The organism is Pseudomonas sp. fls2-241-TYG-175, assembly GCF_030209155.1.
Classification (GTDB): domain Bacteria; phylum Pseudomonadota; class Gammaproteobacteria; order Pseudomonadales; family Pseudomonadaceae; genus Aquipseudomonas; species Aquipseudomonas viridiflava.
The window spans coordinates 1-56962 of sequence record NZ_JARVSO010000027.1 but is presented as its reverse complement, the minus strand read 5'-3'; the positions used below and the strand labels follow the sequence as shown (position 1 = coordinate 56962).

Genomic DNA, 56962 nt, shown 5'->3' with positions numbered 1-56962 from the left:
GCCGGGGCCGTTGAACGTCAGGTTCGAACTGATCAAGGACTGAACGCAAAAAGCCCTGCTTCTCGGCAGGGCTTTTTCTGTGCATCGAGCCTGTTACTTCAGATTCTTCTTGAAAAACTCGGTCAGCTTGTCGAACGGGATCAGCTTGACCCGATCGTACAGATCCACGTGACCGGCACCCGGCACAATCACCAGTTGCTTGGGTTCACCGGCCAGCTTGTACGCCTCTTCGCTGAACTCGAGCGAGTGCGCCTCTGAGCCTGCGATGAACAGCATCGGACGCGGCGAGATCGAGGCAATGTCATTGAACGGGTAGAAGTTCATGAACTTGACGTTGCTGGTCAGCGTCGGGTGTGTGGTCAGCTTGGGCGACTGGCCTTCAGGCGTGAACTCGCCACGCGGCGTGCGGTAGAAGTCGTAGAACTCACGCTCGATCGGGTGCGATTTTTCAGTGATCTCGTGCACCGTACCGCTTGTGTACCTGGTCTCGCCGCCTGCAAATTCCACGTCGCGCTGAGCCGCCGCTTCGGCAATGATTTTCTTTCTCTGCTCCAGCGTCTGCGAGTGCTTGAGCCCGTTACGGTTGGCAGCGCCCATGTCATACATGCTGACAGTGGCAATGGCTTTCATGCGCGGGTCGATCTTCGCCGCGCTGATCACAAAACTGCCGCTGCCACAGATGCCCAGGACGCCGATACGGTTCTTGTCGACGAAGGTCTGGGTGCCGAGGAAATCCACTGCCGCGCTGAAGTCTTCGGCGTAGATGTCCGGTGATACGGCATTGCGTGGCCGGCCTTCACTTTCGCCCCAGAAGGACAAGTCCAGAGACAGCGTCACAAAACCCTGTTCGGCCAGCTTCTGTGCATACAGATTGGAACTCTGCTCTTTCACCGCGCCCATCGGATGACCGACGATAATCGCCGGGGCCTTGTTGTCGGGGTCCCAGCCTTTGGGAATGAACAGATTTCCGGCCACTCTCATTTTGTACTGGTTGTTGAACGTGACCCTCTGCTGAATGAGCTTATCGCTCTTGTAGAAGTTGTCTGCACCGTTGGACATGTCTGCTCCCACTGCCGAATATGAGCCCACTAAAAGCCCAAGCATTAATAGAAATCTCTTCATCGCGGTCTTCCTGAATCGAGTGATCAACAAAAGTTTTTTATTGCTTCATTCACTGAATCGAGCGTGGCGCATCGCGGCATGGGCAAAGACTGCCGAACCGAGCAACACCACGGCGCCAAACACAAAGGGGCTCCACCAACCCAGGTGGTCGAACAACTCACCGCCCAAGCCGGCACCCACGGTGATCGCCATCTGAATGGTCGCGACCATCAGCCCGCCACCGGCTTCAGCGTCGTCGGGCAGCGTGCGGCTGAGCCACAGGCCCCAGGCCACCGGCGCAGGCGTGGCCACCAGCCCCCATACACCGAGCACGACGGCAACGGCCACAGGCGAATGCCCCAGCGCAATCAACACAGCAGCCAGCACGGCCATCGCCAGCGGGATTGCGATCAGGTAGGCATAGATGCGTTTTTGCAGCAGTCCTCCGATCATCCAGGTCCCTGCCAGACCGCAGAGGCCCAGCAGCAGCAACATCAGCGACAACGTGGTCACACTCACGCCGGTGATGCTTTCGAGAAACGGCCGCAAGTAGGTGAAGACCGCGAACTGGCCCATGAACAGCAACATGATCGCGAGCATGCCGATGGCCACCTGCGAATTGCGCAGCAACTTGAAAGGATTGGTCGCCCGGGTGTTCTGCGGGCTGCTCATCGCCGGGAGGCTCAACCATTGCCAGGCGAAGGCCAGCACTGCGAGCGGGATCACCAGGAAGAACGCGCCACGCCAACCGATGTACTGACCCAGAAAACTGCCCAGCGGCGCGGCGACGGTTGCGGCCAACGCATTACCGCCATTGATCAGCGCCAGCCCCTTGGCGACCGAATCCTTCGGCACCAGACGCATGACTGTGGCCGTCGACATCGACCAGAAGCCACCGATGGAGACACCCAGCAAGGCACGACCGGTCATGAACACCACACCGTTGGGCGCGAACGTCACCGTCATGCCCGATAACAGCAGCAGGAAACTGAAACTCAGCAACACCTTTTTGCGATCAAAGCGCCCGGTCAGCGGCGTATTGAGCAAACTGGTGAGTACCGCGAAGAAACCGGAAATGGAAATCGCCTGGCCCGCCTGCCCCTGGCTGATGCCAAGGTCCCGCGCGATGGGTGTCAGCAGGCTGACCGGCATGAACTCCGAGGCAATCAGCACGACCACGCACAGCGCCATCGAAAAGACCGCGCCCCACGCGGGCGGATGGGCCGCAGCCGCGTTGTGCTCTATGGTTGATTCAAATGTTTTCATGTACCCCTGACCTGCTTGAACGATGCCGTCACGACGCTGAGCCTGACGACTGTAAAAATGTGAAGCACAGGTTAGGGCAAAGGTATTAGGATGATTAGGCGCCGCAATTTCCATGCGATTGTGAGAGAAACTCAGCAATGAGCACACCCAGACTGAATGACCTGCAAGCCTTCCTCGCCGTCGCGCGGGATCAGAGTTTTACCAAGGCCGCCGTAAAGCTTGGTGTCACGGCGTCAGCCTTGAGCCATACCATTCGTGGGCTTGAAGAAAAAATGGGCGTGCGCCTGCTGGCTCGCACCACGCGTAACGTGGCGCCGACCGAAGCGGGCGAAAAACTGATGAACACCATCGGGCCGCTGCTGGATCAGATCGCAACGGAAGTGGCAGTACTGGGCGAGATGCGCGACAAACCGGCCGGCACGATCCGCGTGACCTGCTCCGATGACGCCGCCGAAAACATCATCCGCCCGATGCTGGCGGGTTTTCTGGCGCAATACCCCGACATTCAGGTCGAGGTCTGCATCGATTACGGCTTCACCAACATCGTCAGCGAGCGTTTCGATGCGGGAATACGTCTGGGCGAATCGATCAGCAAGGACATGATCGCCGTGCGCCTCGGCCCGGACTGGCGTCTGTCCGTTGTCGGCACACCCGAGTACTTCGAAAAGCATACTGCGCCGCTGCTGCCTCAGGACCTGACGCAACACACCTGCATCAACATCCGCCACTCACCGAATGGCAACTGTTATGCGTGGGAATTCGAAAAGGACGGTCGCAAGCTGAACACGCGGGTCAACGGCCAGTTCACCTCCAACAGCATGATCCACGTGATGAACGCGGTGCTCGACGGCGTCGGCCTGGCCTATGTGCCGGACTTTCTCGCCAAGCCGCATCTGGCCAGCGGACGCCTCAAGGAAGTGCTCACCGACTGGAGTCCGTACTTCGAAGGTTTTCACCTGTATTACCCCAATCGCCGCCAGGCATCCCCCGCATTCACGGCGTTTGTGGAGGCGATCAGGTATCGGGGTTGACGCGTTAACCGGCGCTGGCCTTGATGGCTTCAGCGACCTTGTCGAGTGATCCCTTCGCGGGCTCGGCAAGCAGCTTCAGCTCAGTAGTCTTGCCACGCGCCACCACCTGCATGCTCTTGGGCGCACCTTTCGCGTCGCCCAGAATGCGGTAAGTGGTGTCGCCGCGCACAAAGCTCAGGGCATGAGTTGCCGCGTCGTATTCAAAGCGTTCGGTGTCCGCCTGTGGATAAAGCAGCCCGACCTGATTCTTCGCATCTACTGCAGCGTAGAAAACCGACCCGCCAGCCCCTGAGCGGAACAGGACGACGCGCTTGCCGGACGGTGCCAGCTTGAACGACAGCAGAATCTCACGCTGATCATCCTCATCCCATACAAGGCTGGTGGTGCGTACCATCTTGCCATTCTTGTTCACGCCGACCGTCTCCGTCGGCAGACCCGAGCCGCCCGTATGATCGATGACCGTCTCGGTCTCCAGAAACGGCTCTCCGTTACGAATGCTGTACGTCGCCATCTGGTGCCAGCAGCAGCCGCTCTTGGTCATGGTGCTGATTTCGCGTTTTTTCTCGTCTACGCCGAACATTCCGCAGTTGCTTTGCGCAAGCTGGGTGAATGAATCACTGTGCTTGAAACCATTCGCTGTGCCGAGGAACACCTGAAACGACGGCCCGTGATAGCAGCTGTTCTGGCCGTCCATCAAGGCCAGGTCCTTGATGCCGTCGAAGTTGAAATCCTTGTAGATCAGCACGCTCTGCTCGCCATACGGGAGCTCTTGCACGTTGGCTTTGACCTTACCGGTCTTCGCATCGGTGTCCAGCACCAGCTCATCGGACTGCACGCGGATCAGCGGCTTGTCGCTGTCCTTGCCGTAGACGTTGATCACACCGGGCCGAAAGGTCTCGTCCGTCGCTGCAACTTCCACCGTGGCGCGGTACTGGTCGGAAAAGTCCTGCAAGGCGTAGGTCTTGCGGGCAGCCTTGTCGAACGCCGCCGCGTCCATCTCGCCATAAGTCTTCTGCGTCTCGGCAGCGCTGGCCAGTGTCGACAGCATCAGCCCGGACAACATCGCCAACGCCCACAGCGCACGCGATGAACCGGCGAGTTGAGGTTTCGATATCAGCATGAGGTGCATCCTGTTTGATAATGCCGCGAGTCTACTTGAGATTTTTTTGATGGTTAGCGTCATATCGCGGGGGTGATGTTTCTTCATTTGCCGACCCCTGCCCGCCCGACCTCCGTTAATGCTTTAATCGCGGCCCCTCTTCGTTCACGGTATCTGAAAGTGTATGGACATTGAATCGCTCTGGCTCAGAACCCAGGAACTCTGGGGCATGCTCGATCACCATCCTTGGGTGCGTACCGGTCTGGCGCTGTTCCTGCTGCTGACCACCGCGCTGGTACTCGGCCGCGTGGCGCGCTTTCTGATTCTCTATGCGATGAAGATGCTGGGCCGACAGCCTGCCCTGCACTGGCTCAACGACTTCCGCCACAACAAGGTTTTCCATCGACTGGCGCAGATCGTGCCGTCGGTGGTCATCCAGTTCGGCCTGAACCTTGTCCCCGGCCTGAGCGCAACCGGCAAAGGCGTGATCGCCAACATCGCCCTGGCCTTCACCATCCTGTTCATGACCCTGACCATCGGCACACTGCTCAATGCCCTGCTGGACATCTACGCCCGCACCGAACACGCCCGCACCCGCTCCATCAAGGGCTACGTGCAACTGGCGAAAATGATCCTCTACATCTTCGCCGCCATCATCATTGTCGCCACCCTGATTGACCGTTCACCGTTGTTGCTGCTGTCCGGCCTGGGCGCCATGTCGGCGGTCATTCTGTTGGTCTACAAGGACACTCTGCTGTCCTTCGTGGCCAGCGTGCAACTGACCAGCAACGACATGCTGCGCGTCGGCGACTGGATCGAGATGCCGCAGGTCGGTGCCGATGGCGACGTGGTCGACATCACCCTGCACACGGTCAAGGTGCAGAACTTCGACAAGACCATCGTCTCCATCCCGACCTGGCGCTTGATGTCCGAGTCGTTCCGCAACTGGCGCGGCATGCAGCAGTCAGGTGGCCGACGCATCAAACGCAGCCTGTTCATCGACGCCAGTGCCGTGCGCTTTGTGCGCGACGATGAAGAACAACGGCTGATGCAGGTGCACCTGCTGACCGACTACATCGGCCGTAAACAGGCCGAGCTGCGCGCCTGGAACCAGGCCCAGGGCAATGTTGCCGAACTCTCATCCAACCGCCGCCGCATGACCAACATCGGCACCTTCCGCGCCTACGCCCTCGCCTATCTGAAAAGCCACGCCGAGATAAACCCCGGCATGACCTGCATGGTCCGGCAACTGGAAGCCACATCACAGGGTATTCCACTGGAGATCTACTGCTTCACACGCACGACGGTGTGGGTGGATTACGAGCGGATTCAGGGGGATATTTTTGATTATTTGATCGCGGTGATGCCGGAGTTTGGCTTGGGGCTTTATCAGCAGCCGAGTGGTGCGGATATGCGGGTGGCGTTGGGCGGGGGTGGTGAGTAGGCGGTCGCAGGCAGTTGGGCAAACGAGTGGCAGGATGGCAACGTACTGAACTACAACCCCACCGACAAGTCAGGATTATCTGTCTCCCCTCTCCCGTGCCGAGGCCTCTGTCATGCCTGCTTACCTTCTCGACTACCAATTCAAAGACGAACCCCGCACCCACTCGCTGGAACTCGACCAGCCTGAACTCCAGGCCCACGAAGCGGCGCTCCACCTTCTTGAGCTGCACTTCGGCGACGCCGAAAACAGCCTGATGATGCCCAACGCCGACGCGACGCCGGATGAGGTTCTGGCCAAGGCCGAGCTGCTGGGGCTGACGCATATCCGTGTCAGCCGACAACCTGCTCAATGAACGGAGCTGGCGCATGAACCCGACCACCCCTGACGGACGCTACTTTGTCGTCAAAGAACAACTGTGGCGCTGCTCGAATCCCTCACTTACCGAAGAGGAACGTCAGCGCTTGGTGAACGAACTGATGGATGCGCGTCGGACAGTGAAATCAGCGAAGGTCACTCAAGACTCTGCCCAGCTCAAGCAGGCCAGAGCAAATGTTGATACGGCCAAGGTGGCGCTGGGGGAACGCGGACCGGTCTGGTGGCAAGATGGCGCACCGGACTACAACCGGCATAAAGTAGATAACACGCCTTATGCAGAATGGTATCGGTCGATCAAATCCTGAGCTTCAGGCCGCTGGGTTAACGCTCTCTTACGTCAAATCATGCAACCCCTTCCCCAGCGCAGGCCTCACCTCAAACCCGGAAAACACCACCTCCAGCCCGCCCCGTTCCGGGCTGCAGCACATTGGGCCTACCAAACACTCGCCCACTGGAAACGGTGCCAGTCGCAGCAATGGCCAGCGCACGCCATCCACGGAGTGCTGGATCCGCATCACGCCTTCGGCCACTGTCACACGCAGCCACAGGCCGGATGTCGATTCTTCGAATGAACCGGTCGCCCAGTCCGACTGGCCACGGGTCAGTACGCTGCCCAGCATGAGCGCGCCGTCGCTGACTTCGACGCCGGTTTTCATCCAGTTGCGCTCGTCGATTCGGACCATCAGCCCGGCCTGGTCGTATAGCGTCTTGAAGTTGCCCTGCACGTGGACTTGAGCGGTGAACGCGCCGATGACGGGTACGCCAAGGAAATGGCCGCTGTCGCGACAAAAGCCGTAGTGGGTTTCCCGCCAGAAGTCGGTGGCAGGATCAGTGGTTACGCTCAGTCTTTCATCACGTACCTGCCACTGTGCCGGCTCGTTATACCAATGCCCCTTCTCGAACATGACTGGCTCCTTTCTGATGTGAGATGAGGAATGTGACAGTTCAACAGCAGCCTTGACAGACGGGCATGCCAAAAAAGACGATGCATCACCCTTCAAGAAGCGGAATGCGTTCATGAGCGAGAAGAAGACACTCCTGCTGACTGGCGCCAGCCGCGGTATCGGCCATGCCACGGTCAAGCATTTCAACGCAGCGGGATGGCAAGTGTTTACGGCCTCCCGACAGAACTGGGTGGCTGAATGCCCGTGGGCGGAAGGCCTGCTCAATCATATCCACCTTGACCTGGAAGACATCGATAGCGTCGTTGCGAACATGGCGGCTATCAAGGAAAAGCTGGGTGGTCGCCTGGATGCGCTGGTCAACAATGCGGGCGTTTCGCCAAAAGGTCCCGAGGGCGCGCGCATGGGGGTACTGGAGTCCGATTACAGCACCTGGATAAAGGTCTTCAACGTCAACCTGTTTTCCACGGCGCTACTGGCACGCGGTCTGTTCGACGAACTCAAGGCCGCCAAGGGCAGCATCATCAACGTCACCTCGATCGCGGGTTCCAAAGTGCATCCCTTTGCGGGCGTGGCGTATTCCACCTCCAAAGCCGCGCTCTCGGCCCTGACGAGAGAGATGGCGTATGACTTCGGGCCGCACGGGGTGAGGGTCAACGCGATAGCACCGGGCGAGATCGACACGTCCATCCTGTCGCCGGGCACGGCCGAAATCGTCGAACGTCTGGTGCCCATGCACCGACTGGGCAAACCCGAGGAAGTCGCGTCCCTGATCTACTTCCTCTGCACCAGTGGCGCGTCCTACGTGAACGGCGCGGAGATTCACGTCAATGGCGGGCAGCACGTCTGATCCCGCTTTTCTAAGCCTGATGACTGATCACGCCACCTGAGCCAGTTTCGCAAGCGCCTGGTTCATCCCCTTCTCCACAAAATCACCGCCCATGTTCAGGCCTTCGGCATGAATGAAGGTGACGTCATGAATCCCCACGAACGCCAGCACTTGGCGTACGTAGGGTTCCTGGTGATCCAGCGCACTGCCGGTGTAAATGCCGCCGCGAGCGGTGAGGACGAAAGCGCGCTTGCCGGTCAGCAGGCCTTGCGGGCCGGTTTCGGTGTATTTGAAGGTCACACCGGCGCGCAGGACGTGGTCGAACCAGGCCTTGAGCGTGCTGGGGATGGCGAAGTTGTACATCGGCGCACCCAGCACCAGCACGTCGGCGGCAATCAGTTCATCGGTAAGGGTATTGGAGCGTTCCAGCGCGGCCTGTTCGGTCTCGCTGCGCTGATCGGCGGGCTTCATCCAGCCGCCCAGCAGCGTGGCGTCCAGGTGCGGCACGGGATTGACGGCCAGGTCGCGGACCGTGACTTGATCATTCGGGTGCGCAGACTGCCACTGGCTGAGGAACTGCTGCGTCAACTGACGCGAAACCGAATCCTGCTGGCGGGCGCTGCTTTCGATGACAAGTAGGCGGGACATGGCTGAAGCTCCATTGAACAAGATAAGTATTCGACGGAGCCGAGGTTAAAGGTGACGTTATCGATGAAAAAGCGCAAAAAACTGCTTCAACCCATCTATAAATTTGTTTTATGCACGACGGCGCTCTACTCTCACCCTGCTCACGCGGGCTGGCAATCGAGCTTGATGCGCAGCTTGATAATGCTGCGCGTGAACTTGGCCGTCACCTCCACGCGCTTGCCTGCGCCAATCTGAACGCGTCGCGTACGGGGTGCCTCGGGACCGTTGACGAATACGACTGCGCACTTGGCGTCTACATCGCCGAAGTTGCTCACCGAGATGGAACCGATGTCCTGGTCGACGTCGTGGGTAACGTAATCGATCTTCACGCCCTGGTACTGCTTTTCCACTTCAATGGGATAGGCAAAGGCCGTCAGTGGCAGCAGGGCCAGCAACACACAACACACTCGTTTCATTGGGCAGTCTCCGGAACGGGGTTGTCAGAGTAGAACAACGGACAACAAAGAAAAGAGGAATTACAGCATGAAAGCGCCCCGCGTGACGCTCGACCAATGGCGCACCCTGCAGGCAGTGGTCGATCACGGCGGTTTTGCCCAGGCCGCCGAAGCCCTGCATCGCTCGCAATCGTCAGTCAGCTACACCGTGGCCCGCATGCAGGATCAACTGGGCGTTCCTCTGCTGCGTATCGATGGTCGCAAGGCCGTGCTGACCGAAGCGGGCGGCGTGCTATTGCGGCGCTCACGTCAGTTGGTCAAACAGGCCAGTCAATTGGAAGACCTCGCCCATCACATGGAACAGGGCTGGGAGGCCGAGGTGCGGCTGGTGATCGATGCCGCCTACCCGTCGGCACGTCTGGTACGCGCGCTGACCGCGTTCATTCCGCAAAGCCGAGGCTGCCGGATTCGGTTGCGTGAAGAGGTGCTGTCAGGCGTCGAGGAAGTGCTGCTCGAAGGCGTGGCAGACCTGGCCATCAGTGGTCTGAGCATTCCCGGCTATCTAGGCGCAGAAATGAGCACCGTCGAATTCGTCGCCGTTGCCCATCCCGAGCATGCCTTGCATCAGGCCAACCGCGAGCTGACGTTTCAGGATCTGGAAAGCCAGCTGCAGGTGGTGATCCGTGACTCGGGCCGTCAGCAACCCCGCGATGTCGGCTGGCTCGGTGCGGAGCAGCGCTGGACGGTCAGCAGTCTCGCCACGGCGGCAACCTTTGTCAGCAGCGGACTGGGCTTTGCCTGGCTGCCACGCCACCTGATCGAACGTGAACTCAAGGACGGCGTGCTGAAGGTATTGCCGCTGGATCGGGGTGGCAGTCGCAACCCGTCGTTCTATCTTTACTCCAGCAAAGACAAACCGCTGGGCCCGGCGACACAGATTCTGATCGACCTGATTCGCACGTTCGACACAGCGCCGCTGACCGCGGCATTTGCGGCACCCTTGCAAGCCTGACACGGAGTAGGCACATGGCGTTCTTCGAGCATGACGACTGTTCACTGCACTACGAAGAGTACGGTCAGGGCGATCCGGTCCTGCTGTTGCACGGCCTGGGCTCGAGTTGTCAGGACTGGGAATACCAGATCCCGACACTGGCCACGCAGTACCGCGTCATCGTCATGGACATGCGCGGCCACGGCCGCTCCGACAAGCCCCACGAACGCTACAGCATCCAGGGCATGAGCGACGACGTTGAAGCGTTGATCGAACACCTGCGGCTGGGGCCGGTGCATGTGGTCGGCCTGTCGATGGGCGGGATGATCGGTTTCCAGCTGGCAGTCGATCATCCGCATCTGCTCAAGAGCCTGTGTATCGTCAACAGCGCGCCACAGGTCAAGATCAGAGGCCCGGGTGATGTCTGGCAATGGGCGCGGCGCTGGACGCTGTCGCGTCTGGTCAGCATGGAAGCGATGGGCAAGGCGCTTGGCAAGCTGCTGTTCCCCAAAACGGAACAGGCAGAACTGCGACGCAAGATGGCCGAACGCTGGGGCCGTAACGACAAACGCGCCTATCTCGCCAGCTTCGATGCCATTGTCGGCTGGGGCGTGGAGCACAAGCTGGAGCGCATCACCTGCCCGACCCTGATCATTGCCGCCGATCACGACTACACTCCGGTGTCGCTCAAGGAAGCGTACGTCAAACGCATTGCGAATGCCCGGCTGGTGGTCATCAAGGATTCGCGCCACGCCACTCCGCTGGACCAGCCCGGGCAGTTCAATCGCACGCTGCTGGAATTCATCGGTGCCAGCAAGGTCTGAGAAACCACACGCAGGTCATCGCACGCGGGCGATCCTTTCGATCACTCTGGGTCGATCACGCTGGGCAAAAAAAGCCAAACGTGGTTACCTTGCCAGCCACAGTCGATATCTCAATTGAATGAAGGACCTGTTGCTCTATGTTGAAAAAAATCGCTCTTGCCGCCTGCTCCGTACTGTTCGCCGCCAACCTGATGGCAGCGCCGGACAAGCCGACTCACGTGGTGCTCAACACCAGTTTCGGCGACATCGAGATTGAACTTGCAGACGCCAAGGCACCGATCAGCACCCAGAACTTCCTGGGCTACGTCGACAGCGGCTTCTACAGCAACACCATTTTTCACCGTGTGATTCCGGGCTTCATGGTTCAGGGCGGCGGCTTTACTCAGCAAATGAATCAGAAGCCGACCAAGGACCCGATCAAGAACGAAGCCCAGAACGGGCTGCATAACGTGCGTGGCACCATTGCCATGGCACGGACTTCAAACGTGAACTCGGCCACCAGTCAGTTCTTCATCAACACCAATGACAATGCCATGCTCGACAACGGCACGCGTGACTACGGCTACGCGGTGTTCGGCAAGGTTGTCAAAGGCATGGATGTGGTCGACCAGATCGTCAACGTCCAGACCGGCAACCAGAAAGGCATGCAGAACGTGCCAAACGACCCGATCCTGATCAAGTCCGCCAAGCGCGTCGACTGACAGGAATCTGCACCGCGTGAGGCCCTGGGCTGCACGCGGTCCGGACGGGAGCGCTTCTATTTATCAAGGGAGAACCCACGCCAAGTGGGTGTGATAGCCAATGCTTTATCGTCGTTTTGAAAAGCTGATCGATATCTTCAAAGACGCCCCCACCGCCGCCCCGCCCAATACCGTTTTCGCGTTTTACATCTACTACCTGCGTCAGGTCTGGCCGACGTTCACGGCCCTGCTGGTGGTGGGTCTGATCGGCGCACTGATCGAAGTGGCGCTGTTCAGTTACCTCAGCCGCATCATCGACCTGGCCCAGACCACCGAGCCCAGGGACTTCTTCAGTCTTCACGGCCCGGAACTGATCTGGATGGTGGTGGTGACCCTGCTGCTGCGCCCGATCTTCGTCGGCCTGCACGACCTGCTGGTGCACCAGACCATCAGCCCCGGCATGACCAACCTGATTCGCTGGCAGAACCACAGCTACGTGCTCAAGCAGAGCGTTAACTTCTTCCAGAACGATTTCGCCGGGCGTATCGCCCAGCGCATCATGCAGACCGGCAACTCGCTGCGTGACTCGGCGGTGCAATCGGTGGATGCGCTCTGGCATGTGTTGATCTATGCGATCAGCGCGATGGTGCTGTTCGCCGAAGCCGACTGGCGGCTGATGATCCCGCTGGGCAGCTGGATTCTCGCGTTCATTCTGGCGCTGATGTACTTCGTGCCCAGGGTCAAACAGCGCTCGGTGGACTCGTCGGACGCACGCTCCAAACTCATGGGCCGGATTGTCGACGGTTACACCAACATCACCACCCTCAAGCTGTTCGCCCACACCAACTTCGAGCAGCAATACGCTCGCGAGGCCATGCGCGATCACACGGTGAAAAGTCAGTTGGCCGGTCGCGTCGTGACCTCGATGGACACCACCATCACCACGATGAACGGCATCCTGATCGTCACCACCACAGGCCTTGCGCTGTGGCTGTGGACCCAGTCGATGATTTCGGTAGGCGCCATCGCACTGGCCACCGGCCTGGTGATTCGGATCGTCAACATGTCCGGCTGGATCATGTGGGTGGTCAACGGCATCTTCGAGAACATCGGCACCGTGCAGGATGGCCTGGAAAGCATCTCGCAACCGGTCTCGATCAACGACAAGCCAACCGCGCAGCCACTGAAGATTGCCAATGGCGGCGTGAAATTCGATGGCGTCGATTTCCACTACGGCAATGGCAACGGGATCATTCACAACCTGAATCTGGACATCAGACCGGGTGAGAAGATTGGCCTGATCGGGCCTTCCGGCGCGGGCAAGTCAACGCTGGTGAACCTGTTGCTGCGCATGTACGACGTGCAGGGCGGCAGAATCCTGATCGACGGGCAGGACGTGGCCGATGTCACTCAGGAAAGCCTGCGTGCACAGATCGGCATGATCACCCAGGATACGTCGCTTCTGCACCGCTCGATCCGCGACAATCTGCTGTATGGCAATCCGGGCGCGACGGATGAGCAATTGTGGGAAGCCATCCGCAAGGCGCGTGCCGATGAGTTCATCCCGTTGCTGTCGGACTCCGAAGGCCGCACCGGTTTTGACGCTCATGTGGGCGAGCGTGGGGTCAAGCTGTCCGGTGGTCAGCGCCAGCGCATCGCGATCACTCGCGTGCTGCTCAAGGATGCGCCGATTCTGATCATGGACGAAGCCACCTCGGCGCTGGATTCGGAAGTCGAAGCGGCGATTCAGGAAAGCCTGGAAACCCTGATGGAAGGCAAGACCGTCATCGCCATCGCCCATCGCCTCTCGACCATCGCACGCATGGACCGGCTGGTAGTGCTGGAAAAAGGCCAGATCGCAGAGACCGGCACCCACGCCGAACTGCTGGCCCATGGCGGGCTGTATGCACGCCTGTGGCAGCACCAGACGGGTGGATTTGTGGGGGTGGATTGATTCTGCGCTGAATGTGACGCGGCACAGACTGAGGACTCAGTGAGCCGAGCGCATGACGTGGATAACGCTAGAGCTTGTCCACGCATCTGCGCCACATTCGAGAGCGGACGCGGAGCGTCCTGAGCGGCATTCCCACGCGGAGCGTAGGAACGATCAGCGTGATCTCAAGCAAGCCGATCATGCCCATGCTTGTGCTCCGAGTTATACCCGAGTCTTGCTGCGACCACGGACTGTGGGAGGCGGCTTGCCGGCGATGCTTTTTCTGAAGCGACCTGTCAGTGACTGAACTGACGCCATCGCCGGCAAGCCGCCTCCCACGGGGACTCAAACCTGCCGATAAGGCAACGCGGCCCGCGCTTCCTCGGCATACGCCATCACGCCCACCCGCTCCTGCTCCAGAAAATCGCTCACGGCGTCTTTCAGGCCGGGGTGCATCAGGTAGTGCCATGACCGGGTGATCTGCGGTTCGAAGCCGCGGATCAGTTTGTGCTCGCCTTGGGCACCTGCATCGAAGCGTTGCAGTCCGTTGGCAATCGCGTAGTCCATCCCTTGATAGAAACAGGTCTCGAAGTGCAGGCGGTCGAACTCGGCCAGACAGCCCCAATAACGCCCATAAAAGCTGTCGCCGCCGATCAGACTGAAGGCCATGGCCACCGGGCGTGAGCCCTGCAGCGCCAGCACCACGCGGATCGACTCGGGCATGCGCTCGGCCAGCAGGCTGAAGAATTCGCGCGTCAGGTACGGCGCCTGCCCACGTATCTCATAGGTATTGGAATAGCAGGCGTACACGAAGTCCCACAGAATCTCGGTCATCTGCGAACCTTCAAGCCATTCGAAGGCGATGCCCTGACCTGCAACTTGCTCGCGTTCCTTGCGCATCTGCTTGCGTTTGCGCGAACTCAGCGCGTCCAGAAAATCCTGAAAATCCCGATAGCCACGGTTGTGCCAATGGAACTGGCAGCCGATGCGCGACAGCCAGCCCGCCTGGGTTTCAAGCACCGCGTCGGCGGCTGGATCGGTGAAGTTGATGTGCGCGCTCGACAGACCTTCGCTCTGCAAATACGCCGGCAGCTCGCTCACCAGCTCCGAGGCGCCCTGCGGGGTCGCAGACAGAATGCGCGAGCCGCCCACCGGACTGAACGGCACCGCCACCAGCAGCTTGGGGTAGTACGCGATACCGGCGCGGCGGCAGGCGTCGGCCCACGCGTGGTCGAACACGTATTCGCCGTAGGAATGCCATTTTCGATAGGCCGGAAGCGCAGCCACCAGTTGTTCGTTTTCGTAATGCAGCACGTGTTCGGGACGCCACCCGGAGCGCGGCCCGAGGCTCCCGCTGTCCTCCAGCGAGGTCAGAAAGGCGTGGCGCAGAAACGGCTGATTGCCCGGTACAAGCGCATCCCATTGGGCAGGCGCGACGGTACTCAGGGTGTCGACGACGTGAACCGGCATGCAGGTTCCCTCGGAGGTAAACGTGCGACGAGTATCACTCATTGAGGGGGAATGTAAACGACCGCGAATCGACGGCCGCTCTACATCAGGCCTTTCAACCCACAGACCGGCACCCTGTCCGTCAGGATGCCGACCGCCGATGCAATCAGCGTTTGCGCAGGATCACGCTGCCAATCGAATAACCCGCACCGAACGAACTCAACACGCCCAGCGCACCTTTGGGCAGGTCGTCCTGATAGGTGTGGAACGCGATGATCGAACCGGCCGAACTGGTGTTGGCGTAGGTATCGAGAATCACGGGGGCTTCTTCGACCGTTGCGTCGCGGCCCAGCAGTTTCTTGACGATCAGGTGGTTCATGCTCAGGTTGGCCTGATGCAGCCAGAAGCGCTGTACGTCACTGACGTTCAGGCCGTTGTCGTCCAGATGCGCGCCGACCAGTTCCGCCACCATCGGGCAGACCTCGCGGAACACTTTGCGGCCTTCCTGCACGAACAGCTTGTCCGGCGCACCCTGACCTTCATCCGACGTGCGGTTGAGGAAGCCGAAGTTGTTGCGGATGTTGTTGGAGAACTTGGTCAGCAGGCGGGTGCTGACGATATCGAACTGGTACGGCGAGGTCGCCAGATCGGCACGCTCCACCACGACTGCGGTTGCGCCGTCACCGAAGATAAAGTGGCTGTCGCGATCACGGAAGTTCAGGTGGGCGGTGCAGATTTCCGGGCTGATGACCAGAATGGCGCGAGCCTGACCCAATTGCACGCTGTTGCACGCTGTCTGAATGCCGAAGGTGGCCGACGAGCAGGCCACGTTCATATCGAAACCATAACCTGCGATACCCAGCGCTTCCTGGATCTCGATGGAGACCGCCGGGTAGGCGCGCTGCAGGTTGGAACAGGCAACGATAACGCCGTCGATGTCTGCGGTGGTCTTGCCCGCTCGTTCCAGCGCCTGTTTTGCCGCTGCGACGCCCATTTCGCACAGAATCGACCACTGATCGTTGGAACGCTCAGGCAGGTTCGGCTTCATGCGCTGCGGGTCGAGGATGCCCTGCTTGTCCATCACGAAGCGGCTCTTGATGCCCGAGGCTTTTTCGATGAACGCAGCGCTGGATTCGCTCAGTGCTTCCAGCTCGCCACGCTCGATGGCCGCAGCGTTCTCGCTGTTGAACTGGTTGACGTAGGCATTGAAGGACTGCACCAGCTCTTCGTTGGAAATGCTGTTGGCCGGGGTGTACAGGCCTGTGCCGCTGATGACGACGTTGTGCACGGTCGTTCCTCTCTTATTGAAGGTCGCAGGGGTTGGCCTGCCAGGGCACGGTAGGCGGCAATCCAGACTTTTCTGGGACCAGCGTACCAATGCATAGATAAAACATGCGCATGACTGAAAGCGCGCAAGGCTCAAGCCGCGTCCATGGCATTGTGAAGACAGACGCGGAGTGTGCCACAGCGCCCGGTTTTGGCGCTATCGGGCCAATGAACATCGGCCCTGAGATCCTTCTCGCCTTGCTGCCTGTGCAGTCCGCTCAGACCGTTTTTCGACGGGGTGCCGGGCTCGGGATCAGCCTTCGACCATCGCCCACTGCTTGCTCAGCCGCTTGTCAGAAACCGGCATTTTAGTGCCCAACTGCTGGGCGAACAGCGACACACGATATTCCTCCATCCACCAACGATAGACCGCAAGTTCAGGATCGCGCTTGCCTTCCTGGCGGTGTTTGTCGGCTCGCGCCTGATATTGCGCCCACAGGCCTGCCAGCTCGATGCTCCAGACCCGGTCCTTCTGCACCTGACCCGGCAGTTTCTCCAGGCGCATCTCGATGGCTTTCAGGTAGCGCGGCATTTCCTTGAGCCACTGCGCGGGTGTTTCGCGCACGAAGCCCGGATACACCAGCTTGCCCAGTTGCGCCTTGATGTCGTTGAGCGCGACCGCCTGCGCCAGGTCGATCTTGCCTTTGAAGCGCTTCTGCAAACCATGCCACAGCTTGAGGATTTCCAGCGTCAGCTTCGCCAGCCGCTCGGCATGCTCGGTCCAGTCGGCGCGTTTGCGTTCGGCCAGTGACAGCAGCCCGGCCCCGTCGCGCGGCAGTTCAGCTTCGCCCTCCAGCACGCAGCTGTCGAGGCTGGCCAGCAGAATGTCTTCGATCAGTGCATCGATGCGGCCCAGCTCGCGGTACAACAGCGCCAGCTCGGTCTGCCCCGGCAGCTTGCTGCGCAGAAACTTCGCAGGCTCGGCCAGTTGTTGCAGCAACAGGCGTTGCAGCGCACGGCGATGCTGATACTCGGCCTCGGCCTGGGTCGAGAAGCGACCTTCCTTGACTGTACCGCCCTCTTCCACCAATGCCGGATACACCGTCATCGACAGACCGGCAATGTTCTGCTGAGTCTTTTGCGCCACCGGCGCGAAGACCTTGGCTTCCACCGGCTGCTGACTTTTCGCGGTCTGCGGAACGGCGAGCGCGGCCTGGCTCGCTTCGGCGAAACGTGCTGTCAGCGCATCAAGGTCGCGACCTTCGCCCAGGAACTTGCCGTCACCATCGACGATTTCCAGGTTCATCTTCAGGTGGCTTTCGAGTTGCTGGGTCGCTTCCGCCCACGCCTCGTCGGTCACTCGCGCCCCGGTCATGCGCAGCAGTTCGCGGCCCAGCGCTTCGGTCAGCGAGCCCTCGCCAAAGGTGATGCGTTGCAGCGCCGCCTTGATGAAGTCCGGCACCGGTACAAAGTTCTTGCGCACCGCCTTGGGCAGACTGCGGACCAGGGCGATGCACTTGGTTTCAAGCAACCCCGGCACCAGCCATTCCAGACGTTCGGCGGGCAGCGACAGCAGCAACGGCGCTGGCACACGCAGGGTCACACCGTCACGGGGATGATTGGGCTCGAAGTGGTAGGTCAGCGACAGGCTCAGTTCGCCCAGTCGCAGGGTATCCGGGTACTGCGCAGCGGTGACTTCGCTGGCCTCGCGGGCTAGTACGTCTTCTTCGCGCATGATCAGCAACTGCGGGTTCTTCTGACTCTCGGTCTTGTACCAGCTGTCGAACGTGGCCGTCTGATGAATCTCGGCCGGGACACGCGCTTCGTAGAATGCATACAGCGTGTCTTCGTCAGCCAGAATGTCGCGGCGCCGGGCCTTGGCTTCCAGCTCGTCCAGCTGCTCCAGAAGGCGAGTGTTGGCGCTCAGGCATTTGGCGCGGGACTGAATATCACCGCGCACCAGACCTTCGCGGATGAACAGCTCACGCGACACCACAGGATCGACAGGACCGAAATGCACGGGGCGGCGACCGACCACGATCAGGCCGAACAGCGTGATCTGTTCGAAGGCCACGACCTGTCCGCGCTTCTTCTCCCAATGCGGCTCGAAGTGGTTTTTCTTGATCAAGTGCCCTGCCAGTGGCTCGATCCAGTCGGCATCGATCTTGGCGACCATGCGTGCATACAGCTTTGTGGTTTCCACCAGTTCGGCGGTCATCAGCCATTGCGGACGCTTTTTGCCCAGCCCGGATGACGGATGAATCCAGAACCGCCGCTGCCGCGCACCGAGGTAGTCGCCTTCGTCGGCTTTCTGGCCGATCTGGCTCAGCAGGCCGGACAGAATCGCCTTGTGGAATTTCGGGTAATCCGCAGGTTCTTTGTTGACCGTCAATTGCAGGTCACGACAGATCAGGCTCAGTTGCCGATGGGAGTCGCGCCACTCGCGCAGCCGCAGGTAATTGAGGAAATTGCGGCGGCACCAATTGCGCAACGGGCTGGCAGTCAGTGCCTGACGCTGCTCTTCGAAACCGCGCCATAGATTGACCAGCCCGGCAAAGTCCGAGTCGGCGTCCTTCCATTGCGCATGCGCCTGATCGGCCGCCTGCTGTCGCTCGGGCGGACGCTCGCGTACGTCCTGCACCGACATGGCGCTGGCCACGATCAACACTTCCTGCAGACTGCCTTGTTTGGCCGCCTCCAGCAGCATGCGTCCCATGCGCGGGTCCACCGGCAAGCGTGCCAATTGACGACCCAACGGGGTCAACTGGTTCTCGCGATTGACCGCCGACAGCTCCTGCAACAGGTTGAAGCCGTCACTGATGGCCTTGCCGTCCGGCGGCTCGATGAACGGAAAGTCAGTGATCTCGCCCAGACGCAGGTGCAGCATCTGCAGGATCACCGCCGCCAGGTTGGTGCGCAGGATCTCGGGGTCGGTGAATTCAGGTCGGGCGTTGAAATCCTCTTCGCTGTACAGGCGCACACACAGGCCCGGCTCGACACGACCGCAACGGCCTTTACGCTGATTGGCGCTGGCCTGGGACACGGCTTCGATCGGCAGACGCTGAACCTTGGCGCGGTAGCTGTAGCGACTGATGCGCGCAGTACCGGTATCGATCACATAGCGGATGCCTGGCACGGTCAGCGAGGTCTCGGCCACGTTGGTGGCCAGCACAACACGACGCCCCGAATGAGACTGGAAAATGCGCTGCTGCTCGGCAGGCGACAGGCGTGCATACAACGGCAGGATTTCGGTGTGCCTGAGTTGGGCCTTGCGCAGCATTTCAGCCGCGTCACGAATCTCGCGCTCGCCGGGCAGGAACACCAGGACGTCGCCCGGACTCTTGCGCTCGCTGCGCTCAAAGTCCGCCAACTCTTCGAGCGTGGCCAGAATCGCCTGATCGACGGTCAGGTCATCCTCGACGCTGTTGCCCTCTTCATCCTGCTCGCTGGTCAGCGGGCGGTACCAGGTGTCGACCGGAAAGGTCCGGCCCGACACTTCGATGATCGGCGCGTCGTTGAAGTGCTCGGAGAAGCGCTGCAGGTCGATGGTCGCCGACGTGATGATAACTTTCAGGTCGGGACGACGCGGCAGCAGGGTTTTCAGGTAACCGAGCAGGAAGTCGATGTTCAGGCTGCGTTCGTGGGCTTCGTCGACGATGATCGTGTCGTAGCGCTCAAGGAAACGGTCGTGCTGGGTTTCGGCCAGCAGGATGCCGTCGGTCATCAGCTTGATCAGGGTGTTGCTGTCGCTTTGATCTTCGAAACGCACCTGATAACCAACCAGCGCACCCAGCGGTGTAGCCAATTCGTCGGCGACCCGGCTGGCGACGCTGCGCGCTGCAATTCGACGCGGCTGCGTGTGGCCAATCAGGCCATGCTGCCCGCGACCGATTTCCAGGCAGATTTTCGGCAACTGAGTGGTTTTGCCTGAGCCGGTTTCACCCGCGATGATCAGCACCTGATGCTTGAGCAGCGCGTCCTTGATTTCGTCGCGCTTGGCGGCGATGGGCAGGTTGTCGTCATAGCGAACGGTCGGCACGCTCTCGCGTCGCGACGTGACCTGCGCACAGGACGCCTGAACCCGCGCCACCCATTGCGCCAGCTTCGCCTCGTCGGGCTTCTTGCGCAGCTCATGCAACTGCCGACGCAGACGATGGCGGTCACCGATCATCGCTTGATCGAGGTTTTTCAGGAGTTGGTCGATGGAAGGCGATTCGTCGGTCATCAGGTGCGCAGAGTCTTTTCTTGAAGGATAAAGGGGTGCGATTGTCGCAGATTGCGGGAAGCAGGACGACTGTCAAGGGCGGATTGGGCTGAGCTGATACAACAACGCCGTGTCAGGGGACACGGCGTTGTCTGTCACACAGGCTCGCGATTACTTCTTGATGCCCAGCTTCTTCAGCTCTTCATCACGCAGTTCACGGCGCAGGATCTTGCCGACGTTGGTGGTCGGCAGTGAATCGCGGAACTCCACGCTGCGCGGGACCTTGTAGCCGGTCAGGTTGGCGCGCATGTGTTCCATGATCTGATCCTTGGTGAGCGTCACGCCCGGTTTGGCGACCACGAACACCTTGATGGCCTCCCCCGACTTCTCGTCAGGGATGCCGATGGCGGCACATTGCAGGACGCCGGGAAGCGTGACCAGTACGTCTTCCAGTTCGTTGGGATAGACGTTGAAACCGGAGATCAGAATCATGTCTTTCTTGCGATCGACAATACGCAGGTAACCGTCAGGCTGAATGATCGCGATGTCGCCAGTCTTGAGCCAGCCATCGGCGTCGATCATTTCATCCGTGGCTTCCTGGCGCTGCCAGTAGCCTTTCATGACCTGAGGTCCCTTGATGCACAATTCGCCGGTTTCACCGAACGCCAACTCATTGCCAGCGTCGTCGATGACCCTGCACAGCGTCGACGGCACAGGGATGCCGATGGTGCCCATCTGGATTTTCTGGATCGGGTTCACTGTTGCCACCGGGCTGGTTTCGGTCATGCCGTAACCTTCGCAGATCGGGCAGTTGGTGACCTGCTTCCAGCGCTCGGCGGCAGCCAGCTGCAGGGCCATGCCACCGGAGAGCGTGACTTTCAGTGCCGAAAAATCAAGGTTGCGGAACGCCTCGTTGTTGCACAGGGCAACGAACAGGGTGTTGAGACCGACAAAGCCGCTGAACTTCCACTTCGACAGTTCCTTGACCATGGCAGGCAGGTCACGCGGGTTGCTGATCAGGACGTTGTGATTGCCGATCAGCATCATCGCCATGCAGTGAAAGGTGAAGGCGTAGATGTGGTAGAGCGGCAACGGCGTAATGAGGATTTCGCTGCCTTCATTGAGGTTGGAAGCCATCAGCGCCCTGCACTGCAGCATGTTGGCGATCAGGTTGCGATGGGTGAGCATCGCGCCCTTGGCCACGCCGGTAGTGCCACCGGTGTACTGCAATACGGCAACGTCGGCTCTGTCGGGCGACACCTCGGCAACCGGCCGACCGTGACCTTTTTTCAGCACGTCATTGAATCTGACCGCATCAGGCAGGTGGTAGGCCGGAACCATTTTCTTGACGTACTTGATGACACTGTTGACCAGCAGGCGCTTGAGCGGTGGCAGCAGGTCGGCCACCTCGGTGACGATGACATGTTTGACCTGGGTCTTGGGCACGACCTTCTCGGCCAGATGCGCCATGTTCGCCAGACAGACCAGAGCCTTGGCGCCCGAGTCGTTGAACTGATGCTCCATCTCCCGTGCGGTGTACAGCGGGTTGGTGTTGACCACGATCAGCCCGGCGCGGATGGCGCCGAAGACAGCAACCGGATACTGCAACACGTTGGGCAACTGAACCGCGATGCGGTCACCCGGCACAAGGTCGGTGTGCTGCTGAATCCAGGCGGCGAATGCGCCCGACAATTCATACAACTCGCCGTAGGTAAGTGTCTTGCCCAGATTGCTGAACGCGGGTTTATCGGCGAAACGCTGGCAGGACTGCTTCAGGACCGCCTGGACGTTGGGATACTCATCAGGATCGACATCAGGGGAGATGCCAGACGGGTATTTATCCTTCCAGAAGTTTTCAATCATTCAGCCGGCTCCATAGCGATCGCGAATTCTTCACATCGCTTTGGGCGATGATTTTTTTGTGTTTTGGAATTGTGCAGTAGACGCTCATTCGCTTCATGACAGGTCAAAAAGCGCGCCGAGAGTAGCAGCTTTGCCAAAAGCCGACTAGAGGCAAACCGGGCCTCTACGGTCATAAAAGTGACCATCCAGAGCCCGCCAGTCACGACCCTGACTTAATTGCGAGAATTACCGAAATCCCTGAAAGCATTGAGCCAGAGCGCTTAGGCAAAGCGTAGTGAGCTTAGCCAAAAAAACAGGCCCCGCTTGCACTTCAGCACAAGCGGGGCCAGCGACGTAAAAAGAGACAATTACTCCACTCAGGCAATATCGCGAAGCTCCCTGCGCAGGATCTTGCCGACCGGAGTCATCGGCAGCGATTCACGCAGCACGATCTGTTTCGGGACCTTGTAGCCGGTGAAGTTCTGTTTGCAGAAACTTCTGAGTTCTTCGACCGTAAGACCCGGCTCGCGCGGGACCACAAACAGTTTCACCGCTTCGCCTGAACGCTCGTCCGGCACTCCGATGCAGGCGCAGCTGGCGACTTTCGGGTGCGACATGACCACGTCTTCGATTTCGTTGGGGTAGACGTTGAAGCCGGACACGATGATCAGGTCTTTCTTGCGGTCCACGATACTGACGAAACCGTCGGCGCCGATCACGGCGATATCACCCGTCTTGAACCATCCCTCTGCATCCAGCGTTTCGGCGGTGGCCTCAGGCAGATTCCAGTAGCCTTTCATGACCTGCGGGCCTTTGATGCACAGCTCGCCGCGCTCGCCGAACGGCAACTCCGCGCCTTCGTCATCAATCACTTTCATGCCGGTACCCGGCACCGGAATGCCCACTGTGCCGAGCCGCGCCAGTGTGCCGTATGGGTTGGCACTGGCCACCGGGGACGTTTCGGTCAGCCCGTAACCCTCGACGATTGTGCACCCTGTCATCTCGGCCCAACGCTCGGCGGTCGCCTTGACCAGCGCGGTGCCGCCAGAGTTGGTGCTCTTCAGTGTGGAGAAATCCAGCTTCCTGAAATCAGGATGATTCATCAGCGCCACGAACAGGGTATTGAGCCCGACCATGGCAGTGAACTTCCACTTGCCAAGCTCCTTGATGAATCCGCCGATATCCCTCGGATTGGTGATCAAAATGTTGTGATTGCCACTAATGACCATGCACATGCAGTGCGCCGTAAATGCATAGATGTGATAAAGCGGCAGCGGCGCGATCATCACTTCCCGGGCCTCGCCGAACATCACGCCACGCTCGGGACAGTGCTGTCGCATGCAGGCGTACACCTGCTGCATATTGGCGACCAGATTGCCGTGAGTCAGCATCGCGCCCTTGGCCATTCCGGTAGTACCGCCCGTGTATTGCAGCACCGCCACGTCATCCAGCCCCACCGCAACAGGTTTGACAGAACCACCACGCCCCATGCGCAGCACGTCCTTGAAGCCTGCGGCCTGGGGCAGGTCATAGGCCGGAACCATTTTCTTGACCCTGGCGACGATGGTATTGATCAACCACCCCTTGGCGGCTGACTGCATGTCGCCCATCTTCACTTCAATCAGGTAACGAAGCTCGGTATCTGGCAGCACTTCCTGCACAAGCTTGCCGAACAGGTTCAGGTAGACCAGCGCCTTGGCACCGGAATCCTTGAACTGATGGCGCATCTCGCGTGCGGTGTACAGCGGATTGGTATTGACCACGATCAGGCCCGCACGCATGGCACCGAACACTGCGATGGGGTACTGCAACAGGTTGGGCATCTGCACGGCGATGCGGTCGCCGGGCACCAAGTCCGTATGGTGTTGCAGGTAACTGGCAAACGCCGCCGAATGACGATCCAGATCAGCGTAGGTCAGCGTGACCCCCATGTTGCTGAAAGCAGGTTTGTCTGCAAATTTTTTACAGGCGCTTTCAAAAACCTCGATGACCGAACGATAGGTGTGCAGATCCAGCTCAGAGTTAACCCCGACAGGGCGCTTGTCGTTCCAGAATTCAGGTTGCATTATTTTTATCCTCTTCCCTGCTCATGGCTGGCCCGTTATTCAGAATCGGGACTGGCCCGACGTTAGCAGCTAACGACCGGAAGGCAAATATGCCAGCTGGCGTCATCAACACTGTGAATCTTTCTGCTATTCAGGATGCAATCACCTTCGGGTTATAAACTGAAACACACATCCTCCGGGCAGCCGCTCCAGATCGGAATACCGCCATGAAGCACGAGACATTCTGGCTTGACGCCAGCGACCACTGCCGGCTTTACGTCAATGCCTGGTTGCCGGAAACGACTCCCTTGGCCGTCGTGATGCTCGCCCACGGCATGGCCGAGCACAGCGGACGCTACGAGCGACTCGGCGCAGCGCTGAATGCAGCGGGTATCGCCCTGTATGCGCATGATCAGCGGGGCCATGGCAGAACCGCCCTGCAGGGTCGGCTCGGGCATTTCGCCAACGAAGATGGCTGGAGCAAGGTCGTGGACGATCTGGCGACCCTCAGCCAGTCGATCGGCCAGCGACACGCGGGAGCGGCCCTGTTTCTGCTGGGTCACAGCATGGGCAGCTACATCGCTCAGACTTATCTGATGCACCACGGCGCCAGCTTGCACGGGGCCATTCTCAGCGGCTCGAACTTTCGTCCGGCATCGTTCTACCGAAATGCAAGGCTGGTCGCCCGATTCGAACGCCTGCGCCAGGGCCGCAAGGGGCGCAGCGCGTTGATCGAGTGGCTGTCGTTCGGCTCGTTCAACAAGGCATTCAAGCCGTCCCGGACCTGTTTCGACTGGCTCAGCCGCGACCCGGACGAGGTGGAAAAGTACATGCAGGACCCGCTCTGTGGCTTCCGCTGCACCAACCAGTTGTGGGCGGATATGCTGGGCGGGCTGCAGAAAATCAGTGAGCCGTCGAACCTGGCGCAGATCGATTCGAACCTTCCTTTGCTGATTATTGGCGGCGAATGTGATCCGGTGAGTGCCGGCAAGCGTCTGAAGGATCTTGCCGATGCATTGGCAGGAGCGGGTCATCAAGTGTTACAACTCAATGTTTACCCGCAGGCGCGGCACGAACTGCTCAATGACATCAATCGCGATGAAGTGATCCAGGACCTGCTCGACTGGCTGAAATACGCCCTCGATCAACCAGGACCGCGTCGCGCGGAGTGATCACGCACCTTTTATCTTTTTCATATTTTGTCCAGGACAGACACATGACTCAAGTCACCAACACGCCTTACGAAGCCCTTGAAGTCGGTCAGAAAGCCAGCTACAGCAAGACAGTCCAGGAACGTGACATCCAGTTGTTCGCGGCCATGTCCGGCGATCACAACCCGGTCCACCTGGACGCCGAATACGCTTCCAAAACCATGTTCAAGGAGCGCATCGCTCACGGCATGTTCAGCGGTGCACTGATCAGCGCGGCAGTGGCGTGTGAGCTGCCAGGCCCGGGCACCATCTACATCGGCCAGCAGATGACCTTTCAGAAGCCGGTAAAACTGGGCGACACCCTGACTGTGCGTCTGGAAATTCTCGAAAAACTGCCGAAATTCCGCGTGCGCATCGCGACCCGCGTGTTCAACCAGAATGATGAGCTGGTCGTGGACGGCGAAGCGGAAATCCTCGCTCCACGCAAACAGCAGACCGTCGAACTGACCGTGCTGCCTGAAATCACTGTTGGCTGAAAGGCGCACGGATTGAGCCAAGGCTCGCTAATGCGGGCACAGGCTTGCTCCGGAGCACGTAAAAAAGGGCGACCGAAGTCGCCCGAAGTGCCTTGCGTGCTCATAGCAAAGGGTGCGCCTTACCAGAGCGGCAGCCCTCCCCGTCAGACAGCTCGAACAGGGTGATGAAGACATTGGCCCCACGCCGTCTTCGCCCCGTCCGATAACCATCAGGCTAGCCGTTGCAGCACGCACGAACGTTGACCTGCATCAACATCCGTTTGATCACTCAACGCTTTTTTGGCTTTTTCTTCGGCTTTTTCTTGCCCGTCAGCGGCATGGCCTGCTCGAAAGCATTTCGCACTTCATTCAGGCGCTTGTCGTTCAGATCATGAACGCGTCTGGCGCGCTCGGCGCCAAGATCGATCAATTTGCCATCGTCGCTCATGGTTGTGCAGTTCCCGGACACGTGGAATCAGCGCCAATAATGCTCAATAGCATCGGTGATGACCAGTCGGAAACGTGAAGTCAGGTGTGAATCAATCGGCAGCGTGCGCAGGCCGCGCCCTCTTGCGGGACGCTCGACCTCAAATCTGGATATCGACCCACAACCCCTGGCGCGGCTCGTCATCGATCAACGGCACGACCGGGACGGTGTTGTCAGCGTTTAACGAGTCTCCGGGAATGACCAGACCCTGGTATTCGCCGCTTTCTTCCTCGCTGTGGCGGCCCTGTTGCTGACGTTGCTGCTCTTCACGCAACAGCAGGGCGCTGCGCTCGGAGTCTTCGTGACGCAGATCGATCGATGTCTCGCTGGAGCTCGGCTGTACAGGCGCCACCGGCGGGATATCGGGGACACGCTTGGCCGGGTCCATCTGGGAGGTCACCGGCACAACACTTAACGGGAGCATGGGTTGCAGCATGGTTTTTCTCCTCTTACCGGGCTTTCGGCCGTCAGCGACGCAACTTGAACAGCCCTGTAATAGACTGCAATAATTTATAAGGCTTTTTTTGACTGGGTTTAATGAAATAAGTGCCATGAAAGGAAAAATTCGCCGATTCGCAGCGAATCCGCAGGTTTTTCAACGCCACCTTTGGCCTTCAGGGCGCGTTCCGTTAACATAGTCGGCTTTTTCACGTCGGGAGACAGGCAGCATGGCGCAGCAGTATCAACCGGGGCAACGCTGGATTAGCGACAGCGAAGCCGAGCTGGGTTTGGGCACCGTTCTGGCACTGGATGGCCGCTTATTGACCGTGCTCTATCCGGCCACTGGCGAAACGCGCCAGTACTCACTGCGTAATGCACCGCTGACCCGCGTGCGTTTCTCTCCGGGCGATGTGATTACTCACTTCGAAAACTGGAAGATGACCGTCCGCGAAGTGGACGATGTCGACGGGCTACTGGTGTATCACGGTTTGAATGCCCGCAACGAAGTGGTCACGCTGCCTGAAACCCAGCTGTCGAACTTCATCCAGTTCCGCCTGGCGACCGACCGTCTGTTCGCTGGCCAGATCGACCAGTTGTCCTGGTTCTCGCTGCGCTACAACACGCTTGAACACACCAGCCGTCAGTTGCAGTCCTCACTCTGGGGGCTGGGCGGCGTGCGCGCTCAACCGATCGCTCACCAGTTGCACATAGCCCGCGAAGTGGCTGACCGCATTGCGCCACGCGTCCTGCTGGCCGACGAAGTGGGCCTGGGCAAGACCATCGAAGCCGGTCTGGTGATTCATCGCCAGTTGCTGTCCGGTCGCTCCAATCGCGTGCTGATTCTGGTGCCGGAAAACCTGCAGCACCAATGGCTGGTCGAAATGCGCCGCCGTTTCAACCTGCAGGTCGCGCTGTTCGACGCCGAACGCTTCATGGAAAGCGATGCCGGCAACCCGTTCGAAGACACCCAACTGGCGCTGGTCGCGCTGGAGTGGCTGGTCTCCGATGAAAAGGCTCAGGACGCGCTGTTTGCAGCGGGCTGGGACCTGATGGTCGTCGATGAAGCACACCACCTGGTCTGGCATGAAGACAAGGCCAGCCGCGAATACTCGCTGGTCGAGCAACTGGCAGAAGTCATCCCCGGCGTACTGCTGCTGACGGCAACCCCGGAACAGCTGGGTCAGGACAGTCACTTTGCCCGCCTGCGCCTGCTGGACCCGAACCGTTTCCACGACCTGAACGCCTTCCGCGCCGAGAGCGAAAACTATCGCCCGGTCGCTCAGGCGGTACAGGAACTGCTCGACAAGGGCGTACTGTCAGCAGAAGCCCAGAAAACCATTCACGGCTTCCTGGGTGCCGAAGGCGAGACCTTGCTGGCTGCCGTCAATGCGGGCGACGACGAAGCCAAGGCCCGTCTGATTCGCGAATTGCTGGACCGTCATGGCACAGGCCGCGTGCTGTTCCGTAATACCCGCGCCGCCGTACAGGGTTTTCCGGAGCGCAAGCTGCACGAATACCCACTGCCCTGCCCGGCCGAATACCTGGAACTGCCGCTGGGCGAGCACGCCGACCTGTATCCGGAAGTCAGCTTCCAGGCTCACTCCGAGGTCAGCGAAGAAGAACGCTGGTGGCGTTTCGACCCTCGCGTCGACTGGCTGATCGACACGCTCAAGATGCTCAAGCGCGTCAAGGTGCTGGTCATCTGCGCCCACGCCGAAACCGCCATGGATCTCGAAGACGCGCTGCGCGTGCGTTCCGGTATTCCGGCCACGGTCTTCCACGAAGGCATGAACATCCTTGAGCGTGACCGCGCTGCTGCCTATTTTGCCGACGAAGAGTTCGGTGCACAGGTGCTGATCTGCTCGGAAATCGGCAGTGAAGGCCGCAACTTCCAGTTCGCCCACCATCTGGTGCTGTTCGATCTGCCGTCGCACCCGGATCTGCTTGAGCAGCGTATCGGCCGTCTGGACCGTATCGGCCAGAAACACACCATCGAACTGCACGTGCCATTCCTGGAAACCAGCCCGCAGGCACGACTGTTCCAGTGGTATCACGAAGCGCTGAACGCGTTCCTCAATACCTGCCCGACCGGTAACGCACTGCAGCATCAGTTCGGCCCGCGTCTGCTGCCGCTGCTGGAAAGCGGTGATGATGACGAATGGCAGGCCCTGATCGATGAGGCCCGCGCCGAGCGCGAGCGTCTGGAAAGCGAACTGCACACAGGTCGCGACCGTCTGCTGGAACTCAACTCCGGCGGCGCGGGCGAAGGCGAGGCGCTGGTCGAAGCGATTCTGGAACAGGATGACCAGTTCAGCCTGCCGATCTACATGGAGACCCTGTTCGACGCGTTCGGTATCGACAGCGAAGACCATTCGGAAAACGCTCTGATCCTCAAGCCGAGCGAGAAGATGCTCGACGCCAGCTTCCCGCTGGGCGACGACGAAGGCGTGACCATCACCTACGACCGCAACCAGGCGCTGTCTCGCGAAGACATGCAGTTCATCACCTGGGAGCACCCGATGGTGCAGGGCGGCATGGATCTGGTGCTGTCCGGTTCGATGGGCAACACCGCCGTGGCGCTGATCAAGAACAAGGCGCTCAAGCCGGGCACTGTGCTGCTGGAGCTGATCTACGTCAGCGAAGTGGTTGCACCGCGCTCGTTGCAACTGGGCCGCTACCTGCCACCGGCCGCACTGCGCTGCCTGCTTGATCCGAACGGCAATGATCTGTCGAGCCGTGTGTCGTTCAACACCCTTAACGATCAGCTCGAAAGCGTGCCACGTGCCAGCGCCAACAAGTTCATTCAGGCCCAGCGCGACGTGCTGACGCCACGGATCAACGCGGGCGAAGAAAAGATCATGCCGAAACACGCCGAGCGCGTGGCTGAAGCGCAACGTCGTCTGGCTGCTGATACCGAAGAGGAACTGGCGCGCCTGACGGCCCTGCAGGCGGTCAACCCGACCGTGCGCGACAGCGAACTGGTCGCCTTGCGCAGCCAGCGTGAACAGGGTCTGGCCATGTTGGAGAAGGCCGCACTGCGCCTGGAAGCGATTCGGGTGCTGGTGGCGGGCTGATCGGCGTCGCTACTTACGCTGGACGCAGAGCGTCCCGAGAGGCATTCCCACGCGGAGCGTGAGGAACGATCAGGGTTTCATGATCGTTTCTACGCTGCGTGGGAATACAGCCCGTGACGCTCCGCGTCACACCACTGCCGGGTCCGACACACCTTCTGCAGGCTCCTCGGCCACCATTCTTGCCTTCATCCGCTCGGCGTCCTTGCTGAAGCAGCGTGATGCCAGATACAAAAACACCAGCGTCATGAGCAATGCTGCCGGAATCAGGTACATGGCATCGTGCAGGCCGATGGCCTTGAAGCTTTCGTTCATTACGTCAGCACCCGCGACCGCCATGGCCGCCTTGGCGAAATGGTCGGACAGCAGACCCACCACCACCGGCCCCGCGCCGCCGCCCAGCAGGTAAAGCCCGGCGAAGAACAATGCCATCGCCGTCGCCCTGAGGCGCGGTTCGACCACGTCCTGAATCGCTGTATAAACGCAGGTATAGAAGTTGTAGGCAAACAACCAGCCCACGCTGAACACCGCGACGAACATTCCGATTTCGATGCGTCCGGCGTGCAAGGCATACCCGGTGGCAATCGTCGCCAACAACATACTGAACGCTGCGAACAACAGCCGTCCGTTGGGCGAGCGCTGATGCAGTTTGTCGGCAATCCAGCCGCCTGCTGTCAGACCGATCAGCCCGGTCACGCCCACAATCACACCTGTCGCAACCGCCGCTTCCTGCAAGGGCAACAGGAAATAGCGTTGCAGCATCGGCACCATGAACGAGTTGCAGGCGTAGGTAGCGAAGTTGAAGGTCAGGCCGCCAAGTACCAACCAGCGAAAGGTTGGGATCGACAACACACGGCGGATCGGCTTCTCGATTTTGACTTCCGACATGCGCACGCTTTCAGCCGCGCCACGCTTGGGTTCCTTGATGAAAAAGATGAACACCGCCAGCACTAGCCCAGGCACCGCAGCAATGAAGAACGGCGCGCGCCAGCTGTCGAACGCCTTGACCATGGCGCCGATGGTGAAGAACGCCAGCAGCAGGCCCAGCGGCAGGCCCAGCATGAAGATGCCCATCGCACGGGACCGTTTATGGGCCGGAAACAGGTCACCGATCAGCGAGTTGGCCGCAGGCGCGTAGCTGGCTTCGCCGATGCCGACGCCCATGCGCACCAACAGAAAGGTCCAGAAACTGCCGACCATTCCATTGACCGCCGTCAGGCCGCTCCACACGGCCAGGCCACAGCCCATGAGCTTCTTGCGCGATCCGTTGTCGGCCATGCGGCCCAGCGGCAGACCGGCGATGGCGTATACCAGCGTGAACGCGGTTCCCAGAAGGCCGAGTTGAAAATCGCTCAGGTGCCATTCCATGCGAATGGGCTCAACGATAATGGCCGGGATGGTGCGGTCGAAGAAGTTGAACAGGTTGGCGAGGAACAACAGGAAAAGTACGCGCCATGCGTTGGCGGCCTGAGTGGGGGTGTCCGTCCGAAGCGTGGTCATGAGCGATCGTCCCTTCTTATTAGTGGTAACAATCTAGAAGGCCAAGGGTGGCCTGTCTGTAAACATTCGTAAACCGCACCCTTGATGAAGAATTCTTATAACTATTCGTTATTGATCGCTTTCAGATTTCTTGGATCTGCGTACTGGCAAACTGACAACAGCTTCTATACTCACTCCGAATCGCCAGGCCTTTAGCCCTGGCGCCCTGGCAGTGAAGATATAGGGCTTGCTATGGAGTGGCTGGGTTTGAACATGTTCGCCGGGGTCCCGGCGGACGGGCAATTGTTGATCGACTGCAGTCATAATCTGTTTCTGGTTGCGCTGGCTTATGGCGTCGCCTGTGCCGCGTGCTTCGCGACACTGGACATCGCCGACCGGGTCATTCAGGTCGAAGCCCTCAAAAACCGACGCATCTGGAAAGCGCTGGGCGCGCTGTGTCTGGCGGGCGGTGTCTGGGCCATGCACTTCATCAGCATGCTGGCTTTTCAGGCACCGCTGACCATCACCTACGATCTGGGCATCACGCTGGCGTCGCTGGTCATCGTGCTGGCAACCGCTCTGGTTGCCATCAAGGCACTGACCCTCCCGACATTGACCCTCAGACGTTGCGTGACGAGCGCGGTGGTCATGGGCATTGGTATCAGCGCCATGCACTACTTGGGCATGGGGGCCATGCGGTCCGACGCCGTGCAGTATTACGAGCCCAAAACCTTTGCACTGTCCGTAGTCGTGGCCATTCTTGCCAGCGTGGCCCTGCTCACCCTGCCCCGCCATTTGCGGCAATACAGCGGCATGTTTCACCAGATGTTTCGTTACGGGCTGAGCGTTTTTCTGGGCGCAGGCCTGCTGACCATGCACCTGATGGGTATGCGCGCGCTGCAACTGGTCATCCCGCAGGGTGCAGAGCTGCACATTCCCAGCACCGCAAACAGCCAGCAACTGGGCCTGACCATTGCCGTGATCACCCTGCTGATCATTGCCGGCAGCATCAGTGCGGCGATGGCCGACAAGAAACTGCAAGGCAAGGAGCATGACCTTCAGCGCGTCAATGCGCTGCTCAGCCAACTGGATCAGGCGCGGGTCTCGCTTCAGCAGGTGGCGCATTACGATCCGCTGACCAACCTGATCAACCGTCGCGGATTCAACCAGATATTCGCTGAAAAGCTGCTTGAACATACGATCGGCCAAGGCATGCTGGCGGTGATGTTCTTGGACATCGACCACTTCAAGCGGATCAATGACAGCCTGGGTCACGATGCAGGTGACGAGTTGCTCAAGGTGATCGCCGAGCGAATCCGCAGTGCCACACGCGTGCAGGATGTGGTGGCAAGGTTTGGCGGTGACGAGTTCTGCATTCTGCTGAGCATCCCCAACTATGAGGAGGCCCGCCACCTGGCCCACCGCGTCATGCACAAGATGAAGGAGACCATCGCGCTGGCCGGAAGACGCATGGTCATGACCACCAGCATTGGTATCGCCGTGTTTCCACGGGACGGTTCAACCTGCGATGAATTGCTCAAGCACGCCGACCTCGCCCTCTACCAATCCAAGGGCAACGGCCGTAACCGGGTCAATTTTTTCAGCCCCGCGCTCAAGACCAAAGCCAGTCTGGAATTGCATCTGGAAGAAGAGTTGCGCAACGCCCTGCGCGAAGAGACTGGCCTTGAGGTGTACTACCAGCCGATTGTCGACCTGCGTACCGGGCACATTGCCAAGCTGGAAGCGCTGGTGCGCTGGAATCATCCGCAGCACGGGCTGCTGGTGCCCGACCGTTTCATCAGTATTGCCGAAGCGAACGGGCTGATTGCCGAACTGGACAACTGGGTACTGCGCCGCGCCTGCCGCGACCTGGGCGCGTTGCGCCTCGACGGCCTGGACAAGCTGATCATCGCGGTGAACTGTTCGGCGCTGAACCTGAGTCGGGACGAGTTGGCCGAAGAAGTCGAACAGGCGCTGACCGAAGCCAATGTCGCCCCGGGTCGCCTGGAACTGGAGGTGACCGAGAACGCGCTGATGGGCAACATCAGCAATACGATCCTGATGCTCAAGCACATCCGCAGCCTGGGCGTCTCGCTATCGATCGACGACTTCGGGACCGGTTACTCGTCGCTCGCCTACCTGAAACGGTTGCCGCTGGACACGCTGAAAATCGACCGATCCTTCATCATCGACATTCCAAAGTCGCCCCAGGACATGGAGATCGTCCAAGCGATCATCGTGATGGCGCACACCCTGCACCTCAAGGTGGTGACCGAAGGTGTGGAGACGCCTGCACAACTGGAGTTTCTGAGTGAGTTCGGCAGTGATTATGTGCAGGGCTATCTGTTCAGCAAACCGCAGCCACTGGAACGGATTCTGCCGCTGGTCAGGGAAATGAACGGTCGAGAACCTGCCAGTCTGTGGCCCGCATCGCTCATGCTGGACGTCAAGGATCGCGATGCGGACATCCCACGGTCACTGGATCTGTTTGACGACCTTCCGGGCGCTGAACATGCACTGGCCACCCGCAGTCCTTCTCGCACACAAAGGTCGCGCTGGTCGGATTGAAAAGGCTGCGTCTGGGTGGCCGATTGCACGGCTGCCGGGTGTAGATTTTCGATACGCTGGAAGGGACGAAGTTACCGTGGCACCCACAAAGGTGCCGTCGTAAGCACCTCTATAACGCACAGATCAGTCAGACGCCCTGTTTTGGATCAACACCCAAGGTGCCACTACCACTGCCCAGAGCAGTGGATCGCTTTCCACAAGCTCCATTGCCTTTGATTCAGACACCTTGCCGACCGTTGTCGCGTCCATCCACGCAGCCACTTTGGCAGCGTCGTTTTCAGCTACTGCCTCGGCAACTTCGATCAGATCCAACGGTGGTTCGACCCACAACAGGGCACCCTTGGCAAAGAATGGTTGCAATTCTTTCCAGCGAATTGAAGCGGTCTCCCCGAGCAGTTTGGCATAGAGGGTGCTAGGTTCTTGCGTCATGGGTTTCACCAGAAAGGAAATCGGCGCAATGATACCGCCGCCTTTCTCGTAGAAAAACCCGGAAGCAAGTGATTGATTGCAGGAAAGCCGCGAAATCCACGACGATCCGGCCGGTCTTCATGACATTGGGGCGGTTGGATTCTGTAACTTTCTTTCGATTAAGCGACACACACCGGTTTACCCCATTGCCCCGTGCTATCCAAGCGATTCACCGGCACTCTAAACTGTTCCGGTACAGTTGGCGGAGCGGGGGAAGATCGGTGTCGAAGCCGGTCCTGTAGCCTTGGCCAGCAGGATTATAAAAACTACAACGCAAGAGTGGAGCATCATGACTAAGGGTACCAAGAAGCTTTCCAAGCTGTTCGCCGCACTGGTTATGGCCGGGGTTGCCAGCCATTCGTTCGCAGCCGACACCATCAAGATCGGCATCGCCGGCCCCAAGACTGGCCCGGTCGCCGAATACGGCACCATGCAGTTCAACGGTGCCAAGATGGCCATCGAGCAGATCAACGCCAAGGGCGGCGTCGATGGCAAGAAACTCGAAGCCGTCGAATACGATGATGCCTGCGACCCGAAACAGGCCGTGGCAGTCGCCAACAAGGTCGTCAACGATGGCGTGAAATACGTGATCGGTCACCTGTGCTCCAGCTCCGCTCAACCCGCTTCCGACGTCTATGAAGACGAAGGCATCATCATGGTGACCCCGGCGGCCACCAGCCCCGACATCACCAGCCGTGGCTACAAACTGGTGTTCCGCACCATCGGTCTGGACAGCGCCCAGGGCCCTGCAGCCGGTAACTACATTGCCGACGTCGCCAAGCCAAAAATCGTTGCTGTCATCCATGACAAGCAGCAATACGGCGAAGGCATCGCCTCTGCAGTGAAAAAGACGCTGGAAGACAAAGGCGTCAAGGTGGCCCTGTTCGAAGGCATCAATGCCGGTGACAAGGACTTCTCCTCGCTGATCGCCAAGCTCAAGCAGGCCAACGTCGACTTCGTCTACTACGGCGGCTACCACCCAGAGCTGGGCCAGATCCTGCGCCAGTCCAAGGAAAAAGGCCTGAACGCCAAATTCATGGGCCCTGAAGGCGTGGGCAACGAGTCCATCTCGCAGATCGCTGGCGAAGCCTCCGAAGGCCTGCTGGTCACCCTCCCGAAATCCTTTGATCAGGACCCTGCCAACCAGGCACTGACCAAGGCATTCCAAGACAAGAAACAGGATCCGAGCGGTCCGTTCGTGTACCCGTCCTACTCCGCCGTTCAGGTCATTGCCGACGGTATCGCCGCCGCCAAGTCCGAAGACACCGACAAGGTGGCTGCTGCCATCCACGCCGGTACGTTCAAGACCCCGATGGGCGAACTGAGCTACGACGAGAAGGGCGACCTGAAGAACTTCCAGTTCGTGGTCTACGAATGGCACTTCGGCAAGCCGAAGACCGAAGCCGCCAAATAAGCAGCTTGCGTTGACAACCGAAGCCCACTGCCACCGCAGTGGGCTTTGTTTTACGAATCATGGCCCGCCTGCCGAGATCCGGTAGAGGCCACCTGAAAATCTTAAAACCGTTACCAGCGGTTCGCTGGCAGCGTCACAGGCAACGCATCGACAGAATGCGTACCCGACGCAGGCCGGAGAAATGCAGATCAGGTTTTTAGGAGCGCGGTAAATGCCCGAGTTATTCCACTACATGCAACAGCTGGTCAATGGCCTGACCATTGGCAGCACGTATGCATTGATCGCCATCGGCTACACGATGGTTTACGGCATCATCGGAATGATCAACTTCGCCCACGGCGAGGTGTACATGATCGGTTCCTATGTTGCTTTCATGGCGCTTGCCGGTCTTGCAATGATGGGTATCGACAGCCTGCCGCTGTTGATGATCGCAGGCTTCGCCGCCTCCATTATCGTGACCAGCGCCTACGGCTACAGCATCGAACGGGTCGCCTACCGTCCGCTGCGCAACAGCAACCGTCTGATTCCTCTGATTTCTGCGATCGGCATGTCGATCTTTCTGCAGAACTCGGTTCAGCTTTCCCAGGGTTCCGGCAACTTTGCCATTCCCAACCTGCTGCCCGGCAGCCTGTCCTTCGGCCCCGGCGGCGCACAGGAAGTGTTGATTTCCTACATGCAGATCGTGGTCTTCGTGGTCACGCTGCTGGCGATGACCGGCCTGACCCTGTTCATTTCCCGCTCGCGAATGGGCCGCGCCTGCCGCGCCTGCGCCGAGGACATGAAAATGGCCAACCTGCTGGGTATCAACACCAACACCATCATTGCCCTGACTTTCGTGGTCGGCGCCGCACTGGCTGCCGTTGCCGCCATGTTGCTGAGCATGCAATACGGCGTGATCAACCCGAGCGCGGGCTTCCTGGTAGGCCTCAAGGCGTTCACTGCCGCGGTCCTGGGCGGCATCGGTTCGATTCCGGGCGCCGTGCTCGGCGGTCTGGTGCTGGGCGTCGCCGAAGCCTTCGGTGCCGACATCTTTGGTGATCAGTACAAGGACGTCGTGGCCTTCGGCCTGTTGGTCCTGGTGCTGCTGTTCCGCCCGACCGGCATTCTGGGTCGTCCGGAGGTTGAGAAAGTATGAGCAAGTCCTTCAAACAGGCGCTGTTCAGCGCTGCGCTGGTGTGGGCCGTTGCCTACCCGGTGTTCGGCCTGAAACTGGCCTTTTCCGGCGTGACCCTGCAAGTGCAGAACGCCAGCTCCATGACCCTGACCATTATCGCGATCTGCTCGGTCCTGTTGTTTCTGCGCGTACTGTTCGCCGAGAAAATCAGCGGCCTGCGCCGGGGTGAACGCGCTCCGCTGGTCTCGAAGAAAACCAGCGACTTCATGACCCAACCAAGCACCCAGCGCTGGGGCCTTGCCGCCCTGATCGTTCTGGCCTTCGTCTGGCCGTTCTTCGGTTCGCGCGGTGCAGTGGATATCGCAACGTTGATCCTGATCTACGTGATGCTGGGCCTGGGTTTGAACATCGTGGTTGGCCTCGCCGGCCTGCTGGACCTGGGCTATGTCGGTTTCTACGCAGTCGGTGCCTACGGTTACGCGCTGCTGTCGCACTACTTCGGCCTGAGCTTCTGGGAGTGCCTGCCGCTGGCCGGTCTGCTGGCGGCGCTGTTCGGCTTCCTGCTGGGCTTCCCGGTCCTGCGGCTGAGGGGCGACTATCTGGCCATCGTGACGCTCGGGTTCGGTGAGATCATCCGGATCTTCCTGCGCAACCTGACCGACATCACCGGCGGCCCCAACGGCATCAGCAACATCGAGAAGCCGACCCTGTTCGGCCTGAGCTTCGAACGCCGTGCCGCCGAGGGTGCGCAAACGTTCCACCAGTATTTCGGCCTGGACTACAACCCGATCAGCAAGGTGATCTTTCTGTACCTGATCGCCCTGCTGCTGGCGCTGGCGGCACTGTTCGTCATCAACCGCCTGCTGCGCATGCCGATCGGCCGTGCCTGGGAAGCCTTGCGCGAAGACGAAATCGCCTGCCGTGCCCTGGGTCTGAATCCGACCGTGATCAAGCTCTCAGCCTTTACGCTGGGTGCAGCGTTCGCCGGTTTCGCAGGCAGCTTCTTCGCCGCCCGTCAGGGTCTGGTGACGCCGGAGTCCTTCACCTTCATCGAGTCGGCAATCATTCTGGCCATCGTGGTGCTTGGCGGCATGGGTTCCCAGCTGGGCGTTATTCTCGCCGCCATCGTAATGATCCTGCTGCCTGAACTGATGCGTGAGTTCAGCGATTACCGCATGTTGATGTTCGGTGCCCTGATGGTGCTGATGATGATCTGGCGTCCTCAAGGTTTCCTGCCGATGCAACGACCTGTCATGAAGTTGAAAGCGGAGGCGGCCAAATGAAACAGCCTCTTCTGCAAGCCACAAACCTGAGCATGCGCTTCGGCGGTCTGCTGGCGGTCAATGGCGTCGCCCTGACCGTTCATGAAAAGCAGGTCGTATCGATGATCGGCCCCAACGGCGCGGGCAAGACCACTGTCTTCAACTGCCTGACCGGTTTCTACAAACCCAGCGGCGGGACCATTCTGCTGGACGGCGAGCCGATCCAGGGCCTGGCCGGTCACCAGATCGCACGCAAAGGCGTGGTGCGGACTTTCCAGAACGTGCGTCTGTTCAAGGAAATGACCGCCGTCGAGAATCTGCTGGTCGCCCAGCATCGTCACCTGAACACCAACTTCCTGTCCGGCCTGTTCAAGACCCCGGCCTTCCGCCGCAGTGAACGCGAAGCCATGGAGTACGCCGAGCACTGGCTGGAGGCCGTCAACCTGAAAGAATTTGCCAACCGCCCGGCCGGAACACTGGCCTACGGTCAGCAACGCCGCCTGGAAATTGCCCGCTGCATGATGACGCGCCCGCGCATCCTCATGCTGGACGAACCGGCAGCCGGTCTGAACCCGCGGGAAACCGAAGACCTGAAAGCGCTGATTGGCGTGCTGCGAAATGACCACAACGCCACAGTGCTGCTGATCGAGCATGACATGAAGCTGGTGATGAGCATTTCCGACCACATCGTGGTGATCAATCAGGGCACGCCACTGGCCGACGGTACGCCGGAACAGATTCGTGACAATCCTGAAGTGATCAAAGCCTACCTGGGGGAAGCGTAAATGCTGCAGTTCGAAAACGTTTCCACCTTCTACGGCAAGATCCAGGCGCTGCACAGCGTCAACGTGGAAGTCCGTCAGGGCGAGATCGTTACCCTGATCGGCGCCAACGGCGCTGGCAAATCCACCCTGCTGATGACCCTGTGCGGCTCACCGCGTGCGCACAGCGGCAGCATCCGTTACATGGGCGAGGAACTGGTCGGCCAGGAGTCGTCGGTGATCATGCGCAAGAGCATCGCGGTGGTGCCTGAAGGCCGCCGCGTGTTCGCCCGCCTGACCGTCGAAGAAAACCTGGCCATGGGCGGTTTCTTCACCGAAAAGGGTGATTATCAGGAACAGATGGACAAGGTCCTGCACCTGTTCCCGCGCCTCAAGGAACGCTTCACGCAGCGCGGCGGCACCATGTCCGGCGGCGAACAGCAAATGCTCGCCATCGGCCGTGCGCTGATGAGCAAGCCCAAGCTGTTGTTGCTGGACGAACCATCGCTGGGTCTGGCGCCGATCATCATTCAGCAGATCTTCGAGATCGTCGAACAACTGCGACGTGATGGCGTGACCGTATTTCTGGTCGAGCAGAACGCCAACCAAGCCCTCAAAATCGCCGACCGCGCCTATGTACTGGAGAACGGTCGCGTGGTGATGCAGGGCACCGGTGAAGAACTGCTGGTCGATCCAAAAGTGCGGGACGCTTATCTGGGCGGCTAGCGAGATGCGTCAGGATCGTGCGCTCATCTCGACACTGATCGTGCCCACGCAGAGCGATGGGCACGATCATCAATGTTTGACAGACTTGTGTATAACGATGAGCGCAGAGCGTGGTAACGATCAGACGCGCCTGCGTGGGCATGCCTTCCTTTACTCACGCCAGACGCTCCAGCGCCGAGCCGCTGCGCTCGAACCAGCCCACCAGATAATCTGCCAGCACCTGCACTCGCCTCGGTACTTCGCCTTCGAAGGGGTGAACCAGAAACATCGGCGTCGTTGCCGTCTGGTAATCCTTGAGCAGCCAGTGCAAGCGTCCTTCATTGATTTCCCTATGCACCATATAGGACGGCAGCCGTGCGACACCCGCACCGGCCAACGCCGCCTTTTTCAGCAGGCTGTAGTGATTGCTGGCAAAGGGACCGTCAATCTGCACACGGGTCAACTCGTGATTCTGATGGTAAAGCCACTGGTAACGCTCGCTGTAATGGCTGTTGATCAGGCATTGATGCTTCGCAAGGTCCTCAGGGGTTTGTGGCCAGCCATGCTCGTCCAGATACCGCGTGCTGGCGCAGGTCAGTTCCTGCATGGCCAATAAAGGCCTGGCCACCAGCCGTTCATCACTGGCGACCTTTGAGCGAACCGCCAGATCGAAACCGTCGCGCCGCAAATCGCGCACGCTGTTACTCAGTTCGAGCTCGATCTTGACCTGCGGATAGGTCTCGTAAAACTCCATCAACAAGCCGTCGAAAAAAGTTTCTCCCAACGAAACCGGCGTGGTGATACGCACCTCACCGACCATCTCGTCACGCATCAACGCCACAATGCTGCGCGCCCTTTCCGTGTGCGCAATCAACTGCCGAGCCTGGGGCAACAACGCGGACCCGGCCGAGGTCAGGCTCAAGGTTCGAGTGGTGCGGTGCAACAACTGGACACCGTAGGTCTTTTCCAGTTGGGAAATCCGCTTTGAAAGGCGTCCCTTGCTGCAACCCAGGCGCTCCGCAGCCGCCGTAAAACTGCCCGCTTCGATCAGTACGGCAAAGGCAGCCAGATCTTCCATCTCGCTCATGGATTGTTTCCCTGTGAGAACCAAAGGTTTCCAATTGGCATCTTTTTCGAAGGATATACGGCTTTCTACACTGGCGGCTCCTTTGATCCCTGTGGAGCAACGCAATGAAAATCCTGTTGATTGGCGCAAGCGGAACCGTGGGCTCGGCAATTGAACGCGAACTCGGCTCACGGCATGAGATTGTGCGTATCGGCCGCAACAGCGGCGACGAACGCGTCGATATCAGCGACGGCGCCTCGATCCGCGCGCTGTTTGAACGCGTGGGCAGCTTCGACGCGCTGATCTGCGCGGCGGGCAGTGTGAAGTTCGTGCCGCTGGCGGACATGACCGAAGCCGATTTTGTCCTGGGTCTTCAGGACAAACTCATGGGCCAGGTCAACCTGCTGCTGATCGGCAAGGCATACGCCAACGATGGCGCGTCGTTCACGTTCACCTCTGGCATCCTGAGCCAGGAGCCGATTGTTTCCGGCGTTTCAGCCAGTCTGGTCAATGGCGCCATTGATGCCTTCGTGCGCGCCGCAGCCATCGAATTGCCGCGTGGCATGCGCGTGAACTCGGTCAGCCCCACCGTACTGCTCGAATCGATGGGCAAGTACGGCGCCTACTTCAGAGGCTTCAAACCTGTTCCCGCCGCAGATGTGGCGCTGGCCTATGCCAAAAGCGTGGAAGGCCTGCACACCGGACAGACGTATCAGGTCTTGTGATGCGGCAGCAGTCTGCGTAACGTGGCGGCACCTGTCTGGAGACCCGCCCAATGTTCGCTGCTCGTTCCGTCCTTGTATTCGCCCTTCTGCCGTTGTTCGCCGGCTGCCAGATGCTTGGCATCAAGACTGACACACCGAAAGTCTCGACGGCGGGCATGATCCGCATGCAGGGCGATCTGACTGGCGAGAACGGGCAGCTGATGTTCAAGCCGTGCAACGAGCAGCGTCGCTACGTGGTCAAGGACCGCAACAACACGGGCATCCTGCAGGAGGCCGCGAGCCTGGCCGACAGCAAGGGGCGTGTCTTTGCGGACCTTCGCGGCTCGTTCGCTGCCAGCAAGGCCGCCAACAGTGACGGCCAGCTGGACCTGCATCAGGTCTATCGTGTCGAACGGCCGGGCCAGTCCTGCGAGGACCTGAACTTCAAACGCCTGACGCTGCACGTCAATGGCAACAAGCCTGCGTGGAACGTCAACGTCAGCGGCAAGGGCATGGTTCTGGAACGCGAAGGCCAGCCGCCGCTTGCCGTGCCTTACCTTGAAGAGCAACTGCCGGATGGCAGCTTCAGTGTCAGCAGCGAAGCCAACAATCAGCGCATCGAACTGTGGGTCGCCCCTCAGCGCTGCGTCGACAGCGTCAACGGTTCGGTGCAACACCTCACCGCCGAGCTGCGTCTCAACGGTCAGGCCCAACGTGGCTGCGGCTATTACGGCGGCTCGCGGGACGACTGATCCATCCCGAGGCAGGGTTTTGGCGACCGATGGCACCCATGGTTGCCAGGACTGCACACCTCGACTCGCCGCCAATGGGGTTCAGCGCTTATAATCGCCGGTTCTTGTAGTGCTGTCGGGCTGAACCTGCGGCCCGAAAACTGGACCCCTTAATGTTACGAATCACCGAACTCAAACTGCCGATCGATCACCCGGACGATGACCTGCGCCCTGCCCTGCTGCAGCGCCTGGGTATCGACAGCAGCGAACTGCTGGACTTCACCCTCTTCAAGCGCAGCTACGATGCGCGCAAGAAGTCCTCCGAACTGTGCTTCATCTACACCATCGACTTTCAAGTTAGTGACGAAGAAGCGCTGCTGCGCAAACTGGCCAACGACCGCCACGTGGGCCCGGCGCCTGACGTCAGTTACAAGGTGGTCGGCCATGCGCCGGAAGGCCTGACCGAACGGCCGATCGTCGTCGGCTTCGGTCCTTGCGGGATTTTCGCAGGCCTGTTGCTGGCGCAGATGGGCTTCAAGCCGATCATTCTCGAGCGCGGCAAGGAAGTACGTCAGCGCACCAAGGACACCTGGGGCCTGTGGCGCAAGAACGTCCTGAACCCGGAGTCCAACGTCCAGTTTGGTGAAGGTGGCGCAGGCACGTTCTCCGACGGCAAGCTCTACAGCCAGATCAAGGATCCGTACTTTCATGGCCGCAAGGTGCTGCACGAGTTCGTGAAGGCTGGCGCGCCGGAAGAGATTCTCTACGTCAGCAAACCGCACATCGGTACCTTCCGCCTGACCGGCGTGGTTGAACACATGCGTCATCAGATCGAGGCACTGGGCGGCGAAGTACGCTTCCAGCAGCGCGTCACTGATCTGATGATCGAAGACGGCCAGTTGAATGGCGTGGTCCTTGAGGGCGGCGAGCAGATCGCGTCGCACCACGTGATTCTCGCCCTGGGCCACAGCGCCCGCGACACGTTCCGCATGCTGCATAGCCGTAACGTGTTCATGGAGGCCAAGCCGTTTTCGGTGGGCTTCCGTATCGAACACCCGCAATCGCTGATTGACCGTGCCCGTCTGGGCAAATACGCCGGTCACCCGAAACTGGGTGCTGCCGACTACAAGCTGGTGCATCACGCCAGCAATGGCCGCTCGGTGTACAGCTTCTGCATGTGCCCCGGCGGCACGGTGGTCGCGGCAACGTCCGAGCCGAACCGTGTCGTCACCAACGGCATGAGCCAGTACTCGCGCAACGAGCGCAACGCCAACTCGGGCATCGTGGTCGGCATCACGCCGGAACAGGATTTCCCGGGCAGCCCGTTGGCCGGTATCGAACTGCAGGAGCGTCTGGAGTCTCACGCTTATCTGTTGGGCGGCAGCACCTACGAAGCCCCTGCGCAACTTGTCGGCGACTTCATCGCAGGCAAGGCGTCCACAGCGCTGGGCAGCGTCGAGCCTTCGTACAAACCGGGCGTGAAGCTGGTGGATCTGGCCGAGGCGCTGCCCGCCTTTGCCATCGAGGCCATTCGTGAAGCGCTGCCAGCCTTCGACAAGCAGATCAAAGGCTTCTCGCTGCACGACGCGGTACTGACCGGCATCGAAACCCGCACATCGGCACCGCTGCGCATCACGCGTGGTCCGAACATGCAGAGCCTCAACACCAAGGGCCTTTACCCGGCCGGGGAAGGCGCGGGTTACGCAGGTGGCATTCTGTCCGCTGGCGTGGACGGCATCCGCATTGCCGAAGCGCTGGTACGGGACATGTTGGGCATCGAGGGCTGAAACCCGTGGACCGGGGTCACGGACGCCTTGCCATGCAAGCGTCCGTGACCAGTCAGTTCCCACAACTTATAAAGTTACAATTTTCCAGCCAAAACATTAGCTTTCAGAAACTTCCTACGCAATAAACCCGCACTTCCGAATCAACTCGTAACATAACTTACGCTTTATTTTTATAGCGTAACGAACTGTATTATTTATAACAAAAACGAATATAACTTTTGTTTTAACTCTCCAATCAACGGGTTAGGGTGTCGGTCCTTTTTACCGTAGACGGAGAATGGTCGCGCCCATGCGGAATACCATTACACGCTTTTTTCAGCTTGAAGCCGCGGGAGGTTTGCTGTTGATTGCAGCTGCTGCCCTTGCGCTCATTATCAATAACTCGCCGCTTTCCTGGCTGTATAACGCCTTTCTGGAAACACCGGTAGAAGCCCGGATCGGCGCCCTGCAAATTGCCAAGCCCCTGTTGCTGTGGATCAACGACGGGCTGATGGCCCTGTTCTTTCTGGTCATCGGCCTTGAGGTCAAACGCGAAGTGCTGGAGGGGCATCTTTCCAAACCCTCGCAGATCGTGTTGCCCGGCGCTGCTGCAATCGGCGGCATGGTGGTTCCGGCGCTGATTTATGTCGCACTGAATACAGGCAACGCCGAAGCCCTCAATGGCTGGGCCATTCCGATGGCAACCGATATCGCGTTCGCACTGGGTGTGCTCGCACTGCTCGGCAAGCGTGTACCGGTTTCGCTGAAGCTGTTTCTGATGACGCTGGCGATCATCGATGACCTGGGCGCAATCATCGTTATCGCGCTGGTCTACTCCGGCGAGCTGTCACAACTGTCGCTGATACTGGCGGCTGTATCGATCATTGCGTTGATCGCGATGAACCGATCCGGCGTGAGCAGGCTTGCGCCCTATCTGCTTGTCGGGCTGGTGCTGTGGATCTGTGTCCTGAAAAGCGGTGTTCACGCGACGCTTGCAGGTGTGGTGCTGGCGTTCTGCATTCCATTGCGCACGAGCAGCAAGGCATCTCCCTTGCTGACCCTGGAGCACGGCCTGCATCCGTGGGTTGCGTACGGCATCCTGCCGTTGTTTGCATTCGCCAACGCCGGTGTGTCGCTGGCCGGTGTGACCATGGAAAGCTTTACCCACCCGGTCCCGCTGGGCATCGCCGCAGGCCTGCTGCTGGGCAAGACGCTGGGGGTGTTCGGGCTCACCTGGCTGGCGGTCAAGACACGCATGGCATCGCTGCCCAAGGAAGCCAACTGGGGTCACGTGCTGGGCGTTTCGATCCTGTGCGGTATCGGCTTCACCATGAGCCTGTTCGTCGGCTCACTGGCGTTCGAGCCAGGGGTCAGCGCGTATGCGGGAGAAGATCGCATGGGCATTCTGACCGGTTCGATCCTCTCGGCCATCATCGGCTACGGCGTGATGGTCCTCGCCTGCAGGGCGACACCGAAGCGCTGAAAAACAGTCGTTCTGAAACGAAAAACCCCGAGCATTCCGGCCCGGGGTTTCGCTTGATTCGCAGTGCGGATCAGTGTGTCACGCGGCTCGTGCCGTTGACGGTCATGATGCGTACACGCTCACCCACCCGGAAAATCTCGTTTTCCTCGACCTGCTGCACATAGGCACGCATGCTGCCGTCGTCTTCACGAACCGTGATCTCGACACCCTGAGTACGTGTCAGACCTTCCTCGGTAGCGGAACCGAGCAGACCACCGGCAACAGCGCCGATCACGGCGGCCACCACGCTGCCGCGACCACCACCAATCGCGCTGCCGCCCACACCACCAACGATCGCACCGGCACCTGCGCCGATCGGGGTCTTGGTACCTTCGATTTTCACTGGACGCAGGGATTCAACGGTGCCCAGACGAACGTTCTGTACGGTACGCGCCTCGTCACGGGAATAGGAATCACCGGTGAGGTTCGAGGTACAGCCGCCCATCGTCAACGCCATGGCAGTGAACGAAGCGACCAGAAGAGCAGACTTGCGCATAAAAAGTATCTCCAGAGGAACTAGTGGCCATTAGACTACCCGACATCGACGCTGTCACGACCCAGGTTCCGCAATTTATATTCATTCAGGCGCCATACAGCGACAACCTATGTAACGCTCAGACGACCCGACAGGCAAATAATTCAATCAGGGCGCGAGACGCTCACGTGTCCATTGCCCGTCAACTGAACGATAGTTCAAACGATCGTGGAGGCGACTCGAACGTCCCTGCCAGAACTCGATTCGCTCCGGCAGAAGACGATAGCCGCCCCAATGTTCAGGGCAGTGAGGCGCGCTATCGAGAAATCGTTGCTCAGTCTGTTTGATCAGACCTTCAAGCTCTTCACGGTCGGCGATCACCCGGCTTTGCGGCGACGCCCAGGCCCCTAGACGGCTGCCCAGAGGCCGGACCTGATAATAGGCGTCCGATTCCTGCGCAGTGACCTTCACCACTCGCCCTTCGATACGCACCTGACGCTCCAGCGTTGGCCAGAAAAAGGTCATTGCCGCGAACGGACGTGCAGCAAGCTGCCGGCCCTTGGCACTGTCGTAGTTGGTGAAGAATGTGAAACCTTGTGTGTCCAGCCCTTTGAGCAGCAGCACCCGGCAATGCGGACGCCCTTCCTCGTCAACCGTCGCCAGGGTCATGGCGTTGGCCTCGACCGGAGGCTGTTCGGTTTTAACGGCCTCGGCGAACCATTGGTGAAACAACGCAAACGGCTCGTCCGGTGACTGCGCTTCGGTCAGACCGTCACGGGTGTAGTCACGGCGCATGTCAGCCAGAGTCTGGGTCATGGTGTGATTCCTGTTGTTGCGGCTGGATTATCTGACCACTGAATGGTGAGCGAATGCCCTGAGTCAGATCAGACGCGATGCGTCTGGAGAAGCGTTCCCACGCGAACGTGGGAACGCTCAGGAGTTACCTGCAATCAGTTGCTGGCCTGGGCGTCGGTCTTCTTCGCTGCTGCGTCCTTGGCCGGGGTCTTGGCGGCAGGCTTTTTGGCCGCTGCGGTGGACTTCGCCGGAGCGGCTTTTTTGGCAGTGCTGGCTTTCGCCTTGGCCGGTGCAGCTTTCTTGGCCGTGTCTTTCTTCGCCACCGCCGCTTTCTTGGCCGGAGCTGGAGCAGGCACGACAGGCTTGACGTCCTGGGTTGCGACCATGGTCGGAGCAACCGGCGGCAGTGCGTAACGGCTCATCAGGGCGACCATGGTGTCCTGCGGCGTCATCAGGATTTCGACGCGACGGTTCAGTGCACGACCCTGCGCGCTGTCATTGGCCGCACGCGGCATCACGGCACCCATGCCACGCTGGCTCAGGCGCTGACGCTCAAGACCGCTGAGGCGGAAGATCGCGGCAACCGACTGGGCGCGCTCCTGGCTGATTTTCTGGTTGGCTTCGGTAGGACCCGAAGTGTCAGCGTGACCTAGAATCAGCACGGCCGTTTTCTTGTCGCCTTCAACGGCCTTGGCCAGACGCGTGATGGGACCCAGTGTGACCGGCAGCAGCATGGCCGGACGATCCGGGTTGAACGAGCTGTCTACCGGCGCGGTGATTGCCAGCAGGTCTTCGCGACGCTCCACTTCGAACGGGGTGTCCTTAATGGCTGCACGGACGCGAGGCTCGTATTCGTCCAGCCAAGCCTTGGTCACTTTCGGATCAGGCATCGGAGCGGCTTTCGGCTCGTCCTTCTTGGCATCGCCACTTGGGAAAGGCCACCACCACTTGGTGTCGGTTTCAGTCTTGGCAACCAGAGCAGGGGCCGCTGGCTTGTCTGCAGGCTTGCTGGCGACTGCGTCAGGCTTTGCTGCCGCCTTGTCGTCCGAGCCAAACGGCCAGTACCAAGGGTTGGCGCTCTGCGCAGCGGCAGCCGGGGCTGGCTTTTCAGCAACCTTGGCGACCGGCGCTGCAGGCGCAGGGCCTGGAGCCGGGGCCTTTGCGGAGACATCGTCTGCGGCTGCGCCCGAACCGAACTGCCACCAATGGCCGTCAGTTGCAGCAGAATCGGATTGTGGAGTTTGAGCACAGCCGGTGACAGCGATGCACAGAGCGAGAACGAGGCTTTTATTGGACGACATGGATGACCCACAACAGTTTTTGATCAGACAGAAGGAACGTTGTTACGTCCGTATAACACGCATGAAGTTACAGGTGGAAAGAGAAACCGTCATACGGAGCCGTTATACCCCGTTTAACTGACAGTCGGTATGAAACAAACACTTATAGACGAAACTTACTGCAAACACTCACGTAACGCCCTGACCAGTTTCTGGGCACGCGGATCCATGAGAATGTACGGCCCGAGCGTGTTGGTAACGAAGCCAAACGCCACCTCGTAATCAGGGTCGGCAAAGCCCACCGAACCGCCCGCGCCCGGATGGCCGAATGCTTTCGGACCCAGAGCGAAGGTTGCGTTGGCCAAGGTCGGCTGGTCCAGCATGCAACCCAGACCGAATCGGGTCGAGGTCAGCAGGGTCTTGTCCTGGCCGAGGCTGTGTTCACGCGTCAGCTCATTGAGCAGCTCGGCTTCCAGCAGGCTTCCGTCCAGCAGACCGTTATAAAAGCCTGCCAGGCTGCGGGCGTTGCCATGGCCGTTGGCGGCAGGTTGCTGCATGCGACGCCATTCAGGTTTGTTGGTGCTGGTCAGGATCGATGGTGGGTTGGTGAAAGCCTTAGCCGTGATCGAGGCAGGCTCACGCATTGTCGCCTGCAGCACACGCTGGGCCGCATCGTCGCCGACATTGCCTTTGCCGCGGGCGATGTGCGCCACACGATGGAACTGGTCATCGGCCAGCCCCACATGAAAATCCAGCCCCAGAGGCCGGGCTACCCGCGCCACAATGGATTCGCCAGGACCGCGACCGTCGGCGCGGCGCAACATCTCGCCGATCAGCCAGCCATAGGTGATGGCGGCGTAGCCGTGGCCCTGACCGGGCGTCCACCAGGGCTCTTGCGCCGCCAGGGCCGAGGTCATGGTGTCCCATTCGTAAAGGGCTTCTGCCGGGAGTTGCCCGCGAATCGCAGGCAGTGCTGCCTGATGACAGAGCAACTGGCGCAAGGTGATCGATCCCTTGCCCGCCGCAGCGAACTCGGGCCAGAGCCGGGACACGGGCTCATCCAGCTTCAGCTTGCCCTCTTCCACGAGCTGCAGCACAGCAACACTGGCAAAGGTCTTGGTGCAAGAGAACAGGTTGGCGATGGTATCGGTGTGCCAGGCTTCGGCGCCATCCTTGTCAGCGGTGCCCGCCCAGAGATCGACGACCGTCTGTCCGCCGACCTGAATGCACAAGGCAGCGCCGCGCTCCTGAGGATCGTCAAAGAGCGCCGCAAAGGCTTCACGCACTGCTTCGAATTCAAGTTCGAAATGACCCTGGATCTGCAAAACCGCTGACTCCTGAATGTCGCTGTGAAGGCCCTGAAGACGGCCGACTTAATGGGCGCATATTGTTCCAGCGATTGGCCGTTTTGGGAACTGCTGCCAGCCGCCGGTCAGCCTGGGTTCAGGAGATTTCCCGATGAAACGGCGGCAACGCATTAAGGATCGCCTTGCCGTAACGCTGGGTTACCACGCGGCGGTCCAGTAGTGTGATGGTGCCGCGGTCTTCTTCGGTGCGCAGCAGACGTCCGCAGGCCTGAACCAGACGCAGGGACGCATCCGGCACGGCAATTTCCATGAACGGATTGCCGCCACGGGCCTCGATCCATTCGGCCAGCGCTGCTTCAACCGGATCATCGGGGACCGCGAACGGAATCTTGGCGATGACCACGTGCTCGCAATACGCACCGGGCAAGTCCACACCTTCGGCAAAGCTGGCCAGCCCGAACAGGACGCTGGACTCGCCACTGTCGACCCGTGCCTTGTGCTTGTTCAGGGTTTCCTGCTTCGACAGGTTGCCCTGAATGAACACCTGCTTGCGCCAGTCGCGATCCAGTCCGTCGAACACGTCCTGCATCTGTTTGCGCGAAGAGAACAGCACCAGCGTGCCGCGCGAGCCTTCTACCAGACCCGGCAGGTCACGGATGATCGCTGCGGTATGGGCGACCGCATCACGCGGGTCGGCTTTGAGGTCCGGCACACGCAGCACACCGGCATCGGCGTGGTGGAACGGGCTCGGTACAACCGCCGTAACCGCGCCTTTCGGCAGGCCGGCACGCATGCGGTAACGATCGAACTTGCCCAGCGCGGTCAGCGTGGCCGAGGTCACGAGCGCGCCGTAGGCAATGTTCCACAGGTTGCGGCGCAGCATCTCGGCCGCCAGGATCGGGCTGGCATTGACCTCAATGTCGAACAGCGCACCACTGTCGGCCAGCGTCAGCCAGCGGGCCATCGGCGGGCTGTCTTCCGGGTCTTCGGCGGTAAAGGCTGTCCACAACTCCCAGTTACCATGGGCGCGGGCCAGCAGGCTGCCGAACAGCGGATACCACTCTTCGGCCTGATGGCTGGCGATGCCGATGCTGACCTCGCCGTCCATGCCTTCCTTGAGCAGATCGGTCAAACGGGTAAACAGATCGTCCAGGCGGGCGAAGCCTTTCTTGAGCTCGATGCCCATCTCGCGGATGTGCTCGGGAATGACGCCGCCGACAAAGCGATGACGCGGACGCTCGCGGCCCTGCATGTCTTCACCGGCACGGAAATCGGCCAGTTGCTCGCAAGCACCGAACATGAATTGCTGGTGGCCCTTGATCTCACGGGCCAGTTCCGGCACCTGCTCGATCAGCTTGCCCAGGTCGCCCGGCAACGGATGCTGGGCGAGCAGCTTGGCGAGATTCTTGGCGGTCTGCTCCAGCCAGTCGGCCGTGGAGCGCAGCCGGGTGTAGTGCGCGAAATGGCCGATGGCCTTGTCAGGCAGGTGATGGCCTTCGTCGAACACGTAGAGCGTGTCACGCGGGTCCGGCAGCACTGCGCCGCCGCCCAGGGCAAGGTCGGCCAGCACCATGTCGTGGTTGGTGACGATCACATCGACCTTGCCCATGCCCTCACGCGCCTTATAGAAGGCGCACTGCTGAAAATTGGGGCAATGACGGTTGGTGCACTGGCTGTGATCGGTGGTGAGGCGCGCCCAGTCCTGATCGGCCAGTTCCTGAGGCCAGCTGTCGCGGTCACCGTCCCATTTGTTGCCCGCCAGCTTCTGCAACATGCTGGTGAACAGTTTCTGGCTGGCTTCGTCGACTTCTATCTTGAAGCCTTCTTCCTCGAACAGTTGCGCGGTCGCGTTGGTGGCGTCGCTTTCCTGCAGCAGCATGTCGAGCTTGGACAGGCACATGTAACGGCCGCGCCCCTTGGCCAGCGCGAAGGTGAAATTCAGGCCGCTGTTGCGCATCAGGTCCGGCAGGTCCTTGTAGACGATCTGCTCCTGCAGCGCGACGGTTGCGGTGGCGATCACCAGACGTTTACCCGCTGCCTTGGCCGTCGGGATCGACGCAATGGCGTAGGCCACGGTCTTGCCTGTACCGGTGCCCGCTTCCACGGCAACCACGGCCGGATCGCCCGAGCGCCGTCCTTCCTCATCGGTATCGATGTCCCCCAGTACCTTGGCGACTTCGGCGATCATCAATCGCTGGCCATAACGTGGCTTGAGGCTCTTGGCTTCGAGGAAACGCGAGTAAGCGCCCTGGATCTGGGATTTGAGTTCGGTACTGATCATTGGCTTCGGTTCGGGGGCACGGCAAAAAAGGCTGGATAAATTTTCAGTGGTTCTGAGTGGGCGCTATCATAGCGCGCTAAATCCATCCGCGCAGAACGGAGTACCCGATGACCGCATTTTCCACTGTCTATACGTTGCATCTGCTGGCTGCTCTGGTCTGGGTCGGCGGGATGTTTTTCGCCTGGATGGTATTGCGCCCAGCCATCATTGCAGCACTTGAAGGGCCGTCTCGCCTGAAAGTGTGGGTCCAGGTGTTTCCAAGGTTCTTTGTCTGGGTCTGGGCGGCCGTCATTGTGCTGCCGATCACGGGTATCGGGATGATTCAGCTGAACTTCACCAGCTTTGAAACCGCGCCCCGTTACGTGCAGATCATGATGGGGCTGTACGTGGTGATGGTGGCGCTGTTTCTTCGTATCCATTCGTTGCAGTTGCCGGAACTGCAACGTGCAGTGGAAGCCGAGCAGTGGTCGGAAGGCGTCGCGGCGCTGGGCAGAATCCGACGACTGGTCGGCATCAATCTGATTATCGGGCTCGCGGTGGTAGTGATCGCAGCAGCACGTCCAGGTTTCTGACCGGGCGAACCCTCTGGCTGTGCGAAACGAAACATCACGGGGCACTCAGCGTGTCACCGCGCACAGCAGGCGGGCAGAATCCTGCCCGATCAGTCACGTTATTTCCTGAAATTCCTTGGCTTTCAGCCGGTTGAATCCCTTTGGCACGTCCTGTGCAAACGTTTGCGAATCGTAGTACGTGCCGTTAAAAGGAGTTTCAATACCGATGCAGTCCTCCAAGCAGTCCGCCGCGTCACCCGGATTTCTGATCCCTCTGCTGTTCACAGCCTCGCTGGCACTGCCTTGCGCCATGGCGCAGGCGCAACCTGCCGCAGCCGAGGACTCCGCGCAGGGCGAGACCCTAAGCCCGCCAGCGTCCCCCAAGGAAGGCAAAGGCGCGTATCTGTCCGACTGGTTCAATCAGGACCTCACGCTGATCGGCAGCAAGGACATAAGCTTCGGTCCGCAGCCGGTTGATGACGTGTATCTGGAATACGAATACTTCGGCCGCAAAGGCCCGTTCGAGCTGTACGGCTATATCGACGTGCCGAAGATCCTCGACATCGGCAACCGCAACGACAAGGGCGTCTGGGACCATGGCTCGCCGGTGTTCATGGAGCACGAGCCGCGCATCTCCATTGACTATCTGGCAGGACGCAGTCTGGCCGTGGGACCTTTCAAGGAATGGTACGTCGCCTTCGACTGGATCTACGACCACGGCAGCAATTCGGCCAACCGTGCCAACACGCTTTACAGCGGTATCGGCACCGACATCGACACAAAGTCGCGGGTCAATCTGTCGGCCAACTTCTATGGCCGCTACCAGTGGGAAAACTACGGCGCCAGCAACGAATACTCGTGGGACGGCTATCGCGCCCAGCTCAAGTACATCGTGCCGATCACCAAATTCGACAACGGCGCATCGCTGACTTACATCGGTTTCACCAATTTCGACTTCGGCTCGGACCTCAAGGACGATCCGGCGCGTACCGCCAACTCGACGGTCGCCACCAACGTCTTGCTGTACGCCTTCACTCACCTGCGCTTCACGCTCGTCGGTCGTTACTTTCATAACGGCGGCAACTGGGAGGACGGCAGTGAGCTGAATTTCGGCGAAGGCAACTTCCGCGCCCGCTCGGACGGCTGGGGTTACTACGCCGGCGTCGGTTACCAGTTCTGACCATGACTTTGACGACAGGAGTTCTCATGAAAAGCATCACTCGCAACGCCCTCTGCGCCTCGCTGGCCCTGCTCAGCCCGGGCATCTGGGCGTCCACCGCCCCGGTTACGCCCAAGGTCATGCTGATCGCCATGTTCGCCCCCGAGGCGCAGAACTGGATCGACCGCCTGCACCTGACCAAAGAGATCGAGGTGCCGGGCCTGTCCGCCGAGTACCCGACCATCCGTTGCAACGATCAGGACACCTGCCTGATGGTCACCGGCATGGGCCAGACCAACGCCGCAGCTTCGACGCTGGCACTGGCCCTGTCGCCCCAATTCGACCTGCGCAAGACCTACTTCATCGTTGCGGGCATCGCCGGCATCAATCCGCACCACGGCACGCTCGGCACCACGGCCTGGGCTCATTATCTGGTCGAGTTCGGCACCCAGTGGGAAATTGATTCACGTGATGTGCCCAAGGACTGGCCGACCGGCTATCTGGGCATCAACACCAAAGGGCCGAACGAGAAACCGCCGCTGGACTACAAGACCGAAGTCTTCGAGCTCAACCCCAAGCTGCAGGCCAAGGCCTTTGCGCTGTCACAGAAGGTCGCGCTCAGTGAGAGCAAGGAGTCCGCTGCCTGGCGGGTGAAATATCCTTACGCACCTGCCAACCAGCCACCGCAGGTCACACAGTGCGACACACTGGCAGGCAACACCTGGTTCTCGGGGACACGTTTGAGCGAGCGGGCGGAAGTCTGGACGCGCCTGTTGACCGACAACAAGGGCGTTTACTGCACGACTCAGCAGGAAGACAACTCCACGTACGAAGCGCTGCTCAGGGCGAGCAAGGCTGGCAAGGTAGACGTCAATCGTCTTGCCGTGGTCCGCGCAGGCTCTGACTTCGACCGCCCTTATCCGGGCTACAGCGAAGTGGACAATCTCTTGAAGTACGCCGATCAGGGCGCCTTCGTACCGGCGCTGGAAAACCTGTACCGCACCGGCAATCCGCTGGTTCAGGCGATCCTCAAGGACTGGAAAAGCTGGGAAAACGGCGTGCCGCAGTAAGCGATCTTCAGGGCAGGCCACGGATCGTCAGAAGCCGATCCGTGGCCGCCAGAGATTCGGTTACAAGCGTTGCAGGATCAGCGCACCGGCCGGTCCCGCGACGCCTGGCTGGCCGGGCTCGCCCGGTCTGCCTGCCTTGCCGCCGTCGGCGCGATAGACGATGCAGCCCTTGGACGCGCCGCCTTTGCCCGCCTTGCCACCCTCACCGCCTTTGCCCGGCGCCCCGCCTTCGACGTTGACCTTGATCCGATCCGCCGCAACGCTGTACGGCACCTCGAGGCGAACCTGTGCGCCCGCTGCGCCGTCATGACCATTGCCGCCGTTGTCACCGTTGTGACCGCGTCCGGCCTGACCCCACGTGCAGCCCGGCTCTTCGCCCGTACCGCCGTCCAGGCCGAAATAGCCTGGACCACCTGCGCCGCCGCGTGCATCGATCGACAGCTGCCCGGCGTTCAGCCTGTTCACCCGCAGCGTCAGATTGCGGCCCGGCGATGCAGGTTTTTCGAACGTACCGGGCGCGCCGCGTGCCGTGATCTGGCTGCCGTCGCCGAACTCACCCTGATCCACCACCAGCTTGAACGTCTGCGCGCCGGGCACGATGGCGATGCGCGCTTCGTGACCGAGCACCAGTTGACCGATCTTGACGTCATCGATGCCAGCCGGGATCAGCAGGGTGCCGTAATCGGACACTTCCAGCCGCTCGACCTGCAGCACACTGCTGTTGCCGGGAAGGCGCATCAGCGAGTGCGGTGCAACGATGATGGCCTGGGCCATGGCCAGCGGGCTGAACAATGCTGCCAGTAGAACGAGATTACGCATGGGTGTGCCCCGAAGCCGAACGGCCGATGGATTGGACATGAAAGATGCCGAACAGAATGATTTTGCCTCTGTCACGCCAAGGGTGCTTGCGACCGCGCAGGCTGCCGTTGAACAGGATTAGCTCCAGCAGATGGGTGAGCAGCACCAGACTGCCCGCCATATCGATCATCACACCGAACGGGCTGGGCGCTTCAACCAGCGCATTGGCCAGCACCACCAGCCAGAAGCCCAGCATCAACAGCTTTCCCAACCCCCAAAACAACTTCATCGCATGCCCCTTGATCATGATCCTGATGACGAAAGCGAATTCTTCGCACGCTTTTCGTCGCCGCACAGTAGACGTCCTGCCCACCGAATATGCCAGCGGTGCGTGAAAAAACATGCGGTCCTGACACATATAGCCTGAAACCTGTTTCAAATCATCACGCTTTTGTCGCACACGGCGCATTTCACACGACAGGAACGGTGCTTTTCAGCACTCTTCGGGCAGGCTAGTCTTGTCAGTCAATCAGAGGATTTTCGATGACCGTCGGTTTTTCCACCCGCACGCCCCAACAGGCGCTGGCCGCCCTGCTCGACCGCTACGCGCCAGCGCGCCTGCTGCTGATCGGCGCGCAGGCGTTTCCTGCCTTGCAAGCCTTTCAGGACGCGCACCCGCAAACCGAAGTGTCGCTGGCCGAGCCCGGCCTTCTGCCCCCGCACCTGGCTGCGCAGCGATTTGACCTGGCGCTGGTGGTCGATTGCCTGGAGCACATGCCCAAACGCACCGGACTGGAACTGCTGGGCGGTATCCGCAACCTCAACGCCAGCCGCATCGCCGTGCTGGCGGACCTTAAAGCCTGTGGCTGGCAGGAAACCGACTTCTTCTCGCTGGCCCTGCAAGCCAGTGAACGCTTCGCCCGCGACGAGCAGGTCCTGAACCTCTTCACCTACGACCTGCGTGAATACAAACAGGTGCCGGACTGGCTGAATGCGAAGTATTGGGCCAACCCTGAAAATTTTGGAAAGTATTGGTGGTGAATCATGAGTAGTGCCATTTGCCCGTGCGGCAGCGGCGATCTGTTGCTGGCCTGCTGCGGGCATTACCACGCCGGGCAGCCTGCACCGTGCGCGGAAAAACTGATGCGTTCGCGTTACAGCGCTTACGTGCTGGGACTAACGGATTATCTGGTGCAGACCACACTGCCTGCACAACAGAGCGGGCTGGACCGCGAAGCGATTGCCCAGTGGAGTGCGCAAAGCACCTGGTTGGGGCTTGAGGTGGAAAGCGCCGAGGTATTCGGCGGCAAGCCCGAACACGCCTTCGTGACCTTCACCGCACGCTGGCACGACGGCAACGGCGAGCACAGCCACAAGGAACGCTCATCGTTCGTGCAGAACCAGGGCCGCTGGTACTTCATCGACTCCACCGTCCCCCTCAAGGCCGGGCGCAACGATGCCTGTCCTTGCGGCAGCGAGCAGAAGTTCAAGAAGTGTTGCTCGGCGTATGTCGGTTAATTGATTGCTTATGTGACATCTGCGAGCGGACGCGGAGCGTCCTGGGCGGTATTGCCGCGCAGAGCTTGGGAACGATCATCATACGCAAGTCCGCCTCGACACTGATCGTGCCCATCGCTCCGCGTGGGCATGCCTCCCGT

Annotated in this window: 51 protein-coding genes (1 of these 51 cut by a window edge); 28 read left to right on the top strand and 23 right to left on the bottom strand. The window is 60.0% G+C overall.

Going from position 1 to position 56962, the window contains the following annotated elements:
• Positions 1–43: the 3' portion of a cyclophilin-like fold protein gene (locus QRN20_RS19435; RefSeq protein WP_029242475.1), read on the top strand. Its footprint begins 311 nt before the window's first position; the window shows 43 of its 354 coding nt (coding positions 312–354); its start codon lies off the left edge, out of view; its stop codon occupies positions 41–43.
• A 50-nt stretch (positions 44–93) separates the two neighbouring features.
• Here the strand turns inward: QRN20_RS19435 and QRN20_RS19430 are convergent, their stop codons facing one another.
• Positions 94–1122: an alpha/beta hydrolase gene (locus QRN20_RS19430; protein WP_029242474.1), complete on the bottom strand. Its 1029-nt coding sequence runs from the start codon at positions 1120–1122 to the stop codon at positions 94–96.
• 45 nt (positions 1123–1167) lie between these two features.
• Positions 1168–2367, bottom strand: coding sequence for an MFS transporter (locus QRN20_RS19425; protein ID WP_285361006.1), 1200 nt, complete (start codon positions 2365–2367; stop codon positions 1168–1170).
• A 137-nt stretch (positions 2368–2504) separates the two neighbouring features.
• Between QRN20_RS19425 and QRN20_RS19420 the strand changes: the two genes are divergently transcribed.
• Positions 2505–3398, top strand: a complete 894-nt coding sequence (locus QRN20_RS19420; protein WP_029242472.1) for a LysR family transcriptional regulator — start codon at positions 2505–2507, stop codon at positions 3396–3398.
• Between the two features lie 4 nt (positions 3399–3402).
• Here QRN20_RS19420 and QRN20_RS19415 read toward each other — a convergent pair whose 3' ends face one another.
• Entirely contained in the window at positions 3403–4518 is a 1116-nt protein-coding gene (locus QRN20_RS19415; RefSeq protein ID WP_406655580.1) for an XAC2610-related protein, read from the bottom strand.
• A gap of 163 nt (positions 4519–4681) precedes the next feature.
• On the opposite strand from QRN20_RS19415, the gene QRN20_RS19410 reads away from it, so the two are divergent.
• The 3 genes from QRN20_RS19410 to QRN20_RS19400 all read left to right on the top strand — a co-directional run bounded on the left by QRN20_RS19410 (position 4682) and on the right by QRN20_RS19400 (position 6621).
• A complete protein-coding gene (locus QRN20_RS19410) occupies positions 4682–5941 on the top strand; it encodes a mechanosensitive ion channel family protein (protein WP_029242470.1) in 1260 nt (419 codons plus the stop codon).
• 112 nt (positions 5942–6053) lie between these two features.
• Positions 6054–6293, top strand: a complete 240-nt coding sequence (locus QRN20_RS19405) for a hypothetical protein (protein ID WP_122425509.1) — start codon at positions 6054–6056, stop codon at positions 6291–6293.
• A 13-nt stretch (positions 6294–6306) separates the two neighbouring features.
• Entirely contained in the window at positions 6307–6621 is a 315-nt protein-coding gene (locus QRN20_RS19400) for a hypothetical protein (protein ID WP_285361005.1), read from the top strand.
• A gap of 27 nt (positions 6622–6648) precedes the next feature.
• Here the strand turns inward: QRN20_RS19400 and QRN20_RS19395 are convergent, their stop codons facing one another.
• The gene (locus QRN20_RS19395) at positions 6649–7221 is read right to left on the bottom strand and encodes a DUF1349 domain-containing protein (protein WP_285361004.1); all 573 of its coding nucleotides are present in this window, start codon (positions 7219–7221) and stop codon (positions 6649–6651) included.
• Between the two features lie 112 nt (positions 7222–7333).
• Here QRN20_RS19395 and QRN20_RS19390 point away from each other — a divergent pair, with 112 nt between their 5' ends.
• Entirely contained in the window at positions 7334–8068 is a 735-nt protein-coding gene (locus QRN20_RS19390; RefSeq protein WP_004887523.1) for an SDR family NAD(P)-dependent oxidoreductase, read from the top strand.
• Positions 8069–8095: 27 nt separating this feature from the next.
• Here QRN20_RS19390 and QRN20_RS19385 read toward each other — a convergent pair whose 3' ends face one another.
• Together QRN20_RS19385 and QRN20_RS19380 are read right to left on the bottom strand one after the other, a co-directional pair.
• The gene (locus QRN20_RS19385; RefSeq protein WP_025994788.1) at positions 8096–8695 is read right to left on the bottom strand and encodes an FMN-dependent NADH-azoreductase; all 600 of its coding nucleotides are present in this window, start codon (positions 8693–8695) and stop codon (positions 8096–8098) included.
• 140 nt (positions 8696–8835) lie between these two features.
• A complete protein-coding gene (locus QRN20_RS19380) occupies positions 8836–9150 on the bottom strand; it encodes a 3-phosphoglycerate kinase (RefSeq protein WP_285361003.1) in 315 nt (104 codons plus the stop codon).
• A 67-nt stretch (positions 9151–9217) separates the two neighbouring features.
• Between QRN20_RS19380 and QRN20_RS19375 the strand changes: the two genes are divergently transcribed.
• The 4 genes from QRN20_RS19375 (at position 9218) to QRN20_RS19360 (ending at position 13578) form a co-directional block, all read left to right on the top strand.
• Positions 9218–10141, top strand: coding sequence for a LysR family transcriptional regulator (locus QRN20_RS19375; protein WP_057409547.1), 924 nt, complete (start codon positions 9218–9220; stop codon positions 10139–10141).
• Positions 10142–10155: 14 nt separating this feature from the next.
• Complete coding sequence (locus QRN20_RS19370) at positions 10156–10944, top strand: alpha/beta fold hydrolase (protein WP_122570003.1); 789 nt, start codon at positions 10156–10158, stop codon at positions 10942–10944.
• Positions 10945–11081: 137 nt separating this feature from the next.
• Positions 11082–11645, top strand: coding sequence for a peptidylprolyl isomerase (locus QRN20_RS19365; RefSeq protein WP_029242463.1), 564 nt, complete (start codon positions 11082–11084; stop codon positions 11643–11645).
• 100 nt (positions 11646–11745) lie between these two features.
• Entirely contained in the window at positions 11746–13578 is a 1833-nt protein-coding gene (locus tag QRN20_RS19360) for an ABC transporter ATP-binding protein (protein ID WP_057409545.1), read from the top strand.
• A 324-nt stretch (positions 13579–13902) separates the two neighbouring features.
• On the opposite strand, the gene QRN20_RS19355 is transcribed toward QRN20_RS19360, so the two are convergent.
• The 5 genes from QRN20_RS19355 to fadD2 all read right to left on the bottom strand — a co-directional run bounded on the left by QRN20_RS19355 (position 13903) and on the right by fadD2 (position 24384).
• Positions 13903–15027, bottom strand: coding sequence for a GNAT family N-acetyltransferase (locus QRN20_RS19355; protein WP_122431804.1), 1125 nt, complete (start codon positions 15025–15027; stop codon positions 13903–13905).
• A gap of 145 nt (positions 15028–15172) precedes the next feature.
• Complete coding sequence (locus tag QRN20_RS19350; RefSeq protein ID WP_058430681.1) at positions 15173–16294, bottom strand: beta-ketoacyl-ACP synthase III; 1122 nt, start codon at positions 16292–16294, stop codon at positions 15173–15175.
• A 291-nt stretch (positions 16295–16585) separates the two neighbouring features.
• A complete protein-coding gene (gene hrpA, locus QRN20_RS19345; protein ID WP_285361002.1) occupies positions 16586–20497 on the bottom strand; it encodes an ATP-dependent RNA helicase HrpA in 3912 nt (1303 codons plus the stop codon).
• Between the two features lie 150 nt (positions 20498–20647).
• Positions 20648–22339 (bottom strand): long-chain-fatty-acid--CoA ligase FadD1, encoded by a 1692-nt coding sequence (gene fadD1 / locus QRN20_RS19340; protein ID WP_057410994.1) that lies wholly within the window; start codon positions 22337–22339, stop codon positions 20648–20650.
• A gap of 356 nt (positions 22340–22695) precedes the next feature.
• A complete protein-coding gene (gene fadD2, locus QRN20_RS19335; RefSeq protein ID WP_285361001.1) occupies positions 22696–24384 on the bottom strand; it encodes a long-chain-fatty-acid--CoA ligase FadD2 in 1689 nt (562 codons plus the stop codon).
• A 206-nt stretch (positions 24385–24590) separates the two neighbouring features.
• On the opposite strand from fadD2, the gene QRN20_RS19330 reads away from it, so the two are divergent.
• Both QRN20_RS19330 and QRN20_RS19325 read left to right on the top strand, forming a co-directional pair.
• The gene (locus QRN20_RS19330) at positions 24591–25535 is read left to right on the top strand and encodes an alpha/beta hydrolase (protein WP_029241308.1); all 945 of its coding nucleotides are present in this window, start codon (positions 24591–24593) and stop codon (positions 25533–25535) included.
• Between the two features lie 44 nt (positions 25536–25579).
• A complete protein-coding gene (locus tag QRN20_RS19325) occupies positions 25580–26050 on the top strand; it encodes a MaoC family dehydratase (protein WP_004888205.1) in 471 nt (156 codons plus the stop codon).
• A gap of 268 nt (positions 26051–26318) precedes the next feature.
• On the opposite strand, the gene QRN20_RS19320 is transcribed toward QRN20_RS19325, so the two are convergent.
• Positions 26319–26477 carry a hypothetical protein gene (locus QRN20_RS19320; protein ID WP_004888206.1) on the bottom strand — a complete coding sequence of 53 codons (159 nt, stop codon included), beginning with the start codon at positions 26475–26477 and terminating at the stop codon, positions 26319–26321.
• Positions 26478–26616: 139 nt separating this feature from the next.
• Positions 26617–26952, bottom strand: a complete 336-nt coding sequence (locus QRN20_RS19315) for a hypothetical protein (RefSeq protein ID WP_025996544.1) — start codon at positions 26950–26952, stop codon at positions 26617–26619.
• Between the two features lie 232 nt (positions 26953–27184).
• Between QRN20_RS19315 and rapA the strand changes: the two genes are divergently transcribed.
• Positions 27185–30031: an RNA polymerase-associated protein RapA gene (gene rapA, locus QRN20_RS19310; protein ID WP_122429723.1), complete on the top strand. Its 2847-nt coding sequence runs from the start codon at positions 27185–27187 to the stop codon at positions 30029–30031.
• Between the two features lie 126 nt (positions 30032–30157).
• Here rapA and QRN20_RS19305 read toward each other — a convergent pair whose 3' ends face one another.
• Entirely contained in the window at positions 30158–31528 is a 1371-nt protein-coding gene (locus QRN20_RS19305) for a spinster family MFS transporter (RefSeq protein WP_122429722.1), read from the bottom strand.
• Between the two features lie 231 nt (positions 31529–31759).
• Between QRN20_RS19305 and QRN20_RS19300 the strand changes: the two genes are divergently transcribed.
• Complete coding sequence (locus QRN20_RS19300) at positions 31760–34075, top strand: putative bifunctional diguanylate cyclase/phosphodiesterase (protein ID WP_122429721.1); 2316 nt, start codon at positions 31760–31762, stop codon at positions 34073–34075.
• A gap of 123 nt (positions 34076–34198) precedes the next feature.
• Here QRN20_RS19300 and QRN20_RS19295 read toward each other — a convergent pair whose 3' ends face one another.
• Positions 34199–34504 (bottom strand): DUF2288 domain-containing protein, encoded by a 306-nt coding sequence (locus tag QRN20_RS19295; protein WP_043306205.1) that lies wholly within the window; start codon positions 34502–34504, stop codon positions 34199–34201.
• 328 nt (positions 34505–34832) lie between these two features.
• Between QRN20_RS19295 and QRN20_RS19290 the strand changes: the two genes are divergently transcribed.
• The 5 genes from QRN20_RS19290 (at position 34833) to QRN20_RS19270 (ending at position 39820) form a co-directional block, all read left to right on the top strand.
• Positions 34833–35957, top strand: a complete 1125-nt coding sequence (locus QRN20_RS19290; RefSeq protein WP_004887851.1) for a branched-chain amino acid ABC transporter substrate-binding protein — start codon at positions 34833–34835, stop codon at positions 35955–35957.
• A 211-nt stretch (positions 35958–36168) separates the two neighbouring features.
• On the top strand, positions 36169–37092 hold the full coding sequence (gene livH / locus QRN20_RS19285; RefSeq protein ID WP_024688524.1) for a high-affinity branched-chain amino acid ABC transporter permease LivH: 924 nt from the start codon (positions 36169–36171) through the stop codon (positions 37090–37092).
• Entirely contained in the window at positions 37089–38354 is a 1266-nt protein-coding gene (locus tag QRN20_RS19280; protein ID WP_029241303.1) for a high-affinity branched-chain amino acid ABC transporter permease LivM, read from the top strand. Before livH ends, QRN20_RS19280 begins: the two co-directional genes overlap by 4 nt.
• Positions 38351–39118, top strand: a complete 768-nt coding sequence (gene livG, locus QRN20_RS19275) for a high-affinity branched-chain amino acid ABC transporter ATP-binding protein LivG (RefSeq protein ID WP_029241302.1) — start codon at positions 38351–38353, stop codon at positions 39116–39118. The genes QRN20_RS19280 and livG overlap by 4 nt, the downstream gene beginning before the upstream one ends.
• Complete coding sequence (locus QRN20_RS19270) at positions 39119–39820, top strand: ABC transporter ATP-binding protein (protein ID WP_025996550.1); 702 nt, start codon at positions 39119–39121, stop codon at positions 39818–39820. It begins immediately after the preceding gene.
• A gap of 154 nt (positions 39821–39974) precedes the next feature.
• On the opposite strand, the gene QRN20_RS19265 is transcribed toward QRN20_RS19270, so the two are convergent.
• Positions 39975–40886, bottom strand: a complete 912-nt coding sequence (locus QRN20_RS19265; RefSeq protein ID WP_122413609.1) for a LysR family transcriptional regulator — start codon at positions 40884–40886, stop codon at positions 39975–39977.
• A gap of 104 nt (positions 40887–40990) precedes the next feature.
• On the opposite strand from QRN20_RS19265, the gene QRN20_RS19260 reads away from it, so the two are divergent.
• From QRN20_RS19260 to nhaA, 4 genes are all read left to right on the top strand, one after another.
• Positions 40991–41590 (top strand): short chain dehydrogenase, encoded by a 600-nt coding sequence (locus QRN20_RS19260; RefSeq protein ID WP_029241300.1) that lies wholly within the window; start codon positions 40991–40993, stop codon positions 41588–41590.
• Between the two features lie 50 nt (positions 41591–41640).
• Positions 41641–42321 carry a COG3650 family protein gene (locus tag QRN20_RS19255; RefSeq protein WP_029241299.1) on the top strand — a complete coding sequence of 227 codons (681 nt, stop codon included), beginning with the start codon at positions 41641–41643 and terminating at the stop codon, positions 42319–42321.
• A gap of 152 nt (positions 42322–42473) precedes the next feature.
• Positions 42474–44087 carry an NAD(P)/FAD-dependent oxidoreductase gene (locus QRN20_RS19250; protein WP_029241298.1) on the top strand — a complete coding sequence of 538 codons (1614 nt, stop codon included), beginning with the start codon at positions 42474–42476 and terminating at the stop codon, positions 44085–44087.
• A gap of 277 nt (positions 44088–44364) precedes the next feature.
• Positions 44365–45549 (top strand): Na+/H+ antiporter NhaA, encoded by a 1185-nt coding sequence (gene nhaA / locus QRN20_RS19245; protein WP_029241297.1) that lies wholly within the window; start codon positions 44365–44367, stop codon positions 45547–45549.
• 70 nt (positions 45550–45619) lie between these two features.
• Here nhaA and QRN20_RS19240 read toward each other — a convergent pair whose 3' ends face one another.
• The 5 genes from QRN20_RS19240 to dinG all read right to left on the bottom strand — a co-directional run bounded on the left by QRN20_RS19240 (position 45620) and on the right by dinG (position 51726).
• Complete coding sequence (locus QRN20_RS19240; protein ID WP_004887833.1) at positions 45620–46084, bottom strand: outer membrane lipoprotein; 465 nt, start codon at positions 46082–46084, stop codon at positions 45620–45622.
• 147 nt (positions 46085–46231) lie between these two features.
• Positions 46232–46879, bottom strand: coding sequence for a pyridoxamine 5'-phosphate oxidase (pdxH, locus tag QRN20_RS19235; protein WP_029241296.1), 648 nt, complete (start codon positions 46877–46879; stop codon positions 46232–46234).
• Positions 46880–47013: 134 nt separating this feature from the next.
• Positions 47014–48159 (bottom strand): OmpA family protein, encoded by a 1146-nt coding sequence (locus tag QRN20_RS19230; protein ID WP_088234718.1) that lies wholly within the window; start codon positions 48157–48159, stop codon positions 47014–47016.
• Positions 48160–48314: 155 nt separating this feature from the next.
• Entirely contained in the window at positions 48315–49463 is a 1149-nt protein-coding gene (locus QRN20_RS19225; RefSeq protein WP_122425526.1) for a serine hydrolase domain-containing protein, read from the bottom strand.
• Positions 49464–49581: 118 nt separating this feature from the next.
• Positions 49582–51726, bottom strand: coding sequence for an ATP-dependent DNA helicase DinG (gene dinG, locus QRN20_RS19220; RefSeq protein WP_122413613.1), 2145 nt, complete (start codon positions 51724–51726; stop codon positions 49582–49584).
• Between the two features lie 107 nt (positions 51727–51833).
• Here dinG and QRN20_RS19215 point away from each other — a divergent pair, with 107 nt between their 5' ends.
• The 3 genes from QRN20_RS19215 (at position 51834) to QRN20_RS19205 (ending at position 54506) form a co-directional block, all read left to right on the top strand.
• Positions 51834–52298: a CopD family protein gene (locus QRN20_RS19215; RefSeq protein ID WP_004887824.1), complete on the top strand. Its 465-nt coding sequence runs from the start codon at positions 51834–51836 to the stop codon at positions 52296–52298.
• A 205-nt stretch (positions 52299–52503) separates the two neighbouring features.
• On the top strand, positions 52504–53457 hold the full coding sequence (locus QRN20_RS19210; RefSeq protein ID WP_162864333.1) for a nucleoside-specific channel-forming protein Tsx: 954 nt from the start codon (positions 52504–52506) through the stop codon (positions 53455–53457).
• A 26-nt stretch (positions 53458–53483) separates the two neighbouring features.
• On the top strand, positions 53484–54506 hold the full coding sequence (locus QRN20_RS19205; RefSeq protein WP_122429719.1) for a purine-nucleoside phosphorylase: 1023 nt from the start codon (positions 53484–53486) through the stop codon (positions 54504–54506).
• 60 nt (positions 54507–54566) lie between these two features.
• Here the strand turns inward: QRN20_RS19205 and QRN20_RS19200 are convergent, their stop codons facing one another.
• Together QRN20_RS19200 and QRN20_RS19195 are read right to left on the bottom strand one after the other, a co-directional pair.
• On the bottom strand, positions 54567–55325 hold the full coding sequence (locus QRN20_RS19200) for a hypothetical protein (protein ID WP_004887819.1): 759 nt from the start codon (positions 55323–55325) through the stop codon (positions 54567–54569).
• Positions 55318–55593, bottom strand: a complete 276-nt coding sequence (locus QRN20_RS19195; protein WP_025996563.1) for a DUF1145 domain-containing protein — start codon at positions 55591–55593, stop codon at positions 55318–55320. Before QRN20_RS19195 ends, QRN20_RS19200 begins: the two co-directional genes overlap by 8 nt.
• Before the next feature lie 254 nt (positions 55594–55847).
• On the opposite strand from QRN20_RS19195, the gene QRN20_RS19190 reads away from it, so the two are divergent.
• Together QRN20_RS19190 and QRN20_RS19185 are read left to right on the top strand one after the other, a co-directional pair.
• Entirely contained in the window at positions 55848–56345 is a 498-nt protein-coding gene (locus QRN20_RS19190) for a DUF6231 family protein (RefSeq protein WP_057410101.1), read from the top strand.
• Positions 56346–56348: 3 nt separating this feature from the next.
• Complete coding sequence (locus tag QRN20_RS19185) at positions 56349–56822, top strand: YchJ family protein (RefSeq protein ID WP_004887814.1); 474 nt, start codon at positions 56349–56351, stop codon at positions 56820–56822.
• Positions 56823–56962 lie beyond the last annotated feature (140 nt).

Excerpts from the sequence above, each read along its gene's own strand:
- QRN20_RS19430 (WP_029242474.1), bottom strand. The coding sequence starts at position 1,122 with ATGAAGAGATTTCTATTAATGCTTGGGCTTTTAGTGGGCTCATATTCG.
- QRN20_RS19425 (WP_285361006.1), bottom strand. The coding sequence starts at position 2,367 with ATGAAAACATTTGAATCAACCATAGAGCACAACGCGGCTGCGGCCCAT.
- QRN20_RS19420 (WP_029242472.1), top strand. The coding sequence starts at position 2,505 with ATGAGCACACCCAGACTGAATGACCTGCAAGCCTTCCTCGCCGTCGCG.
- QRN20_RS19415 (WP_406655580.1), bottom strand. The coding sequence starts at position 4,518 with ATGCTGATATCGAAACCTCAACTCGCCGGTTCATCGCGTGCGCTGTGG.
- QRN20_RS19410 (WP_029242470.1), top strand. The coding sequence starts at position 4,682 with ATGGACATTGAATCGCTCTGGCTCAGAACCCAGGAACTCTGGGGCATG.
- QRN20_RS19405 (WP_122425509.1), top strand. The coding sequence starts at position 6,054 with ATGCCTGCTTACCTTCTCGACTACCAATTCAAAGACGAACCCCGCACC.
- QRN20_RS19400 (WP_285361005.1), top strand. The coding sequence starts at position 6,307 with ATGAACCCGACCACCCCTGACGGACGCTACTTTGTCGTCAAAGAACAA.
- QRN20_RS19395 (WP_285361004.1), bottom strand. The coding sequence starts at position 7,221 with ATGTTCGAGAAGGGGCATTGGTATAACGAGCCGGCACAGTGGCAGGTA.
- QRN20_RS19390 (WP_004887523.1), top strand. The coding sequence starts at position 7,334 with ATGAGCGAGAAGAAGACACTCCTGCTGACTGGCGCCAGCCGCGGTATC.
- QRN20_RS19385 (WP_025994788.1), bottom strand. The coding sequence starts at position 8,695 with ATGTCCCGCCTACTTGTCATCGAAAGCAGCGCCCGCCAGCAGGATTCG.
- QRN20_RS19380 (WP_285361003.1), bottom strand. The coding sequence starts at position 9,150 with ATGAAACGAGTGTGTTGTGTGTTGCTGGCCCTGCTGCCACTGACGGCC.
- QRN20_RS19375 (WP_057409547.1), top strand. The coding sequence starts at position 9,218 with ATGAAAGCGCCCCGCGTGACGCTCGACCAATGGCGCACCCTGCAGGCA.
- QRN20_RS19370 (WP_122570003.1), top strand. The coding sequence starts at position 10,156 with ATGGCGTTCTTCGAGCATGACGACTGTTCACTGCACTACGAAGAGTAC.
- QRN20_RS19365 (WP_029242463.1), top strand. The coding sequence starts at position 11,082 with ATGTTGAAAAAAATCGCTCTTGCCGCCTGCTCCGTACTGTTCGCCGCC.
- QRN20_RS19360 (WP_057409545.1), top strand. The coding sequence starts at position 11,746 with ATGCTTTATCGTCGTTTTGAAAAGCTGATCGATATCTTCAAAGACGCC.
- QRN20_RS19355 (WP_122431804.1), bottom strand. The coding sequence starts at position 15,027 with ATGCCGGTTCACGTCGTCGACACCCTGAGTACCGTCGCGCCTGCCCAA.
- hrpA (WP_285361002.1), bottom strand. The coding sequence starts at position 20,497 with ATGACCGACGAATCGCCTTCCATCGACCAACTCCTGAAAAACCTCGAT.
- fadD1 (WP_057410994.1), bottom strand. The coding sequence starts at position 22,339 with ATGATTGAAAACTTCTGGAAGGATAAATACCCGTCTGGCATCTCCCCT.
- fadD2 (WP_285361001.1), bottom strand. The coding sequence starts at position 24,384 with ATGCAACCTGAATTCTGGAACGACAAGCGCCCTGTCGGGGTTAACTCT.
- QRN20_RS19330 (WP_029241308.1), top strand. The coding sequence starts at position 24,591 with ATGAAGCACGAGACATTCTGGCTTGACGCCAGCGACCACTGCCGGCTT.
- QRN20_RS19325 (WP_004888205.1), top strand. The coding sequence starts at position 25,580 with ATGACTCAAGTCACCAACACGCCTTACGAAGCCCTTGAAGTCGGTCAG.
- QRN20_RS19320 (WP_004888206.1), bottom strand. The coding sequence starts at position 26,477 with ATGAGCGACGATGGCAAATTGATCGATCTTGGCGCCGAGCGCGCCAGA.
- QRN20_RS19315 (WP_025996544.1), bottom strand. The coding sequence starts at position 26,952 with ATGCTGCAACCCATGCTCCCGTTAAGTGTTGTGCCGGTGACCTCCCAG.
- rapA (WP_122429723.1), top strand. The coding sequence starts at position 27,185 with ATGGCGCAGCAGTATCAACCGGGGCAACGCTGGATTAGCGACAGCGAA.
- QRN20_RS19305 (WP_122429722.1), bottom strand. The coding sequence starts at position 31,528 with ATGACCACGCTTCGGACGGACACCCCCACTCAGGCCGCCAACGCATGG.
- QRN20_RS19300 (WP_122429721.1), top strand. The coding sequence starts at position 31,760 with ATGGAGTGGCTGGGTTTGAACATGTTCGCCGGGGTCCCGGCGGACGGG.
- QRN20_RS19295 (WP_043306205.1), bottom strand. The coding sequence starts at position 34,504 with ATGACGCAAGAACCTAGCACCCTCTATGCCAAACTGCTCGGGGAGACC.
- QRN20_RS19290 (WP_004887851.1), top strand. The coding sequence starts at position 34,833 with ATGACTAAGGGTACCAAGAAGCTTTCCAAGCTGTTCGCCGCACTGGTT.
- livH (WP_024688524.1), top strand. The coding sequence starts at position 36,169 with ATGCCCGAGTTATTCCACTACATGCAACAGCTGGTCAATGGCCTGACC.
- QRN20_RS19280 (WP_029241303.1), top strand. The coding sequence starts at position 37,089 with ATGAGCAAGTCCTTCAAACAGGCGCTGTTCAGCGCTGCGCTGGTGTGG.
- livG (WP_029241302.1), top strand. The coding sequence starts at position 38,351 with ATGAAACAGCCTCTTCTGCAAGCCACAAACCTGAGCATGCGCTTCGGC.
- QRN20_RS19270 (WP_025996550.1), top strand. The coding sequence starts at position 39,119 with ATGCTGCAGTTCGAAAACGTTTCCACCTTCTACGGCAAGATCCAGGCG.
- QRN20_RS19265 (WP_122413609.1), bottom strand. The coding sequence starts at position 40,886 with ATGAGCGAGATGGAAGATCTGGCTGCCTTTGCCGTACTGATCGAAGCG.
- QRN20_RS19260 (WP_029241300.1), top strand. The coding sequence starts at position 40,991 with ATGAAAATCCTGTTGATTGGCGCAAGCGGAACCGTGGGCTCGGCAATT.
- QRN20_RS19255 (WP_029241299.1), top strand. The coding sequence starts at position 41,641 with ATGTTCGCTGCTCGTTCCGTCCTTGTATTCGCCCTTCTGCCGTTGTTC.
- QRN20_RS19250 (WP_029241298.1), top strand. The coding sequence starts at position 42,474 with ATGTTACGAATCACCGAACTCAAACTGCCGATCGATCACCCGGACGAT.
- nhaA (WP_029241297.1), top strand. The coding sequence starts at position 44,365 with ATGGTCGCGCCCATGCGGAATACCATTACACGCTTTTTTCAGCTTGAA.
- QRN20_RS19240 (WP_004887833.1), bottom strand. The coding sequence starts at position 46,084 with ATGCGCAAGTCTGCTCTTCTGGTCGCTTCGTTCACTGCCATGGCGTTG.
- pdxH (WP_029241296.1), bottom strand. The coding sequence starts at position 46,879 with ATGACCCAGACTCTGGCTGACATGCGCCGTGACTACACCCGTGACGGT.
- QRN20_RS19230 (WP_088234718.1), bottom strand. The coding sequence starts at position 48,159 with ATGTCGTCCAATAAAAGCCTCGTTCTCGCTCTGTGCATCGCTGTCACC.
- dinG (WP_122413613.1), bottom strand. The coding sequence starts at position 51,726 with ATGATCAGTACCGAACTCAAATCCCAGATCCAGGGCGCTTACTCGCGT.
- QRN20_RS19215 (WP_004887824.1), top strand. The coding sequence starts at position 51,834 with ATGACCGCATTTTCCACTGTCTATACGTTGCATCTGCTGGCTGCTCTG.
- QRN20_RS19210 (WP_162864333.1), top strand. The coding sequence starts at position 52,504 with ATGCAGTCCTCCAAGCAGTCCGCCGCGTCACCCGGATTTCTGATCCCT.
- QRN20_RS19205 (WP_122429719.1), top strand. The coding sequence starts at position 53,484 with ATGAAAAGCATCACTCGCAACGCCCTCTGCGCCTCGCTGGCCCTGCTC.
- QRN20_RS19200 (WP_004887819.1), bottom strand. The coding sequence starts at position 55,325 with ATGCGTAATCTCGTTCTACTGGCAGCATTGTTCAGCCCGCTGGCCATG.
- QRN20_RS19195 (WP_025996563.1), bottom strand. The coding sequence starts at position 55,593 with ATGAAGTTGTTTTGGGGGTTGGGAAAGCTGTTGATGCTGGGCTTCTGG.
- QRN20_RS19190 (WP_057410101.1), top strand. The coding sequence starts at position 55,848 with ATGACCGTCGGTTTTTCCACCCGCACGCCCCAACAGGCGCTGGCCGCC.
- QRN20_RS19185 (WP_004887814.1), top strand. The coding sequence starts at position 56,349 with ATGAGTAGTGCCATTTGCCCGTGCGGCAGCGGCGATCTGTTGCTGGCC.